At 65.7% G+C, this 56523-nt stretch carries 52 protein-coding genes and 1 pseudogene (2 of these 53 running past the window's edge); 22 read left to right on the top strand and 31 right to left on the bottom strand.

The window, feature by feature from the left end:
- The 10 genes from AWB70_RS09230 to AWB70_RS09185 form a co-directional block, all read right to left on the bottom strand.
- A protein-coding gene (locus tag AWB70_RS09230; protein WP_053571972.1) for a HEAT repeat domain-containing protein crosses the window boundary here: on the bottom strand, positions 1 to 328 show its beginning. It extends 662 nt beyond the left edge of the window; only the first 328 of its 990 coding nucleotides appear in the window; the start codon lies at positions 326 to 328; its stop codon lies beyond the left edge, outside the window.
- Positions 325 to 1185 carry an ABC transporter ATP-binding protein gene (locus tag AWB70_RS09225; protein ID WP_053571973.1) on the bottom strand — a complete coding sequence of 287 codons (861 nt, stop codon included), beginning with the start codon at positions 1183 to 1185 and terminating at the stop codon, positions 325 to 327. The genes AWB70_RS09230 and AWB70_RS09225 overlap by 4 nt, the downstream gene beginning before the upstream one ends.
- Complete coding sequence (locus tag AWB70_RS09220) at positions 1182 to 1994, bottom strand: ABC transporter permease (RefSeq protein WP_053571974.1); 813 nt, start codon at positions 1992 to 1994, stop codon at positions 1182 to 1184. The genes AWB70_RS09225 and AWB70_RS09220 overlap by 4 nt, the downstream gene beginning before the upstream one ends.
- A gap of 7 nt (positions 1995 to 2001) precedes the next feature.
- On the bottom strand, positions 2002 to 3420 hold the full coding sequence (locus tag AWB70_RS09215; RefSeq protein ID WP_053571975.1) for an ABC transporter substrate-binding protein: 1419 nt from the start codon (positions 3418 to 3420) through the stop codon (positions 2002 to 2004).
- 14 nt (positions 3421 to 3434) lie between these two features.
- On the bottom strand, positions 3435 to 3680 hold the full coding sequence (locus tag AWB70_RS09210; RefSeq protein WP_014251881.1) for a 4Fe-4S dicluster domain-containing protein: 246 nt from the start codon (positions 3678 to 3680) through the stop codon (positions 3435 to 3437).
- A gap of 11 nt (positions 3681 to 3691) precedes the next feature.
- Positions 3692 to 5431: a fumarate reductase/succinate dehydrogenase flavoprotein subunit gene (locus tag AWB70_RS09205; protein ID WP_053571976.1), complete on the bottom strand. Its 1740-nt coding sequence runs from the start codon at positions 5429 to 5431 to the stop codon at positions 3692 to 3694.
- Between the two features lie 160 nt (positions 5432 to 5591).
- Positions 5592 to 6371, bottom strand: coding sequence for a GntR family transcriptional regulator (locus AWB70_RS09200; protein WP_053571977.1), 780 nt, complete (start codon positions 6369 to 6371; stop codon positions 5592 to 5594).
- Positions 6372 to 6450: 79 nt separating this feature from the next.
- Positions 6451 to 6921, bottom strand: a complete 471-nt coding sequence (locus AWB70_RS09195) for a VOC family protein (RefSeq protein WP_045459830.1) — start codon at positions 6919 to 6921, stop codon at positions 6451 to 6453.
- Between the two features lie 32 nt (positions 6922 to 6953).
- Positions 6954 to 8081, bottom strand: coding sequence for an aminotransferase class V-fold PLP-dependent enzyme (locus AWB70_RS09190; RefSeq protein ID WP_053571978.1), 1128 nt, complete (start codon positions 8079 to 8081; stop codon positions 6954 to 6956).
- A gap of 77 nt (positions 8082 to 8158) precedes the next feature.
- Positions 8159 to 9133, bottom strand: coding sequence for a helix-turn-helix domain-containing protein (locus tag AWB70_RS09185; protein ID WP_053571979.1), 975 nt, complete (start codon positions 9131 to 9133; stop codon positions 8159 to 8161).
- Positions 9134 to 9242: 109 nt separating this feature from the next.
- Between AWB70_RS09185 and AWB70_RS09180 the strand changes: the two genes are divergently transcribed.
- Entirely contained in the window at positions 9243 to 10487 is a 1245-nt protein-coding gene (locus AWB70_RS09180) for a DUF1479 domain-containing protein (RefSeq protein ID WP_053571980.1), read from the top strand.
- A gap of 29 nt (positions 10488 to 10516) precedes the next feature.
- On the opposite strand, the gene AWB70_RS38700 is transcribed toward AWB70_RS09180, so the two are convergent.
- The gene (locus AWB70_RS38700; protein WP_159680201.1) at positions 10517 to 10663 is read right to left on the bottom strand and encodes a hypothetical protein; all 147 of its coding nucleotides are present in this window, start codon (positions 10661 to 10663) and stop codon (positions 10517 to 10519) included.
- Between the two features lie 349 nt (positions 10664 to 11012).
- Here AWB70_RS38700 and AWB70_RS09175 point away from each other — a divergent pair, with 349 nt between their 5' ends.
- Positions 11013 to 11402, top strand: a complete 390-nt coding sequence (locus AWB70_RS09175) for a hypothetical protein (RefSeq protein WP_053571981.1) — start codon at positions 11013 to 11015, stop codon at positions 11400 to 11402.
- 43 nt (positions 11403 to 11445) lie between these two features.
- Positions 11446 to 12546: an AI-2E family transporter gene (locus AWB70_RS09170; protein ID WP_014251889.1), complete on the top strand. Its 1101-nt coding sequence runs from the start codon at positions 11446 to 11448 to the stop codon at positions 12544 to 12546.
- Positions 12547 to 12587: 41 nt separating this feature from the next.
- Here AWB70_RS09170 and AWB70_RS09165 read toward each other — a convergent pair whose 3' ends face one another.
- Positions 12588 to 14330, bottom strand: coding sequence for a SulP family inorganic anion transporter (locus AWB70_RS09165; protein ID WP_053571982.1), 1743 nt, complete (start codon positions 14328 to 14330; stop codon positions 12588 to 12590).
- A gap of 225 nt (positions 14331 to 14555) precedes the next feature.
- Here AWB70_RS09165 and AWB70_RS09160 point away from each other — a divergent pair, with 225 nt between their 5' ends.
- Positions 14556 to 15239 (top strand): CBS domain-containing protein, encoded by a 684-nt coding sequence (locus tag AWB70_RS09160; RefSeq protein WP_053572151.1) that lies wholly within the window; start codon positions 14556 to 14558, stop codon positions 15237 to 15239.
- A 27-nt stretch (positions 15240 to 15266) separates the two neighbouring features.
- Here AWB70_RS09160 and AWB70_RS09155 read toward each other — a convergent pair whose 3' ends face one another.
- Positions 15267 to 15758 carry a GNAT family N-acetyltransferase gene (locus AWB70_RS09155; protein ID WP_053571983.1) on the bottom strand — a complete coding sequence of 164 codons (492 nt, stop codon included), beginning with the start codon at positions 15756 to 15758 and terminating at the stop codon, positions 15267 to 15269.
- A gap of 94 nt (positions 15759 to 15852) precedes the next feature.
- On the opposite strand from AWB70_RS09155, the pseudogene AWB70_RS09150 reads away from it, so the two are divergent.
- Positions 15853 to 16770: pseudogene (locus AWB70_RS09150) on the top strand (LysR family transcriptional regulator); the annotation flags it as partial.
- Here AWB70_RS09150 and AWB70_RS09145 read toward each other — a convergent pair.
- On the bottom strand, positions 16685 to 18118 hold the full coding sequence (locus AWB70_RS09145) for an LLM class flavin-dependent oxidoreductase (protein WP_053571984.1): 1434 nt from the start codon (positions 18116 to 18118) through the stop codon (positions 16685 to 16687). The pseudogene AWB70_RS09150 and the gene AWB70_RS09145 sit on opposite strands and share 86 nt — an antisense overlap.
- Before the next feature lie 349 nt (positions 18119 to 18467).
- On the opposite strand from AWB70_RS09145, the gene AWB70_RS09140 reads away from it, so the two are divergent.
- From AWB70_RS09140 to AWB70_RS09120, 5 genes are all read left to right on the top strand, one after another.
- Positions 18468 to 19415, top strand: a complete 948-nt coding sequence (locus AWB70_RS09140) for a TauD/TfdA dioxygenase family protein (protein WP_053571985.1) — start codon at positions 18468 to 18470, stop codon at positions 19413 to 19415.
- A 14-nt stretch (positions 19416 to 19429) separates the two neighbouring features.
- A complete protein-coding gene (locus AWB70_RS09135; RefSeq protein WP_235024184.1) occupies positions 19430 to 20443 on the top strand; it encodes an ABC transporter substrate-binding protein in 1014 nt (337 codons plus the stop codon).
- A gap of 19 nt (positions 20444 to 20462) precedes the next feature.
- Positions 20463 to 21263 (top strand): ABC transporter ATP-binding protein, encoded by an 801-nt coding sequence (locus AWB70_RS09130; RefSeq protein ID WP_053571986.1) that lies wholly within the window; start codon positions 20463 to 20465, stop codon positions 21261 to 21263.
- A gap of 21 nt (positions 21264 to 21284) precedes the next feature.
- Positions 21285 to 22076: an ABC transporter permease gene (locus AWB70_RS09125; protein ID WP_053571987.1), complete on the top strand. Its 792-nt coding sequence runs from the start codon at positions 21285 to 21287 to the stop codon at positions 22074 to 22076.
- Between the two features lie 107 nt (positions 22077 to 22183).
- A complete protein-coding gene (locus AWB70_RS09120) occupies positions 22184 to 22534 on the top strand; it encodes a DUF3088 domain-containing protein (protein WP_053571988.1) in 351 nt (116 codons plus the stop codon).
- A 53-nt stretch (positions 22535 to 22587) separates the two neighbouring features.
- Here the strand turns inward: AWB70_RS09120 and AWB70_RS09115 are convergent, their stop codons facing one another.
- Positions 22588 to 23577: a sulfonate ABC transporter substrate-binding protein gene (locus AWB70_RS09115; RefSeq protein ID WP_053571989.1), complete on the bottom strand. Its 990-nt coding sequence runs from the start codon at positions 23575 to 23577 to the stop codon at positions 22588 to 22590.
- A 266-nt stretch (positions 23578 to 23843) separates the two neighbouring features.
- On the opposite strand from AWB70_RS09115, the gene AWB70_RS09110 reads away from it, so the two are divergent.
- From AWB70_RS09110 to AWB70_RS09090, 5 genes are all read left to right on the top strand, one after another.
- Complete coding sequence (locus tag AWB70_RS09110; protein WP_053571990.1) at positions 23844 to 24665, top strand: ABC transporter substrate-binding protein; 822 nt, start codon at positions 23844 to 23846, stop codon at positions 24663 to 24665.
- A gap of 32 nt (positions 24666 to 24697) precedes the next feature.
- Positions 24698 to 25429 carry an amino acid ABC transporter permease gene (locus AWB70_RS09105; RefSeq protein ID WP_053572153.1) on the top strand — a complete coding sequence of 244 codons (732 nt, stop codon included), beginning with the start codon at positions 24698 to 24700 and terminating at the stop codon, positions 25427 to 25429.
- Positions 25426 to 26166, top strand: coding sequence for an amino acid ABC transporter permease (locus tag AWB70_RS09100; protein WP_053571991.1), 741 nt, complete (start codon positions 25426 to 25428; stop codon positions 26164 to 26166). Before AWB70_RS09105 ends, AWB70_RS09100 begins: the two co-directional genes overlap by 4 nt.
- Before the next feature lie 55 nt (positions 26167 to 26221).
- Positions 26222 to 26482, top strand: a complete 261-nt coding sequence (locus tag AWB70_RS09095; RefSeq protein ID WP_053571992.1) for a hypothetical protein — start codon at positions 26222 to 26224, stop codon at positions 26480 to 26482.
- An 81-nt stretch (positions 26483 to 26563) separates the two neighbouring features.
- Positions 26564 to 27889 (top strand): LLM class flavin-dependent oxidoreductase, encoded by a 1326-nt coding sequence (locus tag AWB70_RS09090; protein ID WP_053571993.1) that lies wholly within the window; start codon positions 26564 to 26566, stop codon positions 27887 to 27889.
- 19 nt (positions 27890 to 27908) lie between these two features.
- Here the strand turns inward: AWB70_RS09090 and AWB70_RS09085 are convergent, their stop codons facing one another.
- The 8 genes from AWB70_RS09085 to AWB70_RS09050 all read right to left on the bottom strand — a co-directional run bounded on the left by AWB70_RS09085 (position 27909) and on the right by AWB70_RS09050 (position 38038).
- Complete coding sequence (locus AWB70_RS09085) at positions 27909 to 29084, bottom strand: acyl-CoA dehydrogenase family protein (protein ID WP_053571994.1); 1176 nt, start codon at positions 29082 to 29084, stop codon at positions 27909 to 27911.
- Between the two features lie 100 nt (positions 29085 to 29184).
- A complete protein-coding gene (locus AWB70_RS09080) occupies positions 29185 to 30075 on the bottom strand; it encodes an ABC transporter permease (protein WP_053571995.1) in 891 nt (296 codons plus the stop codon).
- Positions 30072 to 31064 carry an ABC transporter permease gene (locus AWB70_RS09075; protein WP_053571996.1) on the bottom strand — a complete coding sequence of 331 codons (993 nt, stop codon included), beginning with the start codon at positions 31062 to 31064 and terminating at the stop codon, positions 30072 to 30074. Before AWB70_RS09075 ends, AWB70_RS09080 begins: the two co-directional genes overlap by 4 nt.
- Before the next feature lie 5 nt (positions 31065 to 31069).
- The gene (locus tag AWB70_RS09070; protein ID WP_053571997.1) at positions 31070 to 32785 is read right to left on the bottom strand and encodes an ABC transporter substrate-binding protein; all 1716 of its coding nucleotides are present in this window, start codon (positions 32783 to 32785) and stop codon (positions 31070 to 31072) included.
- Positions 32727 to 34415: an ABC transporter ATP-binding protein gene (locus AWB70_RS09065; RefSeq protein ID WP_053571998.1), complete on the bottom strand. Its 1689-nt coding sequence runs from the start codon at positions 34413 to 34415 to the stop codon at positions 32727 to 32729. Before AWB70_RS09065 ends, AWB70_RS09070 begins: the two co-directional genes overlap by 59 nt.
- Positions 34412 to 35797 (bottom strand): LLM class flavin-dependent oxidoreductase, encoded by a 1386-nt coding sequence (locus AWB70_RS09060; protein WP_053571999.1) that lies wholly within the window; start codon positions 35795 to 35797, stop codon positions 34412 to 34414. The genes AWB70_RS09065 and AWB70_RS09060 overlap by 4 nt, the downstream gene beginning before the upstream one ends.
- Positions 35798 to 35825: 28 nt before the next feature.
- Complete coding sequence (locus AWB70_RS09055) at positions 35826 to 37070, bottom strand: acyl-CoA dehydrogenase family protein (RefSeq protein ID WP_053572000.1); 1245 nt, start codon at positions 37068 to 37070, stop codon at positions 35826 to 35828.
- 77 nt (positions 37071 to 37147) lie between these two features.
- The gene (locus AWB70_RS09050) at positions 37148 to 38038 is read right to left on the bottom strand and encodes a LysR substrate-binding domain-containing protein (RefSeq protein ID WP_235024183.1); all 891 of its coding nucleotides are present in this window, start codon (positions 38036 to 38038) and stop codon (positions 37148 to 37150) included.
- Between the two features lie 187 nt (positions 38039 to 38225).
- Between AWB70_RS09050 and AWB70_RS09045 the strand changes: the two genes are divergently transcribed.
- The 6 genes from AWB70_RS09045 (at position 38226) to AWB70_RS09020 (ending at position 44096) form a co-directional block, all read left to right on the top strand.
- Positions 38226 to 39482: a M24 family metallopeptidase gene (locus AWB70_RS09045; protein WP_053572002.1), complete on the top strand. Its 1257-nt coding sequence runs from the start codon at positions 38226 to 38228 to the stop codon at positions 39480 to 39482.
- A gap of 57 nt (positions 39483 to 39539) precedes the next feature.
- Positions 39540 to 40403, top strand: coding sequence for a glycine betaine ABC transporter substrate-binding protein (locus AWB70_RS09040; RefSeq protein WP_053572154.1), 864 nt, complete (start codon positions 39540 to 39542; stop codon positions 40401 to 40403).
- 101 nt (positions 40404 to 40504) lie between these two features.
- Entirely contained in the window at positions 40505 to 40753 is a 249-nt protein-coding gene (locus AWB70_RS09035) for a cupin domain-containing protein (RefSeq protein ID WP_235024182.1), read from the top strand.
- A 2-nt stretch (positions 40754 to 40755) separates the two neighbouring features.
- Positions 40756 to 42390, top strand: coding sequence for a choline dehydrogenase (locus AWB70_RS09030; protein ID WP_053572004.1), 1635 nt, complete (start codon positions 40756 to 40758; stop codon positions 42388 to 42390).
- Between the two features lie 208 nt (positions 42391 to 42598).
- On the top strand, positions 42599 to 43240 hold the full coding sequence (locus AWB70_RS09025; protein WP_235024181.1) for a hypothetical protein: 642 nt from the start codon (positions 42599 to 42601) through the stop codon (positions 43238 to 43240).
- A 25-nt stretch (positions 43241 to 43265) separates the two neighbouring features.
- Positions 43266 to 44096 (top strand): CgeB family protein, encoded by an 831-nt coding sequence (locus AWB70_RS09020; RefSeq protein WP_053572006.1) that lies wholly within the window; start codon positions 43266 to 43268, stop codon positions 44094 to 44096.
- Positions 44097 to 44118: 22 nt separating this feature from the next.
- Here the strand turns inward: AWB70_RS09020 and AWB70_RS09015 are convergent, their stop codons facing one another.
- The 8 genes from AWB70_RS09015 to tssJ form a co-directional block, all read right to left on the bottom strand.
- A complete protein-coding gene (locus tag AWB70_RS09015) occupies positions 44119 to 44886 on the bottom strand; it encodes a glycosyltransferase family 2 protein (RefSeq protein WP_075644321.1) in 768 nt (255 codons plus the stop codon).
- A gap of 30 nt (positions 44887 to 44916) precedes the next feature.
- Complete coding sequence (locus AWB70_RS09010; RefSeq protein WP_235024180.1) at positions 44917 to 46734, bottom strand: MltA domain-containing protein; 1818 nt, start codon at positions 46732 to 46734, stop codon at positions 44917 to 44919.
- Between the two features lie 37 nt (positions 46735 to 46771).
- Complete coding sequence (locus tag AWB70_RS09005; protein ID WP_053572008.1) at positions 46772 to 48529, bottom strand: serine/threonine protein kinase; 1758 nt, start codon at positions 48527 to 48529, stop codon at positions 46772 to 46774.
- Positions 48526 to 49248 carry a type VI secretion system-associated protein TagF gene (tagF, locus tag AWB70_RS09000; protein WP_053572009.1) on the bottom strand — a complete coding sequence of 241 codons (723 nt, stop codon included), beginning with the start codon at positions 49246 to 49248 and terminating at the stop codon, positions 48526 to 48528. The genes AWB70_RS09005 and tagF overlap by 4 nt, the downstream gene beginning before the upstream one ends.
- Positions 49245 to 52871 (bottom strand): type VI secretion system membrane subunit TssM, encoded by a 3627-nt coding sequence (gene tssM / locus AWB70_RS08995; RefSeq protein WP_053572010.1) that lies wholly within the window; start codon positions 52869 to 52871, stop codon positions 49245 to 49247. Before tssM ends, tagF begins: the two co-directional genes overlap by 4 nt.
- Before the next feature lie 2 nt (positions 52872 to 52873).
- Positions 52874 to 54181, bottom strand: coding sequence for a DotU family type VI secretion system protein (locus AWB70_RS08990; RefSeq protein WP_053572011.1), 1308 nt, complete (start codon positions 54179 to 54181; stop codon positions 52874 to 52876).
- 32 nt (positions 54182 to 54213) lie between these two features.
- On the bottom strand, positions 54214 to 55560 hold the full coding sequence (tssK, locus tag AWB70_RS08985; protein WP_053572012.1) for a type VI secretion system baseplate subunit TssK: 1347 nt from the start codon (positions 55558 to 55560) through the stop codon (positions 54214 to 54216).
- A gap of 120 nt (positions 55561 to 55680) precedes the next feature.
- Entirely contained in the window at positions 55681 to 56202 is a 522-nt protein-coding gene (gene tssJ, locus AWB70_RS08980; protein ID WP_053572013.1) for a type VI secretion system lipoprotein TssJ, read from the bottom strand.
- 151 nt (positions 56203 to 56353) lie between these two features.
- Here tssJ and AWB70_RS08975 point away from each other — a divergent pair, with 151 nt between their 5' ends.
- Positions 56354 to 56523 carry the start of a CHAT domain-containing protein gene (locus tag AWB70_RS08975; RefSeq protein ID WP_235024179.1) on the top strand. It continues 2179 nt past the right edge of the window, so the window shows 170 of its 2349 coding nt (coding positions 1–170); its start codon is at positions 56354 to 56356; the stop codon falls past the right edge of the window.

Below are 56523 nucleotides of genomic sequence, written 5' to 3'. Positions count from 1 at the left end.
CGGCGTCCTTCAACGCGGTCAGGCTCTCCGCCGCAGCGTCGCGCGTGTCCGGGTCCAGCCGCGCATCCTTGATGGCTTCGCACAGCGCATCGACGACATCCGCCGATTCCCATGCGCCGAGCCGTTGCGCCGCCGTCCGACGCACGGCGGCGTCGCTGTCGTGACGCAGCGCGTGGATCAGCGCGGGCAGCCACGTTTCGTCTTCGAGCTCGGCCGCTTCGATGACGGCAAGACGGCGCACGGCGGCGTCCGCATCGGCGAGGCGGGCGGCGAGGGCAGCATCGTCGGAATCGGTGAACGGGTCGAAAAGCGGGCTGGCGTGCGTCATGAGGCGGTCTGGATTGAGCGATTGAAGCGAACGCTCGCCGGGGCGTGATCGTCGGCGGCGGGCGTCGCAATGGGTTGATGCCGAAGCAGCGCGAGACAGCGGCGCTTCAGCGCGATGAATTCCGGCTCGGTGACGAGATCGCGCGTGTCGCCGCGCTCGCGCGGGCGCGCGAACGGCACGCGCAGTTCTTCCAGCACGGTGCCTGGGCTCGCGCTCATCACGAGAATGCGGTCCGCGAGAAACAGCGCTTCGTCGATGTCGTGCGTGACGAAGATCACCGTGGGCTTGCGCTCGCTCCAGACGTCGAGCAAAAGCGCTTGCATCATCGCGCGCGTTTGCGCGTCGAGCGCGCCGAAGGGCTCGTCCATCAGCAGGATGCGCGGCGCGTTGAGCATCGCGCGGGCGATTTCCGCGCGTTGCTGCATGCCGCCCGAGAGTTGCGCGGGATAGCGGTCCGCGAACGCGCCGAGGCCCACGCGCTCCAGCAGCGCGCGAGCTTTACCGTGCCGCTCGCGCTTGCTCACGCCCTGCATCTTCAGGCCGAACGCGACGTTATCGAGCGTTCTGCGCCACGGCAGCAGGGTGTGTTGCTGGAACACCATGCCGCGTTCGGGATGCGGCCCGTCGATGGGCGCGCCATCGAGCGTCGCCCGGCCCGCGCTCGTCGCGACGTGGCCCGCGAGCGCCGCGAGCAGCGTGGACTTGCCGCAGCCGGACGGCCCGAGAATGCAGACGAATTCGCCCGCCTCGATGGTCGTGCTCACATCGCGCACGGCGGTGAAGGCGTGCTCTCCATCGCCCAATGTCACGGCGACGTGGTCGAGCTTCACGCGGCCTTGTGTATCGCGTGAAGTCATCGGCGGCTCCCGCTTGCGAGCCACGGCGTGAGCCGCCTTCCCGCGATGCGCACCAGCGCGCTGCTTCCCATGCCGAGCAGGCCGATCAGCAGCATGCCGACGACGACTTGCGGATACTGCTGCACCGTGTACGACTGCCACGTGTAATAGCCGATGCCGAACTGTCCCGAGATCATCTCCGCCGTGACGAGGCAGAACCACGACGTGCCCATGCCGATGGCGAGGCCCGTGACGATGGCGGGCGCGGCGCCCGGCAGCACGACTTCGCGCAGAATCACGAAACGGCTCGCGCCAAGGCTCTTCGCGGACGACACGAGACGCGGCTCGACGCCTTCGACGCCATGTATCGTGCCGAGCAGAATGGGAAAGAACGCGCCGGTGAAGGTGATGAAGATCATCGACATTTCGGACGAAGGAAACATCAGAATGGCGAGCGGAATCCAGGCGACCGCGGGAATCGGGCGCAAGACTTCGAGCGGCGTGAGCAGCGAAAGCCGCGCAAACTGCGAGCGTCCGATCGCGAGCCCGAGCACGATGCCGCTTGCCGCCGCGACGCCGTAACCCGCCGCGATGCGCCGCACGCTGCTCAGCAAGTCCGAGAAGAGCTTGGGTGAATGCGCGAGCTCGACGATGGCCGCGAGCGTTTCGGCGGGCGTCGGCACGTTCTCGAAGGTGACGAAGCCGAGATTCCAGCGATGCGCCGTCGCGAGATGCCAGAGCAGCAGCGTCAGCGCGAGCGATGCCCACTGCACGCCGGCGCGCGTGCCGCGATGACGCAGCAGGGGAGCGGAAGAAACGAGCGTCGCCATGCGCGCCTCAACGATTCGCGAGTGCGGTGGGCTGGCGCGCGGCGGCGAAGTCGAGCACTTGCCCGCCGTGCTGCGCCGCCCATGCCTGCGCACGATCCTTGAGCAGGAACGCGTTCAACTGGCCGTCGCCGCCTTTTGCGAACCACGCCTGGTTGCCGAGCAGCTTGATGCCACTTTCGCGATCCTGCGCATAGAACGCGCGCACCTGCCTGCCTTCGCTTTCGAGCTTGCCGAGCTGCTGCAAGGCCTCGTCGGGCGAGGCATAGTTCCGCACCTTCGCCTCGCCGCGCACCCAGATTTGCGCGACGCGGTTCGTCTGCGCGATGGGCTTGCCGGTGAGCGCATCGTTCGCGACGAGCGGTGTTTGCGCATAGTTGCGCAAGGCGGCCTCGTAGTCGAGACGTTCGGCCTTGAAGGCCGCGCGCAGATAGCTGTCGTCGATGAACGCGTTCGCGTTCAGATCGCCGTCGGCGCGCTTGAGCAGCTTGAGCGTATCGAACGATGTCTGCACCGCCTTGCGGTATTCCGGCTTCCAGGTGAGATCGCGCGTCTGCAAGCCGAGCGGCCCGTGAAACAGATAATCGACTTCAGGCTCGATGCCCGTGACCTTCGCAATCAGTTCGCTGTACTTCTCCGGCTCCGCGGTGAGCAGCCGATTCGCTTCGATCACCGCGCGCAGATACGCGACCACGACTTCCGGATACTTCTGCGCGTAGTCCTTTTCGACGAGCGTGCCGTGCAGGGTAGGCGCGTCGGCTTGCGAGCCGTCGTAGATCTTGCGCGCGAAGCCGCGATACGGGAACAGTTCGGCGAAGGGCACGAAGTCCGCGTGCGCATCGATCTTGTGCGTCTGCAAGGCGGGCCCGGCCACTTCGGGCGCTTGCGTGACGATGTTCACATCGCGTTCCGGGTCCCAGCCTTGCGCCGCGACCGCGCGCAACAGCATGCCGTGCGAGGTCGAGGCGAACGGCACGGAAATGGTCTTGCCCTTGAGATCGGCGATGGACTGCACCGGCGAATCCACCGGCACGACGATGCCGTTGCCGCTGCCGCGCACGCTGCCCGACAGCACGCTGATGAAGATGCTGCTCTTGCCCGCTTTCTGGTTGGCGACGCCGTTGAGCACGCCGGGAAAATCGGCCATCGAGCCGAAGTCGAGCTTGCCCGCGACCATCTCGTTCGTGATCGGCGCGCCGCTCGTGAAGTTCTTCCATTGAATGTCGTACTGCGCGTCCTTGTACTTGCCGTCATGCGGCAGATACTTGTCGAGCAGATGCAGTTCGCGGATCAGCGAGCCGCCCGCCGCGGTGTTGATCGTCGTGTCCTGCGTGCCGATGGCGACGCGAATGGTTTCGGCCTGCGCATGCGCGCCAAGGAGCGCAATGCCGAGCACGATGCCAGGCGCAAACAACAGCGTTCGTTTCATGATGCGGGTCCTTGTCAGCGAAGTAGATACGGAATGTCCACATGCACGGCGTTGGTCGGGCAATCGCGTTCGCAGGGCATGCAGTACCAGCATTCGTCGAACTTCATGAAGGCCTTGCCGGTGTCGGGATCGATCGCAAGAAGGTCCATCGGACATACATCGATGCAGACCGTGCAGCCTTTGTCGGCGATGCACTTGTCTTCGTCGATCATGACGGGAAGGCTCGTGCGCAAATGCGCTTCGCGAGGAACGAGGGCCATGCAGTCTTCTCCTAGGCGGCAACCGGCTGTTCGGTCGGGCGGGCAAGGCGCAGCCGCGAGTAAGCGCCGCGCTCGGTTTCGTCGATGGGAACCACGTAAGGCTCGATGGCCTTCTTGAACGACGTCATGCGTCCCGAGGCATCCTTCTTCAGATGCGCGTGGCAGAACCATTCGTCATCGTTTCGCTCGGGAAAATCCACGCGATGGTGATAGAGGCCCCACCGGCTTTCGGTGCGATACAGCGATGCGCGCGCGGCCATTTCGGCGCAATCGAGAATCGCGGAGACTTCGGCGGCGCGCATCAGTTCGTGCGCATCGGCGGCGCGCAACTGCGCGAGGTCTTCGCGGATTTCATCGAAGCGTTGCAAGCCGATCTCCATGCGGCGCGTGGCTTTCGGCGGCTGAAGATAGTCGTTGACGAAGCGGCGCAGCTTGTATTCGACCTGCGCGGGCGGCAGGCCTTTATCGCGTTCCAGCGGCGCGAAGACGCGATTGCGTTCCGCTTCGACCTGCGCTACATCGAGCGCTGGCAAGTCGCGGCCTGCGATAGAGGCGGCGGCATCGACGCCCGCGAACCATCCGTAAGTGAACGCGCCCAGCATGTAGTTGTGCGGCACGGCGGCCATGTCGCCCGCTGCGTAGAGCCCTTGCACGGAGGTGCGCGCGTGTTCATCGACCCATACGCCCGACGCGCTATGTCCGCTGCACAGGCCGATTTCAGAGATGTGCATTTCGACCATGCGCGTGCGATAGTCGTTGCCGCGCCGTGCATGAAAGCGTCCGCGGCTCGGGCGTTCGTTCGTGTGCAGGATCGTTTCGATCGTTTGAATCGTTTCTTCCGCGAGATGGTCGAGCTTGAGAAACACCGGGCCGTTGCCGCTCTGGAGTTCCTGATAGAACTCCCACATCATCTGGCCGCTCCAGTAATCGCATTCGATGAAGCGCTCGCCCTTGCCGTTCGCCGTATAGCCGCCGAGCGGGCCCGTCACATAGGCGCAGGCAGGGCCGTTGTAGTCCTTGATCAGCGGATTGATCTGGAAGCATTCGAGATTCGCCAGTTCCGCGCCCGCGTGATAGGCCATCGCATAGCCGTCGCCGGCGTTGGTCGGGTTCTCGTACGTGCCCATCAGATAGCCGGATGCGGGCAGGCCCAGCCGGCCGGCCGCGCCGCAGCAGAGAATCACGGCCTTCGCGCGAATCACGTAGAAGTCCGCGCTGCGGCAATCGAAGCCCATTACGCCGGCGATTTCACCGTTCGCGCCGGTCAGAAGGCGCGTGGCGACGACGCGATTCGTGATCTCGACGCGCGTGCGCTTCAGTTGCCGGTAGAGCACCTTCTTGACGTCGTGGCCTTCGGGCATCGGCAGCACATAGGCGCCCATGTGATGCACCTTGCGCACGGCGTAGTCCCCCGTCGGATCTTTCTCGAACTTCACGCCCCAGCGATCGAGCTCCTCGATGGTCGTGAAGCTATGCTTCGCATACGCGTAGATCGTGGCCTGATTGACGATGCCGTCGTTCGCCACGGTGATTTCCTTGACGTACTGCTCGGGCGTCGCGTGACCGGGGATGATGGCGTTGTTCAGGCCGTCCATGCCCATCGAGATCGCGCCGCTGCGTTTGACGTGCGCTTTATCGATGAGCAGGACGCGCAGGCTCGGGTCGTGCTGCTTCGCCTTGATGGCGGCCATCGGGCCGGCAGTGCCGCCGCCGACCACGACGATGTCGTATTCGAGTTCGTGTGTCTGCATGCTCGTGAGGACGTGACGCCGCAGCGAGCGGGAGTGCATCGGCTGGCTGGCGTATCTTGTTATGACAAGTTAGGACCAGATTGTAGGAGCCGATGCGAAGGCGGGGAATCAATCGTTTCTGCTTTGCTTTTGCCTGCGTCGAATAATGCGAAGCCGGCGCTCAGGCGCGCCGCCGCCGCGTCGCGCTCGCGGCGTGCGCGCGATCGATGCGCAGCCGGTACTGGAAGGTGTCGCCGCGAAAATACAGGTACTCGAAGTCGATAGGCTGTCCGTCGGCATCGTGCGTGAGGCGCTCGATGCGCAGCAGCGGTTCGCCCGCGCCGATGGCGAGCGCACGCGCGATGCCGGGCTTGGCCGCGACGGCATCGATGGCGAGGTCCGCGCTGCCGAGCGGCAGGCCGCAGTCGTTTTCGAGGATGAGGAAGATGTCGCGCGTCACGAGATCCGCGCGTTCGAGCTGACGGCCGAACGGCTCCGGCAGGTACGTTATTTCATACGAAACCGGCGAGCGGTTGAGCAGGCGCACGCGATGTATCTCGGCGACCTGCGTGCGCTCCGCCAGCGACAGGCGCGCGGCCACTTCGGCGGGCGCGGGCACGAAGCGGAACTTCACGACACGGTTGATGATCTCGTGGCCGCTGCGCGACATCGCTTCGGCGAAGCCTTGCAGCGACGTGATGTTCTGGAAGGCCTTCGGCTGCGAGACGAACGAGCCTTTGCCGTGCACCTTGAAGATGAGCCCTTCTTTCTGCAAGTCGCCGAGCGCCTGTCGAATCGTGATCCGGCTGACATCGAACATCGCCTGCAATTCGCTCTCGGACGGCATGCGGCTGTGCGGCGGATAGCGGCCATCGAGAATGCCCGAGCGCAGCGCATCCTTGATCTGGGTATAGAGCGGAACGTGCGAGTCGGGGGAAACGGAAGGGCGGGGCGGCGTCATGGATGGCTGCGGCGCGCGGGCTCGAAGCGGGCTCGCGCGTGATTTGAATTACGCGGATTATAGCCACGCGCGCGGGCGGCTAGTCGAGCCGTTCGCGCGTGGTGAGGCCGCTCACCGCGTCCCACTGTTCGGGCTTCATTCTTTGCAGCAACACGCCGATGATCCACATATGCCCTTCGGGATCCTTCGCGCGATAGGTCCGCTCGCCGTAGAACTGCGTTTCCGGTTCCATCAGGATCGACGCGCCCGCGGCGCGCGCGTGCTCGCAATGCGCATCGATGTCTTCGCCTTCCGCAAGCTGCACATGGACCGATTGCGTGTTCTTGCCGTCGATGGAACGCGGGCTGCGATGATCGTCGCTCCATTCCCGGCCGATCATGACGACAGAATCGCCGAAGGTCATTTCGCCGTGAACGAATTCGTCGGCGGCATCGAGAATCACGAAAAGCGGCTTGAAACCGAACGCCGCCTCGAGAAAGCGAAACGCGGACTTGGGATCGCGATAGGAGACCGCACTGGACAAACCTTTATTGCGGATAAGTTCGTTCATGGCGATTCGCTCCCGATCGATGCTTCAACGCGTTACATGAAGCTGTCCAGCGCCTTCGCGAACCTGGCGACCGCGGCATCGACATCGTGCAGTTTGTCCAGCCCGAACAGGCCGATACGGAAGGTCTTGAAGTCTTCCGGCTCGTCGCATTGGAGCGGCACGCCCGCCGCGATCTGCAGGCCGGCATCGGCGAATTTCTTGCCGGAACGGATGCCGTCGTCATCCGTGTAGCAGACCACCACGCCCGGCGCTTCGAAGCCCGCGGCCGCCACGCTCTTGAAGCCCTTTTCGGCAAGCAGCGCGCGAATGCGCTTGCCGAGTTCGAGTTGCTCGGCCTGCACTTTATCGAAGCCGTAGGCCTGGGTTTCCTTGATGACGTCACGCAGCGTCGCGAGGCTGTCCGTGGGCATCGTGGCGTGGTATGCGAAGCCGCCGCTTTCGTAGGTTTCCATGATCTGCAGCCATTTGCGCAGATCGCAGGCGAAACTCGTGCTGGTGGTCGCCTCGATTCTTTCGCGCGCGAGGGCGCCGAGCATGACCAGACCGCAGCAGGGCGACGCGCTCCAGCCCTTCTGCGGGGCGCTGATGAGAATATCGATACCGCTCGCCTCCATGTCCACCCAGACCGTTCCGGAGGCAATGCAGTCCAGCACGAACATTCCGCCGACGGCGTGCACCGCGTCGGACACCGCGCGCAGATAAGCATCGGGCAGCATCATGCCCGATGCGGTTTCGACATGCGGCGCGAACACCAGATCGGGCTTCTGCTCCTTGATCGCCGCGACCACTTCTTCGATGGGTGGCGGCACATAGGCGGCCTGCCTGCCTTGGGCGGCGGGGCGCGCCTTCAGTACGATGGATTCGGATGGAATGCCGCCCATGTCGAAAATCTGCGACCAGCGAAAGCTGAACCAGCCGTTGCGGATGACCAGGCACTTCTTGTTCGTCGCGAACTGCCGGGCAACGGCTTCCATGCCGAAGGTCCCGCTGCCGGGCACGACGATGACCGATTTCGCGTGGTAGACCTCTTTGAGGGCGTCGGAGATATCGCGCATGACGCCTTGAAACAGCCGCGACATGTGATTGATCGACCGGTCGGTGTAGACGACCGAATATTCGAGGAGCCCCTCGCGGTCGACATCGGGAAGTAATCCTGGCACGCTCGCCTCCTGTGTTGGACGGATGTAACGATCGAAGACAGATTCTAACGAAGGATGGGCGTTCGCATCGGGCGCGGCTAAACCGCATCCGCTTCAGGCTTGCGCCGCCGCCCACCCGTGCGCTTCTGCTCCAGCGACGAAGGCCGTTCTGTCAGGCTGCCCGAGGCGTCCTTCTCCGCGCCGCCCGCCGCCCGAAACTGCCGCCGATATTCCGCAGGCGTCGCCTGCTTTGCAGCCTTGAACTGCCGATTGAAGTTGGCGACATTCGCAAACCCCGAGCGCGCGGCGATGACCGAAACGGGCAGCGACGTGTCGCCGAGCATCCGGCACGCATGGCCGATGCGAACGCGGGCGATATATCGTCCGACGCTCTCGCCGATATGCTGCACGAAGTAACGCGTGAGCGTGCGTTCCGACAGGCTCGCGGCGGCACACAGTTCCGAAATGCGTAGCGGTTCGGCAAAGCGGGCATCGATCATCGAAAGCACGCGGTTGATCCGCTCGGGCTCGTGACCGGAAGGCCCCGTGTCGGTCCGATTGAACGCGCTCGGCGACGCGAGCGGATGGCCGGGCGCGTCGCCGAGCGCGCACAGAATGTCGAGCGCGGCGCTCAGGCGTTCGCGCGGCGCGTTCGAGAGCAGGGGCTCAAGCCGGCCACGCATCCATGCTCCGGCGGGCGGCTCGAATGCCAGCCCGCACGCGGCGCGGCGCAAAAGCTTGCGAAGCGGCTCGAATTCGCGGCAGCAATCCGCCATGCGTCGCGCCCATGCGCCGTCGAACCAGATGACGATGGCGACCTGCGGCAAGGACGGATCAATCGACCGGTTGGACGACCACGTATGCGGCAAATCGGGCGGCACGAGAACGAGATCCTCGGCGCGATAGTCGCTGACCGAGTCGCCGATATAGCGCTTGCCGTGGCTGTTCATCGTCAGCGTCAGCTCGTATTCCGGATGGTGATGCCATTCGAACGGAATACGCGAAAGCCGCCGATGGTAAACCCGGACCGAGCAGTCCTCGCCGAACTCGACATGTTCGTAGGCTGGTTTCATGGCGGCTGGTTAATGTCCGAAAACGCAAATGAATTGCCTGAATAGTATCACCTGGCATCCCGCGGGCGTCTTATGCTTTTCACACGGAAATCAAAGAGAGACGACGATCATGGCGCTGAACATCGATGACTTGCCGGGCGCGATCCGGCAGGCGAAAAAGGCACTGCGCGCGGGGCTGCCGAATTACCGCGAGGTTTTCGCCGAAGTCGAAAAAGCCATCGGCGACGAAGCGAAGCGGATCGCCGCGCAGCGCGATGCGGGCGAGAGCGTGATTCCCGAAATCCGCTTCGCCGATATCGTCGAAGGACGGGTGAGCGCCGACGCGATCGCGCTCGTCAGATCGCGCGGCGCCTGCGTGATTCGCCAGGTTTTTCCGCGCGAGCAGGTGCGAGACTGGGACGAGGAAATCGCGCGTTACGTCGAGCGGAATCATCTCGACAAGCGTCTCGAAAGCCGTGCCGAAGACAAATACTTCGGGCAACTGGCATCGAGCAAGCCGCAGATCTACGGCGTGTACTGGTCGAAGCCGCAAGTGCTGGCGCGCCAGTCGGCATCGCTGACCCGTGCGCGCGTTTTTCTCAACAAGCTCTGGCGCAACGAAAGCGAAGGACACGTTCACTTCGATCCGGAACGTGTGCCCGCCTATGCGGATCGTCTGCGTCGCCGGCCGCCCGGTTCGGCCTCGCTCGGCCTCTCGGCGCATTGCGATGGCGGCTCGGTCGAGCGCTGGATCGAAAGCAATTTCCGCAAGGTGTATCGCCATGTGTTTTCCGGCAACTGGCGCGCTTACGATGCCTTCGACGCCGCGTTCCGGCCCGACGTGGAAGAGATCGCATCGCCTGCCGTCTGCTCGATGTTCCGCACGTTCCAGGGCTGGACGGCCCTGACGCCGCAAGGCCCCGGCGACGGCACGCTGCAACTCGTGCCTATTGCCAACGCAATGGTGTATATCCTGCTGCGCGCGCTTCAGGACGATGTCGCCGACGACGACCTCTGCGGCGCCATGCCCGGACGCGCACTTTCCATCAAGCCGGAGTTTCATGCGCCGCTGTTCGAAGCGCTCTCGTCCATCCCGAAGATGGAAGCGGGCGACACCGTGTTCTGGCACAGCGATGTGATCCACGCGGTCGAAGACGAGCACAAGGGCGCGGGTTACAGCAACGTGATGTACATCGCGTCCGCGCCCGCGTGTGCCAAGAACGACGCTTATCTCGCGCGTCAGTTGCCGAGTTTCATGAAAGGCGAAAGCCCGCCTGACTTTCCGGCGGATCACTTCGAAGTCGATTTCACTGGCCGCGCGACACTCGACGATCTGACGCCGCTTGGCCGGGCCCAACTCGGTCTCGACGTGTAGCGATTCAGCGCAGGCTATCGTTTCGACAATCACGGGTCCGTCGTGGGATCGACTGCGGGCGCGTTCGCTGCCGGCGCGGCGGGCGCGGTCGCCGCTGGCGGGTTCGGCGGTATGGCAGCCTTGAAAAGATATCCGGACGATGTGAGGAAGATCGCGAGCAACAGGACGAATTCCATGGCGTTCACCTTGCCGTGCAAGTGCCGGCGAGGCTGCCGGCACGCGTTCCTTTCGAGCTGAATCGAAAGCGGCGTCGGACGAGCATCGCGGTCGCGACTTCATCCGATTACTCCCTACGATATGTAACGGATGCTTCGCATACAAGGGGATTCACCCTGACGGCGCGGCACTCGAACGGCTGAATGGACAAGCTACTGAGTTCGGGCACGCCGATATCCGACTTTCCTGAAACGGAGCTATTGCGCGGATCGCATTCTAGAGGTATCGATGATCCGATGGCGTGCGTGTCCCAGGCTTCCACCTCCAACGGCAGTTATCGGCCGCTTTTGAATGGCTTGAGGGATTGTCATGTTCAATCACGCTCCACTGACCGTGCTGGCCCTGGCCGTTCTCGTCGCGGGTTGCAACACGCCGCCCATTCCGCCGGGCAAGGCAGTCGACATCCCCACGGCGCTGCAGAATGTCCTCGACGGTCTCTGCGACTTCAAGCAGGCTCAGGCAGGCAAGCCGGATCATGGCGTCAGGATCGACTCCGTCACGGTGGAACTGAATCTCACGGTCGATGGCGCGCAGACTCCGCCTGTCGCCGTGGCGCCGGATATCAAGTTCATTCCGACCGTCAGTTACGGTCACATCATCACGGCGAACACCGGAAGCAGGCTGCTCGTTTCGCTGAAGAACGTCGATGGCCCCAACGGGTCCGGCATGAAGTGCGGTTCTCCGGGGCCTGCAAAATAGCGCGCTGACCGAATCTTCGAGAAAGGTTGCGAGGAGGCATGAGATGCTATCGCCGACTTCCGAACGCACGCTCTCCAGAGAGCTGCTCGACGTTCTGATCCGCGCCGGGCTCGTCGCCGTGCTGGCCGTTTTCTGTTTCCGCGTCTTCGTGCCGTTTCTCGACCTGATGGTCTGGGCGCTGATTCTTGCGGTCACGCTGTATCCGCTGCAGGTTCGGTTGCGTGGTCCGTTCGGCGGCAGGGATGGACTGATCGCCACGCTCATCATCCTGGTTGCGTTCGTCGTGATTCTCGTTCCGACGTATCTGCTCGGCGTTGCGGTGGCCGAATCGATCGAGCGCGGCATGGCCGTTTTCAAAAGCGGAAGCTTTCGCATTCCGCCGCCCGCGGAATCGGTGGCCGCATGGCCGCTCGTGGGGCAGCGCGTGTACGACTTCTGGGCGCAGGCATCCTCCGATATGACGGGCCTCGCCCAGCGGTTCGCGCCGCAACTCAAGCACGCCGGGCTGGCGGTGCTCGGCACCGTCACCGGTCTGGGCGCCGGGATGCTCGTGTTCTTCCTCGCGCTGATCGTCGCGGGGATTTTCATGGCGCACGGCGAGAAGGGCTATCAGAGCGCGGTGCAGATCGCCGCGCGCATCTCCGGGCCCGAGAACGGCCAGCAGATCGCCGACCTGTGCACGGCGACGATCCGTGCCGTCGCGCAGGGCGTGGTCGGCATCGCGTTCATTCAGATGCTGCTCATCGGCATCGCGTTCGTTGTCATGGGCATTCCCGGCGCGGGGCTGCTCGCGCTCGCGGTGCTGCTCATCGGCATCATGCAGTTGCCGGCCACGCTCATTACGCTTCCGGTCATCATCTTCGTCATTATGACGAACGGCGTCAGCGCGTCGACGATCGCGTTTTCGGTCTACGTATTCATCGCGGGCCTGGCCGATAACGTGCTCAAGCCGCTGTTGCTGGGACGCGGCGTGGCGGTGCCGATGCCCGTCGTGCTGATCGGCGCGCTCGGCGGCATGGTGACGGGCGGCGTGATCGGCCTGTTCATCGGTCCCGTGATGCTGGCGGTGGCTTACAAGCTCTTCTGGCGCTGGGTGAAGGATCAGCCGCAGGCCGCCTTGCCGGCGGAGCAGAAGCAGCCCTGAAGGACCGCGCGCCGACGATGCCATGCCGCGTTCCATGCGGCTCAGGCACCAGGCTCGGGTTCCACGCCGAGCCACGCATCGACCGCGCTGCCCAGCGTGGGGTGAAAGCATTCGTCCGGAAAGATGGATGTCAGTTCGAAGCGCCTGAGCTTGTCGCGCACGGGGTCCTTCATTTCGGCGAAATGCAGTTCGATGCCGCGCTCCTTCAATGCGCGATGCAGGTCGCGCAGCATGTCGGCGGACGTGACATCGACGCTCGTCACCGGCTCGGCCGCCACGACGACGCGTTTCACGGGCGTGGGCGCCTGCGCCGCGGCCTCGATCACGCGCCGCTGAAATAGCTCGGCATTCGCGAAGAAGAGCGGCGCATCCCAGCGAAACAGCAGCAGCCCGGGAATCTGCGCGGCGTGCGGATAGCGCTTCAGGTCGTGATAACCGCGCAGGCCTTCGACGCGGCCGAGCACGGCGTAATGCGGACGCCATCCGTCCCACAGGAATTCGATGACCGCGATCACCACCGCGATGAAGATGCCCGGAATCGCGCCGAACACCGCCACGCCGACGAAGCAGCAGATCGACAGCCAGAATTCCCATTGTTGGATGCGATAGATGCGCTTCAGGTCCCGGAATTCGAAGAGGCCGATGGCGGCGGCGATCACGACAGCGGCGAGCGCGCTCGTCGGCAGATAACGCAGCAGGTTCGGCCCGGCCAGCAGCACGGCCGCGACCGCCAGCGCGCCGACGATGCCCGTCACCTGCGTCTTCGCGCCCGCGGCTTCGGCGACGGGCGTGCGCGACGAACTGCTGCTGATCGGAAATCCCTGGAAGAAGCCGGTCGCGAGATTGGCGACGCCGAGCCCGATCATTTCCTGATTCGGATCGACGCGCCGGCTGGCGCGCGCCGCGAACGTGCGCGACAGCACGCTCGTGTCCGCGAAGGAGATGAGCGCGACCGCGCAGCCGCCGAGCACGATGCGCACGAAGTCGGCGTCGCTCAGCCAGGGCAGGGAGAACGCGGGCAGCCCTTGCGGAATCGGCCCGAGCACTTTCACGCCGAAGCGGTCGAGGTCGAGCGCCGTCACGCACAGCGTCGCGAGCACGACGGCGATGAGGATGCCCGGCACCTTGTCGAAGCGCTTGAGCAGAAGAATCAGCGCGAGACTGCCCGCGCCGATGGCGAAGCTCATCCAGTTGGCCTGGCCCGCCGCGACCGCCTTCGTGAGATCGAGCATGTCGCGCAACGGGCCGTGATCCTCGATGGGAACCGCAAACAGCTTCGGCAACTGGCTGATCAGCACCGTCAGCGCAATGCCGTTCATGTAGCCGTAGCGGATCGGCTTGGACAGCAACTCCGTGACGAAGCCGAGCTTCAGCAGGCCGAACACGATGCAGACGAGGCCCGAGACGATCGCCATCAGGCTGGCCACGGCGATCGCACGCGACGGATCGCCCGACGCGCTCAGCACGACGACCGCGAGCACGGGCGCCGCGAGCGCCGAATCCGGACCGAGCACGAGAATGCGGCTGGGGCCGAAGATCGCGTAGGCGAGCAGCGGGACGATCGTCGCGTACAGGCCGCAGACGCCCGGCACGCCCGAGGCCTCGGCATACGCGACGCCGACCGGCACGAGCATCGTCGTGAGCACGAGGCCGGCGACGATATCGTTCTTGAGCCACGCCGCGCGATATTCCCGGAACATGGCGAGGACCGGCACATGCCGTGACCAGCCTTGCGCGATGCCGTTGCCGCGTTCGCGCGCGTGCGCGGTTCGATCGGATGACATGGTTCGGTACGCGTGAAGCATCCAGTGAAGGAACTGCCCGACTGTCGGGATCTTTTAGCGAATTGCGCGCCTGCGCGCCAGCTTCTTGAATTCACTAAAGTGATCGCATACTGTGATCAGAGCAACCGTCGATTTTCTTGCGTCGCCGTTCAAGGCCCAGTGTGCACTGAAAGCCGTGCGCGTGGCAATGTCCGGCGGCGGCCCGCCACTTATCAGGAGATGACCGTGCGAGCTTGCGACATCATGACGACCTCCATCATCACCGCCAGCCCGGACATGACCGTCAGGCACGCCGCGGGCACGATGGTGTTTGCGGGCATCAGCGGAATGCCCGTGGTCGACGAAAGCGGAAAGCTGCTCGGCATGATCACGGAAGGCGATCTCATGCATCGGGCGGAGATCGGAACGGGCGTCAAGCATCGCGCCTGGTGGCTCGACATGGTCGCATCGACGAGCGAACTCGCGAGCCAGTACGTGAAGGAGCACGCGAAGACCGTCAAGGACCTGATGACCACCGACATCACGACGGTGACGGAGACCTGTCCGGTCGGCGACATTGCGGAGTTGCTCGAGCGCCGGCGCATCAAGCGCGTTCCCGTGATGCGCGACGGAAAAGTGGTCGGCATCGTCAGCCGCTCGAACCTGATCCGCGCGCTCGTGACGATGGCGCCCGAGGTGCCCGCCACGGCGGAAAGCGGCGACAACGCGATTCGCGAGGACGTGCTCGCCGCGATGGAAGGGCATCCCTGGGCGATGGCGCGCGAGAACGTGATCGTCGAAAACGGGGTCGTGCATCTGTGGGGGCCCGTTGTCGGCGCGGAAGAGGGCAATGCGATTCGCGTCGCGGCGGAGAACACGCCGGGCGTCAAGGAGGTCGTCGCGCACTTCGGGCGGCCGCCGGCCGCCTGATCGCGCTCGCGAGACTGCCGCGTGCGCTCAAAGCGCCATGTCCATCTCATGCCACGCCATGCCGCCGTGATCCGAGCTCGACGGCCTCGCGTAGCGAAAGCCGAATCGTTCGTAGAGCGCGACGTGCCGTTCCTTGCACATGAGATGGATCGTCTTCTTGCCCATCGAAGCCATTCGCGAGACGAAGGTTCTCATCATCAGTGAGGCATAGCCGCGCCCTTGATACGCCGGGTCGATCACCACCGACATGATCACGACGTTCGGCGCGGCGGGATCGTGGCCGACGAGTTCCTTGAACGCCTCGTCGGACATGACGACTTCATGCGCGCAACCGCCATTGATGAAGCCGATTGTCCGGCCATCCAGTTCCATGACGAGAAATCCCTGCGGATACTGTTTTATTCGCGTGGCGATTTTCTCGCGGGTCGCGGCTTCATCGCCTTCGTAGGCGGATATTTCGATCTCGAAGCAGCGGTCGGCGTCTGAAGGGACGGCCTGACGGAAAGTGGGCGTGCTCATTGGCGTACTGGCTCGAAAAAAACAAAAGAGCCCCGATGATAAGACCGATGCTAATCTGCATGTACTGCAATATTTTCATCGAGTGCTGCACGCCATGCATGATGTTCTCAGGCGGGTCGATCTGAATCTGCTTCTCGTTTTCGACGCACTCTTCCGGCATCGCAGCGTGGCCGCGGCGGCCGATGAACTCGCGCTGAGTTCATCGGCGTGCAGTCACGCGCTCTCGCGCCTGCGCGATGCGCTCGCGGACGAACTCTTCGTGCGCCACGGCAACGGCATGCAGCCGACCGCGCGCGCCGGGCAATGCGCGCCGGGTATCCAGGACGCGCTACGCATGCTGTCCGGCACGCTGGACGCGGCCGGCTCGTTCGATCCATCGACGAGCGACCAGCTGTTCACCTTCAGCGCCACCGATTTCACGGCGTTCGCATTGCTGCCGTCGCTCATTGCGGCGCTCGAACGCTGCGCGCCGCATGTTCGCGTTCGCGTGGTGTATTCCACGCATCGCGAATCGATCGACGAACTCGCGTCCGGCCGCGTTCAGTTCGCGCTCGGCTTCTCGGATGAAGGTGAGGGCGCGCAAGCAGGCCTGGCGTCGATCGATTGTTTCGCGGACGATTATGTCGTCGCGTTTCGGCACGGGCATCCGCGCATCGGCAAGAAGCTCTCGTTGAAGCAGTATCTTGCCGGACGTCATGTCGTGGTGACGCCGTGGAACACGGAAGGAAGCATCGTCGATGCGGCATTGCAAAAGCTCGGGCTCGAGCGCGATGTGGCCGTGCAGTTGCCGAGCGTGATGGCCGCACCGTTCATCGTCGCGAACTCGGACCATCTGATCACCTTGCCGCGCCGCGCGGTGCAACAGCTCGCCGCCGCTGTTCCGCTCGCGTTCCGTTCCGCGCCGTTCGAGCTTCCGCGTTACGTGCTCAAAGCGTATTTTCATCGACGGCACGCGGCCTCGCCCGCGCATCGCTGGATGTGTCAACAGATCGTTCTGGCGTTGCGTGCGAATCGCGGCGGGCGAGACTCGCCGACGTCGCGTGCGCGGGACGCCTGAGGCCGAGATGCTCGCGCAACGTGCGGCCGGTGTAGTCCGTGCGAAAGAGGCCGCGCCGCCGCAGTTCGGGCAGCACCAGCGCGATGAATTCTTCGAGACCGCCCGGAAACCATGGCGCCATGATGTTGAATCCGTCCGCGCCGCCTTCCTCGAACCATTGCTGCAACTGATCCGCGATGCTCGCGGGCGTGCCCACCACCTGCTGATGACCGCGCGCCCCGGCAATGCGCTGATAAAGCTGGCGGATCGTGAGCCTGTCGCGCCGCGCAAGCTCGACGAGCAGATGCTGGCGGCTCTTCGGTCCGTTCGTTTCGGGTAACGCGGGAATCGGCCCGTCGACGTCATAGCCCGACAGATCGACGCCGCCGATCACCGTCGACAGCAGCGCCACGCCGACCACGGGATCCACGCGCGATTGCAGCGCCTCGAACTTCTCTTCGGCTTCCGCCTGCGTGCGCCCCACCACGGGGAAGATGCCCGGCATGATCTTCACGTCGTCGGGGTCGCGCCCGTACTCGGGCAGGCGGCCCTTGATGTCGGCGTAGAACGCCTGCGCTTCGCCGAAGGTCTGATGCGCGACGAAGATGACCTCGGCGGTGCGGGCGGCGAGCGCGCGGCCATCGTCGGATGCACCCGCCTGCACGACCACCGGCCGCCCCTGCGGCGAGCGGTTCACGTTGAGCGGGCCGCGCACCTGAAAGTGCTTGCCGCGATGTTCCAGCACGTGCAGCTTGTCCGCATCGAAATAGATGCCGCTTGCCTTGTCGCGCACGAAGCTGTCGTCTTCCCACGAATCCCACAGGCCCAGCACGACGTCGTGAAACTCGGCGGCGCGCTCGTAGCGTTCGGCGTGATCGGGCAGCGCATCGCGGTTGAAGTTCTGAGCTTCCGCCGACGTGCTCGACGTCACCAGATTCCAGCCTGCGCGCCCGCCGGAAATCTGGTCGAGCGTGGCGAAGCGGCGCGCCACGTTGTACGGCTCGTGAAACGAAGTGGACACCGTTGCGATCAGGCCGATGCGTTCGGTCACGGCCGCGAGCGCCGCGAGCAGCGTCACGGGATCGAAGAAGTCGCTACGGGCCGTGCGCGCAAGCGATGGCCGATGCGTCGAGCCCACGCCCGACGTATCCGCGAGAAAGATCGCATCGAATTTGGCGGCTTCCGCGAGTTTCGCGAGTTCCACGTAATGGCGGAAGTTGCTGCCGGCATCGGCTTGCGCATCGGGATGCCGCCAGCCGGCGATATGGTGCCCCGTCTGCATGAGGAATGCGCCGAGCGCGAACTGTCGGGTGCGTCGAGTCATGGATGGCTCACTGAACTAGGCGTTGCGCGTTGGGTGTGATGTGGCGGTGCTTGGGACGTGCTGGCAGCACGATACGTCCGCCAGTTCATCGCGCAAACGAAGGGATCATGCGAACGTTATCAGCGCGGCTGCGTCGAGCTTATGACGCATGCGGCGCGCGCCGGAAGCGCAACCTCAAAACATAGGACATGCACGGTCGATGCGTAAATAACGCATTGCGCGAAGCATTCGAGCGCACGGTCGAAGAAGGTCATCGACGATGCGCTCATACGCTTGCTCGTATTGCTTCGTTGCGAAGTACCGCTGCCCGATGGTCTGATGGACCCACTCAACGACCACGGAGAAACTCATGAGCACGGTGCTGGAAAATCGGGAAGCGCAGGCGAATAAGCAAGCCGAAGGCCATCAGGATCTGCGCGTGCGGCGCTACAAGCCGCTCGTCGGCGCGGTCATCGAGAACGTCGATCTCGCCGCGCCGCTCAGCGAGGACAATCGTCGAACGCTGCGTCAGGCGCTCGTCGATCATGGCGTGATCTTTTTTCGTGAACAGACGCTCACGTCCGAACAGCACGTGGCGCTCGCGCGCATCTTCGGCAACCCGATCCGCAAGAACGTTTATCTGCCAGCCGTCGCGGGTTTTCCTGAGATCGAGGTCATCGCTCACGGCGGCGATACGACCCGCTCGGGCGGCACGGACAACTGGCATGTCGATGTTTCGTGGCAGCATCAGCCGCCCAAGGCCACCGTCCTCCATGCGCAGGACATTCCCGAAGGCGGCGGCGGGGACACGATCTGGGCCTCGTCGGCGGCGGTCTACGACCTGCTGGATGCCGATCTGGCCCGCTACTTCGACAAGCTGACGGCGGTGAACACGTTCATCGCGTCGCCGAAAAAAGGCGCGCTCGCCGATCTCTTGAGCGGCTACGAGATTCCCGAAGGCACGGAGGAAACCAGCGTCGAAGCCGGACTCGCGCGCTTTCACGATGCCGCGCGGAAGTATCCGCCGATCGAAGTGCCCGTCATCAAGACGCATCCCGAGAACGGGCGCAAGCTCGTGTTCGTGAACGAAGGCCATACGAGCCATATTCTCGGCGTGTCGAAGACGCAGAGTCAGAGCCTGCTCAACTATCTCTACGATCTCATCAAGACGCCGGAAGTGCAGGCGCGCTTCGAATGGAAGCAGGGCGATGTCGCGATCTGGGACAACCGGCAAGTGCAGCACTATGCGGCGCGCGATTACGGCGCGGCGAAGCGGCGGATTCATCGCATCACGCTCGAACACGACGGCGTGTTCTGAACGGAGGCGAACGCGTGACTGTCATCAAGCGAATCATTCATGCGGCGCTGCCCGCCGCCGCGTTCGCCGCGAGCGCGACGGCGGCTCTGGCGCAAACGCCCGAGAAGCTCGAATTACGCTATCAGGGCTGGGCGAGCAAGGTGCTGTATCCCGAGCTCGCCGAAGACCTGGGCTATCTCGGGCCCGTCAAACTCAAGTGGGTCGGCAATACGACGAGCGGCCCGCAGGACATTCAGGCGGCCGTGACCGGCGACGTCGATTTCGGCGGCGCGTTCAACGGATCCATCGTCAAGCTCGTCGCGGCGCATGCGCCCGTGAAGGCGGTGATCTCGTATGTCGGCACGGACAAGGAGACCAACGGCGGGCTGTTCGTCGTGCAGGACAGCGCGATAGAAGGGCCGCGCGATCTTATCGGCAAGAAGATCGGCGTCAATACGCCGGGTGCGTATCAGCAGTATCTCGTGACCGCGTACCTGCAGAAGTCGGGGCTCTCGCAGGCCGACATCGAGAAGGTGACGTTCGTGCCCGCGCCGCCGGTGAATCTCGCGCAACTGCTCAAGCAAAAGCAGCTCGATGCGGTGTTCCTCGAAGACATCATCAAGGACAAGCTGCTCGCGGATGGCGGCGCGCGCCTGCTCACGACCGATTACGCGCAGTTCGGCTCGTATGGCTACGCGAGCTATCTGTTCACGAACCGCTTCATCGCGCAGAACCCGAACACGGTGCGCAAGTTCGTCGAGGGCACGGCGCGCGCGATCGAGTGGACGCGCACGACGCCGCGCGCGGAAGTGGTCGCGCGGCTGAAGAAGATCGTCGAGGCGCGGCACCGCAATGAAGATACGTCGATCGTCAACTACTGGAAATCGCCGGGTGTGGGCGGCAAGGGCGGCGTGATCGCGGCCGAGGACTTCACCACCTATATCGACTGGTATGTGAAGAACGGCGTGCTCAAGCCCGGACAGATCAGGCCGGACACGATCTATTCGAACCAGTTCAATCCGTTCAACCAGGCCGTGGCCAGCCATTGACGCTTCGGGAGGCGCAGCAATGAGTGCATCGATCGACGTGCGCAACGTCGCGAAGGGCTATCGTGTGAACCCGCGCGACCGCTTCACGGTCCTTGACGACGTGTCCTTTCACGTCGCGGCCGGCGAGTTCGTTTCGCTCGTCGGCCCGAGCGGATGCGGCAAGACCACGCTGCTCGATCTGATCGGCGGACTCACGCAGACCGACCGCGGCGAGATTCTGATCGATGGCCGCAAGGTCGAAGGGCCGGGGCTGGATCGCGGCATCGTGTTCCAGCAGTACGCGCTGTTTCCGTGGAAGACGGCGCTCGGCAATGTCGCGTTCGGGCTGGAGGCGAAGGGCATCGAGAGGAACGAGCGCTACGCGAGGGCGCGGCGCTTTCTGGAACTCGTGGGCTTGAGCGAGTTCGCGGACCGCTATCCGCATCAGTTGTCGGGCGGCATGAAGCAGCGCGTCGCCATTGCGCGTTCGCTCGCCTACGAGCCCGATGTCCTCCTGATGGACGAGCCGTTCGCCGCGCTCGATGCGCAGACGCGCGAGTCCTTGCAGGACGAATTGCTGCGCATCTGGAAGCGCACCGGCACGACCGTCGTCTTCATCACGCATTCGATCGACGAGGCCATCTATCTCGGTCAGCGCGTGCTGGTGATGGCGGCATCGCCCGGACGCATCACGCATGTGCTGCCGGTGAACGTGCCGAAGGACGACAACGGCGAAGACGTGCGCGCGACACCCGAGTTCGTGCGCTTGCGTCACGAGATCTGGCAACTGATCCGTTCGCGTCGCGGCGCGCAACATTTGCAGGTCGCGCACGCGGCCTGATCCACTTTCGAAGGAGCTTGGATGAGTACGGTCATCGCAACGCCCGCGCGCGTCGCGTGGGGTGTGCCGCGCGCGGTCCGGTCGAGCATCGCCATCGTGGCGTTCGTGGCGCTGTGGGAAGCGCTGCCGCGTCTCGGTTGGGTCGATGCGACCTTTCTGCCGCCATTTTCCGTGGTGCTTCGCGCGCTGTACGACATGACATTGTCGGGCGAGCTGGGGATACATCTGCTTGCCAGCACGCTGCGCGCGTTGAGCGGCTTTGCGATCGCGGTTGCGCTCGGCGTGCCGCTGGGCTTGTTCATCGGCTGGTATCGGACGCTTGCCGAAGTGCTCGATCCGCTGCTCGAACTCTTTCGCAATACCGCGCCGCTCGCGTTGCTGCCGGTGTTCGTGCTCGTGCTCGGCATGGGCGAAACATCGAAAGTGTCGATGGTCGTCTATTCGTGCATCTGGCCCGTCGTGCTCAATACCGTGAGCGGCGTGCGCAACGTCGATCCGCTCCTGATCCGCTCCGCGCGCTCGATGGGTCTCAGGCCGCTGCAACTCTTCGTGAAGGTCGTGTTGCCGGCGTCGGTGCCGTCGGTGTTCACGGGCATCCGCATCGCGGGCGCTTATTCGATTCTCGTGCTCATCGCGGCGGAAATGGTCGGCGCGAAGGCGGGGCTCGGCTATCTCGTCAACTATTCGCAATTCACCTTCGAGATTCCGAAGATGTATGCGGGCATCATCACGCTCGCTTTGCTCGGACTTGCGTTCAACCAGGCGGTGCTCGTCGCCGAAAAGCGGCTCGCCGCATGGAAAGAGCAGACGTGACGCGGCGGCGTCATGCGCCCCGCAGATTTCGATATCAGATGCAATTGGTTTGCATCGGCATGGCTCATGGCTACGCTGATGCCGTCTCAACCACGCACGCACCCATCATGACCCAACGCGATTTGCTGATCCTGCTGGAACCCGGCTTCACCGATCCGAAGCGTCCCGGCGAAGTGTTCATCTGTCCCGACGGCGCGCCGATCGAAGCGCTGCTCGCGAGCGATCCCGCGCGGGCGGCGCGGCTCGATATCCGTCGCGTGCCGTTCGAGCGTCCGCGGCGCGCGGCCATCGAAGCGCTGAGCGAAGCGCATCAAAGCCTGCCCGTGCTGGTGTTCGGCGGCGATTTCCCCGCACCGCCCGATGCGAACAGCCTGGGCGAGAAACGCTTTATCACCGATACGCGCCGCATCCTCGCGTCGCTTGCGGAGCGGCACGGCTTTCCCAAGCTGCATGACTGAGCATCCATAGCGAAACGGGGCCGGCGCGCCGGCCGTGCCCGCCGGCTCGATGCTCAGGCCAGATTGGGCGGCGCGGCCTTCAGCACATCGACGTGTTTCGGTATGAGCCCGAGCTCGACGAAGGTATCGGCGATCTGCTGCTGCTCCCCGATGATGGATCGCGTGATGGCTTCGGTGCCGAACACCTGCCGGCTCACGGCGAGATCCACGACGGGTTTGGGCAGGCCCCAGAGACGCGCCAGTTCGCTCGCGAGTTCATCGGGATGCTGCCTGCCCCACTGATCGACCGCCTTGATCTCCTCGATGACGATACGGATCACGTCCGCGTTTTTCGCCACATAGTCCTGCGACGAAAAATAATAGGCGCGGTTGCCGACGACACCGCTTGCATCGGCCACCACGCGCGCGTTCAGGGACGTCTGCGCGGCGGAAAAGTACGGGTCCCAGATGACCCATGCATCGATCGAGCCGCGCTCGAACGCGGCGCGCGCATCGGCCGGCGCGAGAAACGCGAGTTCGACATCGCGATACTGAAGGCCGTGCTGACGCAGCAGCTTGACGAGAAAGTAATGGACGTTGCTGCCCTTGTTGAGCGCGACGCGCTTGCCCTTCAGATCCGCCACCGTCCTGACCGATGATTGCGCCGGGACCAGCACGGCTTCGGACTTCGGCCGCAAAGGCGTGGCCGCGACATAGACGAGCGGCGCGCCGGCGGCTTGCGCGAAGATCGGCGGCGCTTCGCCCACGTCGCCGAAATCGATCGACCCGACATTGAGCGCTTCGAGTTGCACCGGTCCGGCGGAGAACTCGGTCCAGCTCACCGAGACGTTGAGCGGCGCGAGCCGCTTCTCCAGCGTTGCGCGGCCCTTGAGCAGATTCAGATAGCCTTTCTGATTGCCGATGCGCAGCACGCGCGGCTGTGCCTGGCCGCCCGGCTGCGCGAACGAGGCGGGCACGGCGGCGAGCGCGGCGGCGCCGGCTGCCGCGCGCACCGACAAGGACAGGAACGCGCGGCGCTCGGTGAGACTGCTTCTTTTGGACATGGCGGAAATCGAGGTCGATGAAAGCTTCCGATGCTAAGGCCCGCCAGCGTTGCGGCCAACGTAGCGATGCGCATAACGCTATCGCGGGTTGCGTCATATCCTTGTGCGTGCGGCGGCTGTGTGCGCATGCGGCTAAATCGCCGCGCCTTCTTTCTACGTGACGAATACTTCGTTCCCTCCGGCACGCCGCGCCGATAGAGTGCGAGCCTCGCCATCGTGCCGGCGCTTCGCGGCACGGAGCGGCGCAACGAACAAGGAACTCACCAATGAAAATCAAGACCTGGGGCGCGGTGCTCGCAGCACTGCTGGTCGTGGCGTCGAATGCCGCGCATGCGGACCGGCTGGACGACATCAAAAAGGCGGGCGTGCTGCGCGTCGCGGCATTCGACAGCAACCCGCCATTCGGTTTCGTCGATCCGAAGGACAATCAGATCGTCGGTCTCGATGTCGACTATGCGCGCGCCGTGGCGAAGAGCCTGGGCGTCAAGCTGGAAGTGCAGCCGACCAATCCGGCCAATCGCATCGCGTTCCTGAAGTCGGGCAAGGTCGATCTCGTGTTCGCGAACTTCACGATCACGGACGAGCGCAGGAAAGAAGTCGATTTCAGCACGCCGTACTTCGCATCGGGCACGCAGTTCATCGCGAAGAAGGGCGTGCTCAAGTCGCCCGATCAGATCAACAGCCTGCGCATCGGCGCGGACAAGGGCACGACCAACGAGCAGCAGGTGCGCGCGAAATACCCCAACGCGACCATTGTCGCTTACGACGACACGCCCTTTGCGTTCGCCGCGCTGCGCACCGGCAACGTGCAGGCGATCACGCAGGACGGACCGAAGCTCGTCGCGCTGCTCGCGCGCGTGCCGGACAAGGCCAGCTACGAGATTCCCGCGTTCACGATCTCGAACGACTATGAAGGCGTCGGCGTGCCGAAGGGCGAGACGCGCCTGCTCGATGCCGTGAACGGCACGCTGACGCGGCTCGAAGCGGACGGCGAGGCCACGCGCATCTACGACAAATGGTTCGGGCCGACGAGCGCCGCGCCGCTGCCGCGCCTGTTCAAGATCGGCGATCCGCAAAAGAACGGTTGAGCTTCGCCGTTTCCGATTCATGCCGATCGATCATGCAGAACTGGCTTGAGCCGAAATATCTCGCGTGGCTGGAGCAGGGCTTCGTCGTCACGCTGATGCTCTCCGCCTGCGCGGGATGCTGCGCGACGCTGCTCGGCTTCGCGCTGGCCGTCGCGCGCACGGCGCGCCATGCCGTGCTCGCGCGCGCTGCGGCGTCGTATGTGTTCGTGTTTCGCAATTCGCCGTTGCTCGTGCAATTGCTGTTCTGGTATTTCGGCGCGGCGGCCTTGCTTCCGGCCGAGTGGATGACCTGGCTCAACACGCCGCATGCCATGACACTCGGACCGCTCGCGTTGCGCTGGCCGAGCTTCGAACTGTTCGCCGGCTGGATCGGATTGACGTGCTACACGACGGCGTTCATCGGCGAGGAGTTTCGCGCGGGAATGCGCGGCGTGAGCGTGGCGCAGGAGCAGGCCGCCGCCGCGCTCGGCATGAGCCGCTTCGCCGCGCTGCGCCACGTGATTCTTCCGCAGGCGCTGCGCATCGCGACGCCACCGCTCGCGGGGCAGTACATGAATCTGGTGAAGAACTCGTCGCTCACCATGGCCATCGGCGTCGCGGAGCTGTCATACATGTCGCGTCAGGTCGATACGGAAAGCTTCAGGACCTTTCAGGCCTTCGGCACGGCGACGGTGTTCTACGTGCTGACCATCGCGGCGATCGAGGCGGCGCTGGCCGTATGGCAACGCACGGGCGTGCGCGCCTTGCGGCGAGGGCACGCATGAGCGGCATCGACTGGCTTTCCTCGCTGCGCTATCTGTTGCTGGGCGCGTTCCCTTCCGGGCCGCTTGGCGGCGTCGCGCTGACGGTGGCGCTCTCGGCCGCCTCCGCGCTGCTCGCCGCGCTTCTCGGGCTCGCGGGCGGTATCGCGCTCGCCATGACACGCGGCGTCGCGCATCTCCTGCTGACGGCGCTCGTCGCGTTCTTTCGCGCCATTCCAGTATTGATGCTGATCTTCTGGACCTTCTTCCTGATGCCGATTCTGCTGCACGTGAACGTGCCGGGACTCGCCACCGTCGTGTGCGCGCTGTCGCTGATCGGCGGCGCGTACCTCTCGCATTCCGTGCATGCCGGCATCGTTTCGATCGGCGCGGGGCAGTGGCAGGCGGCGCTGTCGCTCGGACTCACGCGCTGGCAGGCGCTGCGCGACGTGGTGCTGCCGCAGGCCGTGCGCGTGATGATGCCGTCGTTCGTGAATCAATGGGTGTCGCTCATCAAGGACACGTCGCTCGCGTATATCGTCGGCGTGCCGGAATTCACGTTCCTCGCGAACCAGCTCAACAACCGGCTCATGGTCTATCCGGCGCAGATTTTTCTGTTCGTCGGCTTCGTCTATCTGATGCTGTGCGGCGCGGTGCAAGGGCTCGCCTACGTGCTGCTCGCGCGCGGCAAGCGCGAGCCTTTGCGAGCGGCATCGAAGCGTGCCATCCATGCAATGCATCGCAGAAAAGCTCGTTTGTGAAACAGACGGCGGCGGCCTAGATTGAGAGGCATCGTCTCTTTCCAGGCATCGACTCATGGCGCAATTCCTGACGCATTACTGGCGCACCCTGCACCACAACTTCGAGCAGTCCCGCGAGCGCCGCTTTCTGCGCGAAGCCCGGCGCGCGATGAACGCATGCGCGTGCGATGCGCCGCGCGCCAAGACCTTGAGCCGCGAAGAGGCGAGCCGCGCGGAGCGGCTCGAATCCATCGCCCTGTTTGCGCAGGCGGGCTATTTCAACATGGGCCATGCGGTCGATCTGTTTCAGCCGCCGGTCGAGCCGCCGCCTTTCTGACACCCCGGAACGCGTGATCCGAGCAGCTTTTCGCGACTTGCAGTACCTTGGCGCGACCTGCCTCTTTCCCATGCCGATGCGATGCCACATTCCCGACAACTCCATCTCGGCGCGTTCATGCGCCCGGTCAGCCTGCATACCGGCGCATGGCGCTACCCCGGTGCGTATCCCGACGCCAACTTCAACTTCAGGCACCTCAAGCGCTTCGTGCAGACGCTGGAGCGGGCATGCTTCGACGCCTTCTTCATGGCGGATCATCTCGCCGTGCTCAACATGCCGGTGGATGCGCTCAAGCGCAGTCATACGGCGACGTCGTTCGAGCCGTTCACGCTGCTGTCCGCGCTCGCATCGGTGACGGAGCGCATCGGACTGATCGCCACGGCGTCGACCACGTTCGACGAGCCGTATCACATCGCGCGGCGCTTTGCGTCGCTCGATCATCTGAGCGACGGGCGCGCGGGCTGGAATCTCGTCACGACATCGAATCCCGACGCCGCGCTGAACTTCGGCCGCGATGAACACATGGAGCACGACGAGCGCTATCGCCGCGCGCGCGAGTTCTACGATGTGGTCACGGGCCTGTGGGACAGTTGGGCCGACGACGCCTTCGTGCGCGACACGGAAAGCGGCCTCTTCTTCGACCCGGACAGGCTGCGCGTGCTCGATCACAAAGGTCCGTATCTCTCGGTGCGCGGGCCGCTGAACATCGCGCGGCCGGTGCAGGGCTGGCCGGTCGTGGTGCAGGCGGGTTCGTCGGAGGCGGGCAGGCAGCTTGCCGCCGCCACCGCCGACGCGGTCTTCACCGCGCAGCCGAATCTCGCGGCGGGCAAGCGCTTTTATGCGGATGTCAAAGGCCGCATGGAAAGCTTCGGCCGCGCGCGCGATCATCTGAAGATTCTGCCCGGCGCATTCGTCGTGGTGGGCGATTCGCGCGACGAAGCGCGGGAGAAGCGCGCCTTGCTCGACACCTTCGTGCACGACGACAGCGGCTTCGCGTCGCTATCGATCGCGCTCGGCCACGATGTCTCGTCGTTCGATCCGGATGGCCCGCTCCCCGATATTCCCGAGACCAACGCGAGCAAGAGCGCGCGCGAACGCGTGATCGAGATGGCGCGCACGGAAGGGCTCACGGTCCGTCAACTGGCGCAGCGCGTCGGCGGATATTCCGGGTTGCAGATGGTCGGAACCGCGGCGGATATCGCCGACGAAATGCAGCAATGGCTCGTCGAAGAAAGCAGCGACGGGTTCAACGTGATGTTTCCTTTCCTGCCCGAAGGCCTCGACGATTTCGCGACGAAGGTCGTGCCCGAGTTGCAGCGGCGCGGCATCTTCCGGCAGGCCTACGAGGGCGCGACCTTGCGGGAGCATTTCGGCCTCCCGCGACCGGCGAATCGCTTCTTCGCATAGCGATGAGAGGCGGGCCTTCTCACGAGTAGAACGACGGCTTCGGAATCCGTTCGTTGAGCGCCCAGTCGCCCAGCTCGCGCACCTTGTAGTCGAGCGGATCGTGCAGCGTGTGCACGCGCACGTTGCGCCAGAAGCGGTCCAGACGCAGGGCCGCCGTGGTCGAACGCGCGCCCGTCACTTCGAACATGCGATGGGCGACGTCCAGCCCCGCGCGCGCCGCGGCCACCTTCGACGCCGCCACGGCGACGGCCACTTCGCCGCGCTCGTTTTCGGTGAGGGCGAGGCCGCGAAGCCAGGCGCCGTCGAACGCCTGCATCGCGCGTTCGACGAGCAGGCGAGCGCCTTCCAGCGCGATCCAGAAATCGCCGTAATTCGCGAGCACGTAAGGATCGTCGGCGGGACGCTCGGCTTGCGAGGCGATCCACGGCCGCGTCTGCGCGAGCGTCGCTTCGCGCGCCGCCTGCAAGGCGCCTTCGCCGATGCCGAGGTAGATATGGCTCAGGATCGACTGCGCGAGCAGCGGCCGCAGCGTGGCGAACGGGCTGGAAAGCGGTCCCGGCTGAAGCAATAGTTCGTCCCTCGCGATCGGCACGCGCTCGAACACCACCGTGCCGCTGTCGGTCTGACGCTGCCCCATGTTGTCCCAGTCGTCGAGCACGGCAATGCCCGCGCGATTCGTCGGTGTCACGCCGATGAGCAGACGCCCGTCGCCGTCGAACGCGGAGGCGAGCAGCCGGTCCGAATCGCGTGCGCCGGAACAGAAACTCTTGCGGCCATCAAAGACATAGCCGCCGGCGCCATCGGGCAGGGCGCGCGTGCTCTTGTCGAGCGGATTGAGCGCGTTGCCCCAGAACCAGCCCTGCGTGACCGTTTCGCCGAGCCACGCGCGATTCTGCGCGTCGCTGCCGAAGAGGCGGATCGTCGCCAGTTGCAGATGATGAAACGCGAACAGATGCGCAAGCGAGCTATCCACCCGCGCCATGCGCCGCACGACATCGAGCGTGACCGACCACGGCGCGCCGTCGCCGCCATGCTCGACCGGCACCGAAAGGCGCAGCAGACCGCTCTCGCGCAGCAGGTGGCGCTCGTGAAAGGCGGTGCCGCCGGTCTTGTCGCGCGCGGCGGCGGTTTGCGCCCATTCGCGCAGCACCGCTTCCAGCGGCTCGTTCCACGGGGCGTCCTGGGTGCGGCTCATTGCGGTGTCTCCTGTCGGTGTGGGTGCCTTGCGCGTTGCGCGGTATGAAGCAGTTTCGCCCATTGCGGGCCATCGCGTCGAGCGCGGCAAGGCGCGGCGCTCAAGGCCGCGATCCTTCGAGCGCTACGGGCCGCGAAGCCGCATCGGCGCGTCGATGTCTCGAGAGGCGCGGATTGAACGCCGCATGCAACGCATCGCTCAGCAGATTGAGCGCCAGCACCGTGAGGGCGATCGCCGAGCCGGGCACCGCGATCATGTACCACGCGGTGCGCAGCGCTTCGCGCCCGGTGCCGACCATCGAGCCCCAGCTCACCACGTTCGGATCGCCCAGCCCGAGGAACGACAGCGCCGCTTCGGACAGAATCGCGTTGGCGACGAGCAGCGCGGTCGAAACGAGGATCGGCGTCAGCGCATTCGGCAGGATTTCGATGAAGATCAGATGCGCATTGCTCGCGCCGAGCGCCACGCTCGCGCGCACGAACTCGCGCTCGCGCAGCACGATGAATTCGCCGCGCGTGAGCCGCGCAATGCCGGGCCACGCGGTCACGCCGAGCGCGAACACGATCGTCGAAAGAGAAGGCGTGAGAATCGCGACGAGAATGATGGCGAGCAGAAACGGCGGCACCGTCTGGAAGAACTCGGTGATCGCCATCAAGGTCTGGTCGATGAGGCCGCCGAAGTAGCCCGCGATGCCGCCGATCAGCACGCCGAGCACGAGCGCGATGACCGCGACCGTCGCGCCCACGTACAGCGAGACGCGCGCGCCGTGGAACAGTCCGGCGAGCAGGTCGCGCCCCATCAGGTCGGTGCCGAGCGGGTACGCGCCATCGGCGCCGGGCCATTGATAGGGCGCGGCGACCATGTCGAGCGGATCGCCGGGAAAGAGCCAGTTGGCCGACAGCGCCGCGGCGAGCGCCAGCGCGAGCAGGATCACGCCGGCGAGCGCGGACGGCTGGCGCAGGAAATGAAGCAGGAAGCGGAGCAGCTTCATTGTCTCGACCTCGTGCGGGGATCGACGATGCCGTAAAGCAGATCGACGATCAGATTGAGCAGGACCACCAGCATGGCCGAGAGCAGCAGCACGCCGACGAGCAGATTGACGTCGCGGCTCTTGATGGCCTCGAACGACAGTTGCCCGAGCCCCGGCCAGCCGAACACCGTCTCGACGATCACCGAGCCGCCGATCAGCGCGCTGCCCTGCAGGCCGAGCATCGTGAGCACGGGCAGCACCGCGTGGCGCAGCGCGTGATGCGTCGTCACGTACCACGGCCGGCCGCCTTTCGCGCGCGCGGTGCGGATGAAGTCTTCCTGCAGCGTTTCGATCATCGAGGCCCGCGCGAGCCGCGCGAAGATGGCGACGTAGTACAGCACGAGAGTCGCGGCGGGCAGCACGAGATGGCGCAGATGATCGAAGAGGCGCGCTGCGCCGCGATGCGCGACGTTGGTGTCGGCGATACCGCCTATCGGCAGCCATTCGAGATGCACGCCGAAGACCACGATCAGCATCAGCGCGGTCCAGAACATGGGCGCGGAATAGCCGATGGTCGCGAGCGTAGACACGAGCGTATCGACGAAACCATGCGGCCTGCGCGCGGCAAGCACGCCGAGCAGAAGCCCGAGGCTCACGGAGACGGCGAGCGCCGTGCCGATCAGCGCGAGCGTGGCGGGCAGGCGCGCGAGAATCAGCGTCGCGACCGGTTCGCCGAAGCGGAACGAAAAGCCGAGATCGAGCCGCAGCGCGTGTTCGACGTAGTGCAGCAGTTGCCACGCGACGCCCTGATCCAGCCCGTAAGCCGCGCGCAACTGCGCCACGTATTGCGGCGACACGTTGCCGCTCTCGCTCGCGATGACATCGACGAGATCGCCGGGCATCAGCTTGAGCAGCACGAAGTTGAGCACGGTGGTGCCAACGAGCACGAGCACGAGCTGAATGAGCCTATGCGCGATCCTGCGCCCCGCGAGCGCCGATGTGATCCGCATGACGGTCACGCCTGGTCGAACCAGACGCGCGCGAAGTTGGCGCGCGAATGGCTGGCGGTGTCGGTGACGTTGCGCAGGTTCTTCGCCCAGACGCCGAACCAGCGGAACTCGAACAGATTGATGAGCGACAGGTCGCGTTGCGCGATCTTCTGCAACTGCGCGTACAGCTCGCGCCGCCTGGCCGGGTCGGTTTCCGTCTGCGCCGCTTCGATCACGCGGTCCATTTCGGGGCTCGCGTAGCCGGATGCGTTGAACCACGGCGTGCCGTTGGAGGCCGCCTTCGACCAGTAATGCTGCTCGATGCCGATCTGCGGATCGAGCCCGTCCGTGCCCCAGCTGCTGATGAGCTGGAAGTTGTAGTCGGTGAAGACGTTCTTGATCCACGTCGGCAGGTCTTGCCCGCGCAGATTCACGTCGATGCCCACGCGGCGCAGCGCCTGACGCACGAATTCGCCGGTGCGGCGGTAGTCGTCGCCATAGGGAATGAAATCGTGATCGATTTTGAAGCGCCAGCCGTCCGCCTTCTTCGGGAAGCCCGCCTGGTCGAGCAATGCTTCCGCGCGCTTCGGATCGTACGGATACTGTTGCGTATCCGGCGTGTAGAACGCCTTGACGAGCGACGATTCCGGCCCCGTCGCGGGCACCGCGTAGCCGCCCCAGACGGTCTTGACCAGCACGTCGCGGTTGATCGCGTGCGCGATGGCCTGACGCACTTCGAGCTTGCCGAGGATCGGATCGCGCAGATTGGGTTCGAGCCAGAGCCACGCCGCATAGCCGTTATAGCCTTCGCGCGAGACGACGAGATTCGGCAGCTTCGCGAGCCGGTCCGCATCCGCGAACGTCACCGGATTGCGCTCGCCGTATTGCGCCGCGCCGGTTTCGAGCGCGGTGGCGCGGCCCGAGACGTCCGGCGTGATCTTCCATGTGATGCGGTCGAGATAGGGCTGGCCGGGCGCCCAGTATTTATCGAAACGGTCCAGCACGATACGGTCGCCGCGCGCCCATTCGGTGAACTTGAACGGACCCGTGCCGACCGGCTTGTTGTTGTACGGATTGTTGCGGATGTCCGTGTTCTCGTAGAGATGCTTCGGCAGGATCGGCGTGCCGAGCGAATCGAGAATGCCAAAGGTCGCGGGCGTCGATTTCGACAGATGCAGCACGACCGTATGCGCGTCCGGCGTATCGATCTTCGTCAGGTATTGAAGCACGCGGCGCGATGCCGGACTGATCTTGAGCCACACTTCCTCAGCGGAGAACTTGACGTCGGCGGAGGTGAAGGGCTGGCCGTCGTGCCACAGCGCATTGCGCCGCAGCCTGAAGGTCCACGCGAGGCCGTCTTGCGAGACGTTCCAGCTTTCGGCGAGCTGCGGGCGGGGCTTCAGGTCGGGACCGTACTCGACGAGGCCATCGAATACCTTGCTCGCCACTGCGCCGATCATCGTCGCGGAGTTGACGAAGAACGCCAGCGTCGGCGGTTCCGGATGGATCACCGCCGTGAGCGTGCCGCCGCGTTTCGCGCCGTTCAGCGTGACCGGCGTCGCCTCGGTCGCGGCCCATGCGTTGCCGCTGAACACGAACGGCGTCGCCGCGCCCGCGAGCAGCGCGCCCGCGCCCTTGAGCAGTCTGCGCCGTTTCAGATCGGCAACCGCCGCGCCCAGCGGATCATCGCGGAACAGAAGTGGCGAGGTTGAAGTCGGCTGTGGCTTGCTCTTGTAAGTCACGATCAATTTTCCTTGTGTTGAATGACGATGACGGCACCGCGTCGATCAATGCGCGCGTGTAGTCGTGTTGCGGCGCGGTCCAGATGGAGGCGTGATCGCCGCTTTCGACGATGCGTCCGGCCTGCATCACGAGCACGCGATCGGCGATATAGCGGACCACCGACAGGTCGTGCGAGATGAACAGCAGCGCGAGGCCGAGCTCGTGCTTGAGATCCGCGAGCAGGTCGAGAATCTGCGCCTGAATGGAGACATCGAGCGCGGACACGGGCTCGTCGCAGATGACGAGTTCCGGCCTGAGCACCAGCGCCCGCGCGATGCCGATGCGTTGCCGCTGCCCGCCGGAGAACTCGTGCGGATAGCGCCGCAGCGCGGCTTGCGGCAGCCCGACCGCATCGACGATGCGGCGAATCCGCTCGTGCCGTTCGCGCCGGTTCGAGACGCCGTGAATGGCGAGCGCATGACCGAGCGTGCGTTCGACCGTATGACGCGGATTGAGCGAGCCGTACGGGTCCTGAAAGATCATCTGCACGCGCCTTCGATACGGCCGCAACGCGCGCCTTGCGCGATGCGCGACGTCTTCGCCGTCGAACACGATGCTGCCGCCCGTGGGCTCGACGAGCCGCGTCAACGCGCGCGAAAGCGAGGACTTGCCGCATCCGGATTCGCCGACGAGACCCACGGTTTCGCCCGCGCGAATCGCGAAGCTCACGCCGTCCACGGCGCGCACGCCGTGATAGTCGACGCGCACGTCGCGGGCCTCCAGCAGCACGCGGGCGTGCGTGGCGGCGGCAGGGCGCGGCGGCGTGCGCGGCGCGTCCGTGAGCCGCGCGTCGCGGTAATGCAGCCCCGCGCCGAAGTTCAGCGACGCGCCGAGCAGCGCGCGCGTGTAGGGCTGCGATGGCTGCGCGAAGAGTTGCGCGCCCGGCGCTTCCTCGACTTTCGCGCCGTCCTTCATGACGACCACGCGATCCGCCCAGCGCCCGACCACGCCGAGATCGTGCGTGATGAGCAGCACGGCCATCGACAGTTCGCGCCGCAGGCTGTCGATGAGGCCCAGAATCTGCGCCTGGATGGTGACGTCGAGCGCGGTGGTCGGCTCGTCGGCGATCAGGAGGCCGGGCCGGCAGGCGACCGCGATGGCGATCATCACGCGCTGGCGCTGCCCGCCCGATAGCTGATGCGGATAGTGCGCGAAGCGGCGTCCCGGCTCGGGCAGCCGCACGAGTTCGAGCAGGTCGAGCGCTTCCTTGCGCGCGGCCTGCGCGGACATCGGCCGATGCAGCGTCAGCGCTTCGGCGACCTGTTTGCCGATGGGCTGAAGCGGGTTCAGCGAGGTCATCGGCTCCTGAAAGATCATGCTGATGCGATTGCCCCGCAGCGCGCTCCAGTCGCGTTCGCTTCGCCCGAAAAGCGGCTGGCCCTCGAAGCGGATTGCGCCCTGCACATGCGCCTGGCGGGGCAGGAGGCCCATCGTCGCAAGGGCGATGGTGGATTTGCCGCTGCCGGATTCGCCGACGAGCGCGACGATCTCGCCGCGGGCCATCGTCAGATCGAAAGGCCGAACCGCCGCATGCCCGCCGAAGGACACGCTCAACCGGTCGATGTGCAGCAGCGGCGTCGCGGCGCTCATATCGGCTGCCCGGACAGATCGCGGAACCCCGCGGCCGTGTGGCTCGCGCCGAGCCGCGCGCCGCCGCCGAAGAGCTTTTCGCGCAGCGTGCCCTCCGCATACGCCGTCTTGTAGATGCCGCGCGACTGCAGTTCGGGAATGACGAGATCGATGAAATCCTCGTAGCTTTCCGGCGTCACCGTGCGCGTGAGATTGAAGCCGTCGATGCCGGCTTCATCGACCCAGGATTGCAGCGCATCGGCCACCTGACCCGGATCGCCGACGAGGGTCGTGTAGCGTCCGCCCAGCTGCATCTGTTCGAGCAGATGCCGCACGGTGACGCCGCGCTTGCCGTCGGTCACGCGCTGCACCGACGATTCGATGCCGCGCCCCTTGTGGCCGCCGGGCGGCGCGATTTCGTCGTCCAGCGCATAGGTCGAATAGTCGATGCCGCTGCCCGCCGCGAAGTGCGCGAGGCCCGCTTCGGGGCTGGCATGGCGCGCGTACTCGGCGAACTTCTCTTCGGCCTCGCGCTGCGTGCGGCCCACGATCACGGTGATGCCCATGATGATCTTCAGATCGCCCGCATCGCGCCCGGCTGCGACGGCTTGCGCGCGCAGCGCGTCGACCAGCTTGCGCGTGCCTTCCTTGCTCTGGCTCGACACGAACACGCATTCGGCGTGACGCACGGCAAAGGCCTGGCCGCGCCCCGACGATCCCGCCTGAAAGAGCACCGGCGTGCGCTGCGGCGACGGCTCGCACAGGTGATAGCCTTCGACGTCGTAATAGCGGCCGTGATGATGCAGCTTGCGGACTTTCGCAGGATCGGCGAACACGCGCGCTTCGCGGTCGCGCAACACCGCGTCGTCCTGCCAGCTTCCTTCCCACAGCTTGTAGAGCACGTCGAGATATTCGTCGGCGCGGTCGTAGCGCTCGTCGTGCGCGCTCATCCCGGTAGCTCCCATCGCGCGCGCGGCGCTGTCGAGATAACCCGTCACGATGTTCCAGCCGATGCGGCCTTCGGTCAGATGATCGAGCGTCGAGAAACGCCGCGCGAGCAGATAGGGCGCTTCATACGTGAGATTCACCGTGATGCCGAAGCCGAGGTTCTGCGTCGCGGCGGCCATCGCGGAGACGAGCATCATCGGGTCGTTGACCGGCAATTGCACCGACTCCTTCAGCGTGACATCGACCGATTGCCCATAGATGTCGTACACGCCGACGATGTCCGCGATGAACAGCCCGTCGAACAGGCCGCGTTCGAGCAGCTTCGCGAGACCGGTCCAGTACGAGAGCTTGCGGTAGTCCGTCGAACGATCGCGCGGATGGGTCCAGAGGCCATGATTGATATGGCCGACGCAGTTCATGTTGAACGCGTTCAGAATGATGTGCTTCTTGCTCATGGAAGGGCCTGAGGCGAACGAGGAAAAGTCAGGCCACGCCGATGCGCCATTGCCCCGGCGGCAGCGTGCCGTTCACGGCGAAATCGCCGACGATGCGGTCCTTGTAGATGCGCGGGTTATGCGACGCGATGGTGCGCGCGTTGCGCCAGTAGCGGTCGAGCCCGGCGGTGCGCAGCGTCGCGGAGGCGCCGAGCGCGTCGAACACGTTCGCGCTCGCATCGAGAACGAGTTGCGACGCGACCGTCTGCGCCTGCCAGATTTCGATTTCGGTTTCCGCGATGACGGCGAGCGCGTCGGGCTGGTCGAACGAGGCCGCCGCGCGTTCCAGCGCGCGCGCCGCCTGTGCGACGATCGCGCCGGCCGTCCAGGCGTGCGCGCGGGCGCGGCCGACCACCTGGAGCAGCTGCGGATCGTCCGCGGCGCGCGTGCTCGACGCGTGGCTGTAGCTGCGCGTGCGCGCGGCGACCGCGGCGGCCGCATCGTTCGCCACCGCGCGGCCGATGCCCGCGAGCGTCGCCAGATGCACGAGCTGATAGAACGCTTCCGAGTACGGAAACGGCGCGCGGCCCGCGACGATCTCGCGCTCATCGACCTTCACGTGGTTGAAGCGGCTCGTGCCGCTGGCGGTGAGTCGCTGGCCCATGCCGTCCCAGTCGTCGATCACCTCCACGCCGTCCGTACGACGATCGACCGTGACGGATACCGCCGCATCGTCCGCGTCCGTTGCGCCGACGTGAATCCAGTCGGCGAAGAGCGAGCCCGTCGTATAGAACTTCGCGCCGTTCAGATGCCAGCCGCCCGCGCTGCGCGTGAGACGCGTCGCGAACTGGCTCTGGCGCGCTTCGCCGGTCTCGGACCACGCCGCGCCGACGATCGCGCCCTTGCCGAGCCGCGAGAGCCAGCGCTCGCGGCGTTCCGCGGGGCTGTCCAGCGCATGCTCGGTAAAGCCGAAATGGGCGCGCAGGGCCTGCGTGATGTTGGAATCCGCTTCCGATAATTCGATCAGGAGTTCGAACAATTCGACGAGCCTGATGCCTTCGCCGCCATGCTCGCGAGGCACGCGCAACGATGTGAAGCCCGCATCGCGCAGCCATGCGATTTCTTCGACGGGCAGACGGCGATCGAGTTCGCGCGTCACGCTTTGTGCGCGGATGCGCGCGAACAGCGGCCGGAACCGCGCGGCCAGCGCGGCGTAGTGTTCCGTGGGACCAGAGCCCCACGCGGGGCCGACGACGGCATCGGAGGGCAGGGGAGCAGTGCGATCGAAGGGCATGGCGCTTGTGCGTGGTTCGTCAAAGCGACGATTATCTGCAACGAACGCGCCGGCGCTAAACGACGAATTATCAGAAGCTAAGGCGAAATCAACTCATAACCCGCGATCCAGTCATATAGCTGTTCGACTTCGGCCCGAATGGGACGCTGCGTATTGCGCATCAGGAAGTATCCGCGGCCGGGGCGCACGCTCAGCGAAGAGAGCCGGGCCAGTCTTCCGCTGCGAATCTCGCCGTCGAGCAGATAGCGCGTGCCGAGCGTGACGCCGCGCCCGCGGATGGCGGCATCGACCAGCACGATGTAGTTGTTGCCGTACTCGGTCGCCTTCACGCGCCGCGGATCGATGCCCACCGCTGCGAACCACGCGGACCAGTTGATCCAGTTCGGTTCGAGCCGTTCATATTCCAGCAGCGTCTGGGTCAGCAAGGCTTCCGGGCCGTCGCCGCTCAGCGGATGACTCGCGATGTAAGCCGGACTCGCCACCGGAAATATCTCCTCCTCGAACAGCATCCGTCCCGTCCAGTCGATCCGCCGGCCCGCCGCATACACGACGGCGAGATCCACGCTGTCATGAAAAAGATCGGCGGTGTGATCGGACGTGATCGTGCGAATGCTCGCCGCGAAGCTCGGGTTGCGGTCGCGGAAGTCGTTCATGACTTCGTTCAGCCAGAAATGCGAGATCGCCGTGTTCCCTGCCAGCGTGACCACGGCGTTGCTCCGCTTCACGCTCACTTCATCCACGGCATCGGCGAGATAGTTGAAGGCCGCGCTGACCTTGCCGTGTAGCTGCGCGCCGCGAGGCGACAACTGCACGCGTCGTCCCACCCGTTCGAAAAGGGCAAAGCCCAGACCTTCCTCCAGTTGCCGGATCTGCTTGCTGACCGCCGCTTGCGAGACGTGCAGTTCCTCGGCGGCGCGGGTGAAATTCAGCGTTCGAGCCGCCGCCTCGAAAAACATCAGACCGGTCATCGGCGGGAGTCGGTGGCGCAGGCTTTTCATAACCGTGGGTTATCGAAAAAGATGAGATTTCATCTGTGTACAGCGAAATATGTGTCTCGTAAAGTCCTCTATAAGCGAGTTCCGGCGGCGAATTCCAGAGCGGTCCGTGAAACGCACACATAACTCATAGTGATTTGATCCCCATAGGAAAGCCTTCATGTCGACGCTGGACTGGCATCGCGAACGCCGCGATCTCTCGGATGTTCAAACGCTCGATCAGGCATCGGCCGGCCTGGAAATCGATCTTCGAGCAGTGCGCGCATACCGCCTCGCTCGCGTGCGCGCCGAGATGCGCACACGCGGCATTGCCGCGCTGATCGTCAGCGACCCGGTGAACATCCGCTATGCGACCGGCGCGCGCAACATGCAGATTTTTTGCGCGCGCAATACGCCGTCGCGATATCTCATCGTGACGGAACGCCGGACCATTCTCTTCGAGTTCACCGGTTGCGAGCATCTGGCCGCCGGGCTGGAAACCATCGATGAAGTGCGGCCCTCGTCCACGGCGAGCTTCGTCGCGGCGGGGCCGGAGATCGCGCGGCGGGAACGGGCATGGGCGGCCGAAATGGCCGCAACGCTGACGGAACTCGCCGGACCAAATGCCACGGTCGGCATCGAGCGCATGAATGCCGGCACCGCGATCGCTTTGGCCGGCCACGGCGTGCGTCTGGTCGATGCGCAGGAGCCGATCGAAATGGCGCGCGCCATCAAGTCGGCCGAAGAACTCAAGTGCGTCGTCGCTTCGCTGCGCGCGACCGAGATTGCCGTCGGCAAACTGCGCGATGCGATCCGGCCCGGCATGACGGAGAACGAGTTGTGGTCGGTCCTGCATCAATCGGTGATTGCGCAGGACGGCGACTACGTGGAAACGCGCCTGCTCAGCGCCGGTCAGCGTACCAATCCGTGGTTTCAGGAAACGTCGAGCCATGTGATCGAAGCAAACCGGCTGATCGCGCTCGATACCGATGTGGTCGGTTGCCACGGCTATTACTCGGACTTCTCACGCACCTTTCATGCGGGACCGGACAAGCCGAACGCGAACCAGCGCACGCTCTACAAGCTCGCGCATGAGCAGGTGCATCACAACATCGACGTGATTCGTCCGGGCATGACGTTCAGGGAATACAGCGACAAGGCCTGGAACATTCCGCAGAAGTATCACGCGAACCGCTATTACCTGTCGGCGCATGGCTGCGGCATGACGGGCGAGTATCCGTATCTCTACCACCACGCGGACTTCGGCGCGTCGGGATACGACGGTGAAATCCAGCCGGGCATGACGCTATGCGTGGAGAGTTATATCGGCGAAGAGGGCGGGCAAGAGGGCGTGAAGCTGGAGCAGCAGCTTCTCGTGACGGAGACGGGTACGCGGTTGCTTTCGCAGTTTCCTTTCGAAGAGGCCTTGCTGAAATAGCCAGATGAATGAGTGAGTGCAATCCAACTATTTTTCCCCGAAATGGACGTGTCGAAAATGATCAGGTTTCTTCGATTGCTCAAGTTTCTTTTGCCCGTTGCGCTGCTGCTTTCGGCCGTATCGGCGCGTGCGGACGACAAGTCGCTCACCATTGGCGTGAACAACTGGGCGGAGAACATCGCCGTTGCGAACATGTGGAAGATTCTTCTCGGCGAGAAGGGTTATCAGGTCCGGCTGCAAAACGCGGACAAGGCATTGCTCTACAACAGCGTCGCGCAGGGAAAGATCGACGTGACCTTCGAAGTGTGGCTGCCCTCGGGGGACAAGCCCGCGTTCGACAAGGTCAAGGATAGCGTCGTGCGAATCGGGCCCTGGTTCAAGGAGGCGAATCTCGGCCTCGTCGTGCCCGACTACGTTGCGATCGACAGTATCGATCAGTTGAACGCGAACAAGAACCTCTTTGCTCCGAGCGGACGCCCGAAGATCGTCGGCATCGATTCGGGCAGCAGTCTCATGCAATTGACGGAGAAAGCGAAGACCGCGTATGGGCTCGATTACGACGTTCAGTCATCGTCCGAGTCGGCGATGGTCTTGTCGCTCGAACGCGCGATTCAGCGCAAGGAGCCCATTGTCGTGACCTTGTGGAAGCCGCACTGGATCTGGTCCAAATACAAGCTCAAATATCTGCGCGACCCCAAGGCCGCTTACGGCGCGACGGATTCGATTTACGGCATCGAGACGCAGGCATTCAAGCAGAAGCATCCCGATGTCGAACGGTGGCTGCAGCAATGGAAGATGGACGACGACTCGCTCGGCAGTCTGATGTCGGAGATCATCAAGCAAGGTGTCTCGACGCCGGAGAAAGGCGCGAAGGCGTGGGTCGATGCCAATCGTCCACTGGTTCAGCAATGGATGCGTTGAGCCAGCGTCTTTAATCATTCGCACTGAGATCTTCTGTCATGACATTTGCGCAATCCACTCCGATCATCTCCAAAGAACCCGCGCCTTCCGATATCGAACGAATGACCGCACGCTGGGAAACCTGGCATTGCGACAGCCGCGAGTTTCAGCATTGCTATGTGCCAGGCGCGACGTTCTATGTGGTTCGCGGCCGTGCGCATCTGACGTTTTCGCACGGCGCAGCGCTTTCGATCGAGGCGGGCGATCTCGTATCGATAGGCGAAGGCGCGCAGGCGCAATGGGCGATTTCGGCGCCGGTCGAAACGCGCTATACGTATCACGATCATGGCGATGCGTCGTCGGAGAACTGAGCATGAACGATGCCGTGGAGTTCGACTATGTGATAGGCGGCGCGGGGTCGGCGGGTTGCGTGCTGGCCCGCCGGCTCGCCGATGCGGGCAATCGCGTGCTGTTGATCGAAGCCGGCCCGCGCGATAACGCTTGGGTCATTCGCATGCCGGCCGGCCTGCGGTCCATCTTCAAACCGAGCTCGCGCTACAACTACTGGTTTCAAACCGAACCGCAAAGCAATCTCGACAACCGGCGCATTCAGCAGCCGCGCGGCCGCGTGCTCGGCGGATCGTCGTCCATCAACGGCATGACGTGGCTGCGCGGACATCCGCTCGATTACGACCGCTGGGAACGCGAAGGCGCACAGGGCTGGGGATGGAAGAACTGCCTGCCTTACTTTCGCCGAATCGAGCGAAGCGACGTGGGCGGCGCGTATCGAGGCGCGGAAGGATTCATTCATGCGCAGCGTCAGGAGACGCTATGCCCGCTCAATCAGGCGTTTCTCGACGCCGGTGTGGAAGCGGGCTATCCGCTTACCGACGATGTGAACGGTTATCGTCAGGAAGGCGTGTCGCGCTTCGAAATGAGCGTCGATCGCGGAATCCGCAATAGCGCGTCATACGGTTATCTTCATTCGCGCAAGGAAGATGGAAACCTGACCGTCTGGACGCAGAGTGCGCTCAGGCGCATCAATTTCGACGGCAACACGGCGACGGGATTCGAGGTGCTGCGCGGCGGCTCGACGGTCAACGTCATCGCCAGAAAAGAAACGCTGCTATGCGCGGGCGTGTTCGGCTCGCCGCAACTGCTGATGTTATCCGGCATCGGACCGGGCGGGCATCTGAAAGAGAAGGGCGTGCAGCCGAGAGTCGATTTGCCGGGCGTCGGCCTGAATCTGCAGGATCATCTGGAATGTCATATCCAGATCGAAACGAAGGAGCCGGTCTCGCTCAATCAGGAGCTTCGGCTTCACAAAATGCTTCTTGCGGGCGTTCAATGGTTCGCATGCAAGTCCGGCGTGGCGTCGGTGAATCAGTGTCACGTCGGCGCGTTTCTCAAAAGCGGTGTGGAGATAGCGCATCCGGATATTCAGTTTCATTTTTTCCCCGTGTTCTTCGACAAGAACTGGATTCCCACGCGTCGGACGAATGGTTATCGCATCGGCGTCGGTCCAATGCGCCCGACGAGCCGCGGACACGTGCGCCTGAAGTCCGCCGATGTGGACGACCCGCTTCTGATCGACCCGAATTACATGGACACAGAGGAAGACTGGCGCGTGATGCGTGAGGCGGTGCGGCTCGGCCTGCTGTTCTCCCGACAGCCCGCGTTCCGGCGCTTTCATCATCGCGAGGACATGCCCGGCGAAGACGTGAGCGACAGCAGCGCGCTCGATCGATTCATTCGAGCGGATGCTTCCAGCGCGTATCATCCTTGCGGAACATGCAGAATGGGCGCGAAGGACGACCGGACCGCCGTCGTCGATTCCGATCTGAAGGTGAGAGGCGTCGAACGGCTGCGCGTGATCGATGCGTCGGTCATGCCGTCCGTGCCGAGCGCGAACATCAACGCGGCGACGATCATGCTCGCCGAGCGCGCGAGCGATCTCGTACTGGGACGTCCGGCGTTGCAGGCCGAATGGCTGGCGTTCGCGGCGTGAAGTGAGGCGGGGCGAAAACTTCAATCGTAGTCCAGACAGTTCGCGCGGGGTCCGGCATAAGGTTCGACCGGCGTGTTCGCATCGAATAGCGTTTCCACGGATTGCAAGATGGCCGCGCGACAAGCGGTGAGGACCGTTCAAAGCGCGCCCTCGCCGCTCGTCTATGCAAAAGAGCGGAACGCGTCACGACATCGAGGCTCAACGCGCCATGAACCATGCTGCCATTTCAGCCCATCATCACGTCGGTAGCCTTGCCGATCCCGTTCGCATTCTCGGCGTGCCGATCTCGTCCTATTCGCGCGCGTTGCTCCAGACGCTGGCGCAGCGCGCGCATCTGCCTTCGGTGTACGTGACAAGCGCCGAGCGCGCCGTATACGATCAGGCGCGAATCTTCTTTCAGAAGCATGTGGTGGAAGGCAAGGAAGCGTCGTACAAGAATCACGCGGTCGCGAAGATCATCGCGCATGCGCGGGCGTTGCATGCGAACCATGCGGGCGAGCGCGTCGCCATTGCGTATCTGATCCGCGCCATCGAGGGCGTTCATGGCGGACCGCAGTCGATCTCGCGGCATCTGGGGCGCAGCCCGTTCGTCGAAGTATTCGACGTCGCTCACTACAGCGGCCCGACCACCGGGCCGGGCAGGCGCAATAGCATGGAGCCCGCTCAGGCGAAGGCGTTTCTGGAAGCGTGCCGCAGCTTCATGGCGTTTCCGATCCTCCGGCTGGGCCATTCCGTCGAACTGGGTTTCACCCATGCCGGCGAGTTCAAGGACGAAAAGTGCTTTCACTTTGAAGTCGCTCAGCCCGCCTTCGACCGCCTGTCGATACCCGGCGGCGCCTTGACGGCCTAGCGCTTCACGTGCATCGATCGATCCGATGAAATTCGCCGTCACCGTGGTTTCGCCGCCGGGCTACGTGCATTCCGCCGCTTTCCATGAAGTGGCCGAGTCGCTGCATTACGCGCTGCTCGCGCTTGGCCACGACAGCGTGATGACGCGCGAAGGATGGCTCGACGGGCGGCGTCACATCGTGCTCGGCTCGAATCTGCTGCCGCACTATTCGTTGACGCTCGCGCCCGATGCGATTCTCTACAACCTCGAACAGGTCCACGCGGGTTCGCCGTGGATCACGCCGCCATTCCTCGCGCTCCTACGCCGTCATGCCGTGTGGGACTACGACGCCGCCAACGCGCGCGCCTTCGCGGCGCTGGGCGTGCGCGTCGAGCGCGTAGTGCCGGTCGGATACGTGCCGGAACTCACGCGCATCCGTTTCGCCGAGCCGCGCGATATCGACGTGCTGTTCATCGGCTCGCTGTGCCCGCGGCGCGCGCGGGTGATCGAGCGCATGCATGCCGCGGGCATCGGCATCGTCGCCGCGTTCGGCGTGTACGGCCGCGCCCGCGACCGGCTCATCGCGCGCGCGAAGTTGCTGTTCAACGTGCATGGCCGCGCGGATGGCGTGTTCGAGATGGTGCGGGTTTCATATCTGCTCGCGAACGGATGCGCGGTCCTGAGCGAGCGCTGTGCGAATGCGAACGATGAAGCGCCGCTTGCGCACGCGATCGCCTTCGCCGATTACGACGCGCTGCCCGAACGCGCCGCCGCGCTCGTCGCATCCTTAGACGAACGCGAACGGCTCGCGCACGCGGGTTTCATGGAGATGCAATCGCGCCGCGCGGCGGACTATCTGCGCGCCGCGCTCGCCTGATCCTGAGCTTTAACCCCGAGCATCAGACGCTGGCACGCATGCGCAACGCGCGCAGATATTGCCCGGCCACTTCCGACGCGCCGTAGTGCACGACCGTCTGATCGACCAGCGCCCACACCGATGCGCCGCCGAGACGTACGCGCCGGCAGAAGGACAGGTCTTCGGAGAGATAGCGGCCTTCTTCTTCGATGCTGTCGAAAAAGCCGTAGAAGCGCGCATCGGGCAGCGCGTCGCGGTATTGCTCGGGCGGCTCGTAGCATTGCGCGAACGGCTTCGCGGCCTCGAACGCATCGCGCCGCGCGAGAAAAATGCCGGTGCCGACGTGCTCCGCTTCCACGAGGCCGTCCGTCACGCTCGCGCGGCCATCGCCGGAGGTCTTGAGGCGCACCGTATAGTCGGCATGTTTTTCGAGCCATTCGCGCAGCGTGAGCCCCTGATCCGAATCGCCGATGCGCTTGTCCAGATTCATGCGCCGGTACGGATACGCGACGCCGGCCACGCACTTCCCGGCAGCGAGCAGCTTGATCACCGCTTGCGGCGGAAACTGCATGTCCGTGTCGAGAAAGAGCAGATGCGAAAACTCGGCATGCGCGACGAAGTAGCTCGCGAAGAAGTTGCGCGCGCGAATGACATGCGACGAGCCGACGTGCATCGTCTGGAAACCGCAGCCCGCGTCGCTGAGCGCGCGCGCCGTCTCCATCAGCGAGAAGGCGAAGTTGATGTGCACGTCGTCGTGATGCGTCGGCAGGCAGACGAGCACGTTCGGCGCGCTCATGGATCGTGTATTCATACTTTCTCCGTGACGGGCGGCGCACCGCATTTACTGCGCATCGTCCACGCACAGTTCCGGGTCGCTCACGACGCAATCCGCGCTCGGCATCGACGGCCCGCCGCGCACGCGCACGCCCGATTCCTTCGCCGAGATGCGCAGGCCTTTGGGCAGCAGCACCCACATTTGCGTCGGCTGCTTCACGCGGCTGGCCCTTTGTTGCGCCTGCTCGCCGGTGCCGAAGAAATAGTCGGCGCGCACGGCGCCGCGAATCGCGCCGCCCGCGTCCTGCGCCATCAAAAGACGCGTGAACGGCGAGCCATTCGCCGCGCCATCGCTCGCGTTGATGAACACCGGCGCGCCGAGCGGCGTCGTGCGCGGATCGACGGCGGCGGAGCGTTCCGGCGACAGTGGCACGCCCAGCGCGCCGATCGGCCCGGCGGGCGAATCGGGGATGGTCCGGAAGAACACGTAGCTCGGGTCTGAAGCGGCAAAGGCGGCGGTAAGCGGCGGCGCGCTGGCCAGCGGTGTTGCGGGCGTGACGGGCGGCGCGGACGTGACGGGCGTGACGGGCCTTGGCGGACTCGCCGCCGCCGATGTGCTCACGCGCGCCGGCCGCACGCCGGGCGTCGCGCCTGGCGCGAGATTGAAGCCGCGCAGCAGAGGCGACTCGGGCGGCGCGTCGGCCGAACTTGCATCGCCCACGCCGCGCAGGAGCGAAGACTGCGGCGTGTCGCTGTCGGCTGACACGGACTGCGTGCTCGCACCGCCTTCGTCCAGATCGAGTTCCACGCCGCGCACGAGCACCTTGCGGCCCTTGCCCGATGCGCTGGCGACGGGCGGATTGAACGCGAAGCCGTTCTGCTCGGCATAGGCCAGCCGGATGACGCTCACGCCATCGGGCAGCACGATCTTGCCCGCGCCCTGCAACTGCATCGCATAGAGCATCGCCGGGTCGGCGACATACGCGAGCACCGGCGCGTCGATGCGCCCGCGCTCGATCTGCGCGCGCGAGTAATACGGCACGATCCGATTGCCTTCGAGACGCAGCCGCAGCTTCTTGTCGCGGATATCGGGCACGCTGTTGCCGAGCGCGAGCGCGTACACGCCTTTCGCATTACCGGTGGAAAGCGTCGCGAGCGGCGTCACCGTGCGCCCTTCGATGCGCGCCATGACCGGCTCGCTGCGCGCGTTCGGCGGCAGACGGCGCACATCGAGGAACAGCATGTCGCGCGGCGTGCCATAGACCGGATAGACGTAGGGCGCGCCGTACTTGCGGTTGCCGCGCAGAACCGGCTCGTAGTAACCGGTGAGCACGCCGCGCGCGCTTTTGTCGACGTTGCGGATCTGGTAGACGGTGAAGTTGTCCTCGAAGAAACGGCGCACGGCTCGCCCGTCGTTCGCGTCGATACCGCGCGCCGCCGCGCACGACGCCGCCCACGCGGGCTTGCCGCCCAGCACCGAGCAGCCGCGCCGGAACGCATCCCAGGATTGCGCGACGTCATCGCTCGCCCAGCCCGGCACGCTGGAAAAGGGCACGGGCGAATAGAGCGCGTTCTTCGTGGCGAAAGCCGCCGCGGTTCCCCCAAGCGACGCGGACGGACTCGCGGGCAGCGGACTGACGATGCCCGGCTCCGGTCCCGATCCCGCCGCGCTCACGATGGACGGCGCATCGGCCGCTTCGCCGCCGGGCGGCATGACGGCGCGCGCGGCTGCGGTCTGCGGCGCGCCCGGCGGCGAAGCCGCGCAGCTGGCGAGCGCACCCGCGAGCAGCGCGGCGGACAGCGCGAGCGCGGCGCGCGTGACGGGTTCGGCGCGCGCCAGAGAAACCGCGACTGCAAGGGAATTGCCGCATGCTCGTGATGCCATGATGTCCTCGTCCGGCCGCAAAGCCTGTCGATAGCCGCTACCTAGACGAACGGACGACATCGATTTTGAAGGCCGCCGCGCCATACGCGACCGGGCAGGACGGCGCGGCGCTGCCACACGACGGCACGCCCGCGAACGGCGACGCGGTGAGCGTGCGCGCTGCCGCCGCCGCGTTCTGCGCGTCGGGCGACAGGCTCGCGAACGCGGAGTCGTGCGTCAGGGCGAGCGCGGAGAAGTCGCGCGGCGCGCTCGACACGATCGCGAGGAAATGATTCGCGCCGGCGGGCTCGCCCGCTTCCATCGGCCAGCTCGGGCGCGGCAGCACGAGGCGCTTGTTCGCGCCGATGCGGTTGTCGCGGTCGAGCTCGTTCGGAAAGAGCTGCACATACTGATTCGCCGGATCAACGGCGAACACGTACACATAGCCGTCGCGATTGCTCGTGAGGGTAAAGCGCAGCCGGTCATGACCGGCGACGGCGCGCGCGAGCGGCACCTCCGCCTTCACGGCGAAGGACGGGTCCGCGAGGGATACGATGCGCGCGAACTCGTCGGCGGGCGAGTAGGGCGGCAGCGCGGGCGGTTGAGGCGCGCTGGGTGCGCTGGGTGCGCTTATGGCGGCGGCGGGAGGGCTCGCGATCGGAGCCGGCGCGCTCGCCGCGTGACCGGCATCGGCGGAAACGGGCGCGCGCGGCAGCAGCTTCGGCGCGAAGAAGCCGAGTGCGGCCGCCGCGGCGAGCCCGCACGCCGCGGCGAGCGTCCAGCCGATGCGCCGCCGCGCGAGCGCTGCCGCGCCGCCCATGTCGCCGCGCGCCGTCCGGCCGGCGGACGCATCGTCGAGCGAGATGCCGAGTTCGGCGGCGAACGCCTGATCCGTTTGCGGCCGATGCGCGGGCTGCACCGCGAGGGCGTGATCGATCGCCTTCAGAAAGCGCTCCGAGTAGCGCCCCGCCGCGAGCTTCGCGAGCGGCTGATAGCTGTCCTTCACCATCCGACCGACGGAGGGCGGCGGCGTCTTGCCGGTGATCGCGAAATAGACGAGGGCGGCGAGCGCGTAATGATCCGTCCACGGCCCCTGTCTGAGCGACGGCACTTCGGCGTACTGTTCGATCGGCGCGTAGCCCGGTTTGAGGATGACGGTGAGCGCCTGCGTCATGTCGCCGATCACGCGCCGCGCCGCGCCGAAATCGAGCAGCACGGGCCGATGGCCGTCTTCCAGCAGGATGATGTTGTCCGGCGCGATATCGCGGTGAAAGCAGTTCGCCGCATGCAGCACGGCGAGCGCATCGACGAGCGGTGTGAGCAGCGCGCGCAGCCAGGCTTCGTCGGGCGGCCTTGGCATGGCCTTGAGCGCGTCCCTGAGCGTCACGCCCTTGTAGTACGGCATCACCATGTAGGCGGTGCCGTTGGCTTCCCAGAAGCGGTACACCTTCACGAGCGACTGATGATCGAAGCGCGCGAGCAGCCGGGCTTCGTCGTTGATGAAGCTCTTGAGTCCCGCGCGGAACATGGTCTCGTAGCGCGCGGATTTGACCTGCACCTGCGTCGCGCCGATACGCGCCGCGAGCGCCGAAGGCATGTATTCCTTGAGCGCGACGTGGCGGTCGAGCGAGGTATCGAAGGCCAGATAGACGATGCCGAAGCCGCCTTCGCCGATCAGCCCGACGATCTCGAACTCGCCGAGCCGCGTGCCCGCGGGCAGGACGTTGTGCGTGACGAACGATGCAGACGCGCCCGGCGCGCCGCTCACGATCACGGTCTTGTCGTCGTTGTCTGGAAGCCCGCGTGGCGCGTTCATGATCCACAGCCTCGCAGCAGCGCGGTGAATAGCGCGGTGTCCGGCAAGCCGCGCACCGGCCAGACGGTGAAGGCGGACGCGTCGGACGCTTCGCGCTGGGCCTGCGCCGAGGTCCACAGGCTCGTGCCGCGCACGCCCGCCTGCCAGAGCGGCGCGAAGGCGTGCGCGAGCGTATCGGCAAGCGTATCGGCGGACTGCACGATGCACGGTTCGTCGAGCGCGTCGGCGCATGACGGCGCGGGCATCGGCATCGGCAACGCGGCGAGTTGCGCGTCCAGCCGCTCGATGCCGTGATCGAAGTCGAGCGCGGCAAGCGCCACGCCCTCGATCGCCGACAGCCATCGCCACAGCGCGGCGACTTCCGCGCCTGTCGCTGGCGCACAGGGCGGCGAGGCCGCGACCGTCAAGGGAAAATGCCGCCCGACGCGGTCCACCGACGCCATCACCACGCCGGTCCAGCACGACGCGAGCGTCGGCGCAATCGCGCCCGGCATCGCGAAAAAGCGCCACACCGGGCAGGTGAGATAGAGGTCGAGCCAGGCCGGGCCGAGCGCGCGCCGCGTTTCGCCAACCCGCCGCGCGAGCCAGGCGTCCCATGGCGCGACGAAGGCGTCCGGCAGCCTTCGCGCGGCGAAATCGCCGAGCGAGGGCAGCTTGCCGTACCAGCCGGCGATCCCTGCATCGCCGCCGCTGAGCGTTGCGTCCGGGGCGTCGCTCATAGGCGTTCCGGGCAGGAAAACGCGCGCAGATCCGCGAGCCGGAACGGATTTTCGACGCTATTCGCCGTCACTTCGAAGCGCGCCTTGCGGCCCTCGACATCGAAAGTCACGATGAAACGCTCGGGCTGCGCGGTCGGCTGCACGTCCAGCCGGTCGAACATGCGAAAGAGCGCCCACGGCCCTTCGAAGACCAGATTGCCCGCGCCACCCGCGGGCGGCGGCGTCAGTTGCACGCTTACGCGGCCCGAGCCGCGCGTGCCCGGCCACTGGATCGCGGTGGCGATCTGCGGCCCGTGCGCGTAGGTGAGCACTTGCCCGTCGATGTCGAGCGTGAAGGACAGAATCGTCGGGTCCATGTCGAGCGGCTTCAACTGCAAGGCGAGGCCGGGCGTCTTGCCGCCCGCGCGAAAGAGCACGCTGCGGATCGTCGCGGCGCGCTCGAACTGCGCGAGCCCCGCCGAACTGATCTGCGCCGCCGACGAATCGGACTTCTTGAAGGCCCAGGGTTTCGCGGAGATATCGACGTCGGGCGCGAGGTTCTTCTGAAAGAAATCGTCGAACTTGCCGCCGGGCGCGAAGAGCGCGCCGAAGTCCTCCGGCGGCACATCGCGCGCGGATTCCGGATTGAACGGATAGCGCCCGCTCACGGCCCGCTTGCAGAACGCCGAGATCGACTCCTTCAGATCCGCCGAGAGATTCACGCGGCGCGCCTGCTGCGTCTGCGCCGCGCCCTGGCTGCCGAGTTCCAGGAGCGCGGTGCGGATCGGCTCGGGCAGGCGCGGCGCCTGCGCGCGCAGCTTCGCGGGCGCATCCGAGGGCGGCGGCGCGGTTTTCTGCTGCAACGCCTGATCGGTGGCGCTCAGATACGTGTAGATGTCGTTGAGCAGCGCGAGCGTCTGCGCGATGGGCGCGGGCTCGCCGGCGCCGGGGCTCGTCACCAGCGCGCGCAGCCCGCTGAAGCGGTCATCGACGATGCTTTCCAGACGCGTGCCCGGCGCGACCGGCGCGATGCGCGTGGGATCGGGCCCGCGAATGATCTTCTCCAGTTGCTCGCGCGCGGCGGTGAGCTTGTCGCTCGCCTTGTCGACGACGGTCGTCTCCGTCGCAGGCTTCGCGGCGAGCGTGGTTTCGCGCGCCGCCGCCTTCACGAGCATGGCGAGCGGCGAATCGGGCGCGGACAGAATGCGCGCGATCTGCACCGATTGCGCGAGCGTGTCCGAGCGCACGATGCGGACGTCGTTCAGGAAGTCGCTCCAGGTGCGCGCGTAGTCCTGCAGATACAACAGCCGGACGTCTTCGGTGAGGCGCTGCATGGCGGCCGGATCGCCGCGCGGCAGGCTGCTCTGATCGCGGATGCCGAGCACCCACGGCTCTTCGGCGGCAAGCTGCGCCGAGACCTGATCGACGGCCGCAAGAAACGCCTTGTGATAGCCGTCGAACGAATACAGGCCCGGCACGCCGCTCGTGAGCGGCTTGCCGCTCGATCGCACGAACACGAGCGACGCGTTGGGCCCGCCCGCGCGCGCCACGGTGAACTCCGGATAGTCCGCGCCCACGCCTTGCTGCTTCACCCGCCCGTACACGCGCTGCGCGAGCGTGCTGGTGGCGAGCATGCCACGCAGATGCGCGACGAGCCGCTCGTCGAACGGCAGATTCGGATGCACGACGCCGCGTGCGAAGAGCGTGTCGAGATGCGCGGCGAGCGCGGCGCGCTCCGCATTGCCGACTTCGCGCGGCAGCGTGCGATCCCAGTCGCTGACGATCCAGGTCTTGAGTGCATCGGCATCCTGATGATCGGGCTGGTTGATCATCAGATAAGCCTTGAGCGACTCGTACGCGTAGCCGGGATTGGCCGGGTTCGCGCCGCGCGCCTGCTCCTCGATGCGCGCCGCGAGCTTCGGCAGAAACAGATCGGTGAGCAGGCGCTCGTACGCGCCGCGGGCGGCTGCGTCGAGTTTCGCGCCTTGCCACAGGCCGAGTTGCATCGCGAGCGGCGGATGCGCGGCATCGACCTGCGGCGTCGAGGCGAGATCGCGCACCGCCGAGAGCAGCGGCAGCAGCGCGGCGACGCTCGCGCCCGCCGCCGACGTGCCCGCGGCCACCTGCCGCGCCGCATGCGCGGCCCGGTCGACGCTGGCAACGTACGTCTCGTTGCGCACATAGCTCACGCCCCACAGCGCGAGCACGCACGCGCCCGCCGCCGCGATCGCCGCATACGCCGAGAGCCGCCAGACATGTCTGCGCCGCGACCATTGCAGGTTCGACCCGGCCAAGCCCTGCTCCGCGAACACCACCTGCGTGAGCAGCCGTTCCAGAAAGAAGCTGCGCCCCGCCGACGCACGCGCGGGCTGCACGCCGCGCTCGATGCCGAAGGCGCGCGCGAGCGCGCCCATCACGCGGTCGATCGGCGCGCCTTCCTGCGTGCCGCTCGTGAAATAGACGCCGCGCACGAACGGAAGGTCGTCGTGGCGGGACTGCATGAAGGTCGCGCGCAAGGTCTCGGCGAGAAGCGGCTTGAGCGCGGCGAACTGCTGCGGGAAGCCCACGATGGCGGCGCGCTGCGCGAGGCCGGGCTCGGCGTTCAGCCGGTCGGGCAGGCGGGCGACGAGGCGCGCTTCGAGCGCATCGAGTTCCGCGTCGATGCGCGCGGCGAACTCGGCTTCGTCGAGCGGGCGCTTCGCATCGTAGGGAAAGGTGAAGCCGAAGACCTGCGCGCGCTCTTCCTTCGACATGTCCGCGAAAAACTCCGTGAAGCCCGCGAGCAGGTCCGTCTTCGTGACCAGCACGTAGACCGGAAAGCGCGTGCGCAACGCCTCCGTCAGCTCGTGCAGGCGCGCGCGCAGCGTCGCCGCCATGTCTTCGGTGCGCGCGGGCGTCGCGGCGAGCAGGTCGGGCACGGCGAGCGTCAGGAGCACGCCGTTGATCGGCTGGCGCGGGCGCGTCTTGCGCAGCAGCGCGAGAAAACCCTGCCACGCGGCCTGATCCGTGTCGCGGTCGCTTTCGTGGGTCGTATAGCGCCCGGCGGTGTCGATCAGCACGGCGTCGTCGGTGAACCACCAGTCGCAGTTGCGCGTGCCGCCGACGCCGCGGATCTTGTCGGTGCCAAAGCGCTCGGCCAGAGGAAAGCGCAGGCCGGAATGCACCAGCGCGGTCGTCTTGCCCGCGCCCGGCGCGCCGATGAACATGTACCACGGCAACTGATACAGATATTGCCGGCCCGACAGCGTGACCCAGTCGCGCCAGCCCGGCTTTCTGCCCGACGCCGCGAGGCGTGCGGAGCGCAGCGCGGCGAGCGCCTCGTCGAAGCGTTTGGCGAGCGTCGCGACTTCGGCTTCGCCCGGCGTGGGCGCGGCGGCGGCGCGCGGCATGGGAAGCGGCGCGGCGAGTCCCGAGGCGAGCGCGGCCTGCGTGCGCCGCGCGCTCCACGCAACCCAGATGCGCCTCAGCACGAACAGCAGCGCGACGCAGCCGATCGCCATGAAGCGCGCCTCGCGCCGTTCGAGCGGATACGCGCCCGCGAACGACACGAGCGGCCCGGCGATCCAGATCGCGCCCGCGATGAGCAGCATCCCGACGACGAGCGGGACGAGCGGCTGAAACACCATCGCAAAGAGTTTTTTCATGTTCAGGGCCCCGGCTTCGCGAACAGCGTCACTTCGACGCGCCGGTTGCGCGCGCGTCCGGCGGGCGAATCGTTGGGCGCGACGGGGTCCGCATCGCCCTTGCCCTCGGCCTTCAGGCGCGCGGGCGGCACGCTCGCCCCGAGCAGGTCGCGCACGTTCGCGGCGCGCTCCTGCGACAGTTCCCAGTTCGACGGATAACGCGCCGAGCGGATCGGCCGGTCGTCCGTATGGCCCGTCACGAGCACGTTGCCCGGCACCGCCGCGAGCGCCGCGCCGATGCGCTCGATGAGCGGGCGCACCGGCGCCGCCACTTCCGCGCTGCCGGGCCTGAACACGTTGTCGCCGTGCAGCGTGACCACCGAGCGGTCCACGCGGTCATCGACGGCCAGTTGGCCATCGCGGATCTCCTGCGCGAGAAATTCGGCGAGACGGGGCTTCGCCGCCTGCGTGACGACGAGCGGCCGCTGCGCGCCCGCGCGGATCGAGGCGAGCGCATCGAAGGCTGGATCGGACAGGCGGCCGAGGCGGAAACTCATCGTCAGATAGGCCGCCGCGAGCACGAGCAGCGCGAACGCGCCGACCACCCACACCGGCAGCACGTCGGTCGTGCGCCGCCGCGTGGTCGGCACGCCTTCCCAGTGCGGCGACAACGCGCGCTCGTGCTCGCCGCGCTCCTTGCGGATCAGTTGATGAAGCCGCGCGCGGATCGCATCGAGCGCCTGTCTGCCCTGCGCCGCCACGCGATAGCGTCCCTCGAAGCCGAGCGCGAGCACCACGCTCGCCAGCTCCAGCAGATGCAGATGCCGGGCGGGCTGCTGCGCGAGGCGGGCGAGCAGCTGGAACACCTTCTCGCCGCCCCATGCCTCGTTATGAAACGTCACGAGCAGGCTCTGGCGCGCCCACACGCCCGCGCCCCACGGCGTGCCCGCGGCGGCTTCGTCGAGCATCGTGCAGACGATGTAGCGCGCCGCCGTCACCTGTTCCGCCGCGACGCCGTTGACGCGCGCCTGCGCCTCGAAGCGGCGCACGCCCGCCGCGAGCGAATCGCGCAGCGCGGCGGGATCATCGCAGGCGCTCATGGTGCGGATGCGCGGCGCAAGCTGCAACAGCGGCGCGCACGCGGCGACCAGCGGATTGACCGCGCCGCCCTGCGTGAACGCGGCATCGAAGGCATGCGCGCCCGCATCGGCGGCCGCGCCCGGCGTGAAGGGCCCTTGCGTGTTCCCGGTGCGGCGGCGCGCGCCGGGATTGGGCTTGATCATCGTCTGGTCGGATTCGAATCCGGCGAAGGGATCGTCGTCGTTGCTCATGGCGCTCGATGGTGTCGATGGCCTCGGTGGCCTCAGTGGCGGATAGCCCAGAACTCCAGCTCCAGCGCGGGAAACTCGCCGGCGATATACATCGCGAGGTTGCCGGTCTGCTCCAGCTCCTTCCATAGCTCGCCGCCGCGATCCAGTTCGAAGTACGAACAGCCCGCGTGAAACGGAATCTGGCGCGGCGCGACCGGCATCGCGCGCAGCCCGATGCCCGGCAGCGCGAGATTCACCAGATCGCGCAGCTTCTCGGCGGGCGCGACTTTCACCTGGGTCGGAAAGCGCGTGCGCAGCGCCTCGCCCGGCATCTGCGCGCTGGCGGCGAGCACGAAGCCCGCCGTGCGCACCAGATCGAGATCGTTGATGACGGCCACGCGCAGCCCCGGTTTTCGGATCTGCAATTCGATGGCGATGGCGTTCGGCTCCGGCACCTGCGCGAGCAACTGCCGCACGTCGCGCATGAGCGGCTCGAAGGAACTGGCCAGATCGTCGTGACGGTAGGGCGGATAGGCGAGCACGCGGCGGCGCTCGTCGAACGCGGCGAGATCGCCCGCGAGCGCGAGCGTCGTCTGATAGAGCCGCTCGGGATGCAGGAGCGGCACCGCCAGCAGATGCGCGAACTGCGGCTCGAAACGGTTCAGCGTTTGCAGCAGGAGAAAGTCGGCGATCTCGGCGACGCCGCCGCGCCCCGGATTGGCGATATGGCGCGCGAGCCGGTCCGCGTGCTGATGCAGCAGTCCCGCGATTTCCTGTGCGTAACCGGCAAGACGCGCATCGGCGAGGGCATGGAGCATCGGCGGGATATAGGCGGTGTCGAGCATCACGCGGTTGTCCGCGCGCCGCTCCAGCACGCGCGCGATGCCGATGGTCGCGAAGGCGTCGGTGGCGTCGCGCGCGAGCATGAGCCGCAGGTTCGGCGCGCCGACGCGAAGCTGCGCGACGCGGTCGCTGCTGGTGGTGACATCGGCGACGGAGGTGTCGGTGGTTCGGTAACGCAGCGCCCCAGCGCGGCCGTCTTCGGATGTGGCGTTATCGGGATCGGACTCCATGGCCCCCGCGCGCGCGAGCGGCAGCGCGAGCAGCACGGTTTCGTCGCGCGCGCCCGCGGGGATATCGAGCGGCGGCGGCGCGGGAGCGTCGTCGGGAAAGGAGAACGCGGTGCCGTCGGGCAGCACGCCGAACGCGGAGGCGAGCGCGACCTTGCCGAGCCCGAGCGCGATGTCGTCGAGCATCACGGACGCCCAGCCCCACGACCACGCCTGCGTCGCCCGCGCATGCGAGCGCACGAGATGCTCGAAGAAGCGGTCCTGCTGCTGGAAATGCTGTGGTTCGAGGAACAGCCCCTCGGACCAGATCATGCGCTGGTTCCAGGTCATGGTGGCTCGTGTCCGCTTGGGTGGTTTCGTCCGGTTAGCCCGCGCGCCGGGTTCGGCGCGCGCGTTTCGCCTCAAGAACGAACGAGCGGCGCGAATTTGCAAGGCGGCTTGCGGGCGGGGTCATTTTTTGGCGGCGCGCGACGGCGGCGGGCTCGCGCGCTGCGCGGCGATCGAGACATCGGCGGTGTCGATGCGCACGCTCATCACGGTCGTCTGGTTCGGCGGCACGGGCACGGCGGCGCGCCAGCGCGCGTGTTCGATGTCGCGGTAGGCCGCCACGACCGCGACGAACTTCGTGCCCGGCTGCGCCGTCTGCTCGACGCTTTGCTTCTCGCCGGGCTTGAGCAGGAATTCGTTCTTCGCGTTGAGATCCGCGCCGAGCGTCGCCTGGTCCTTGCCGTAGAGCGTGAAGAAGTCGGCGCTGTCGAAGGCGGCGGTCGCCTTCAGTTCGTACACGCGAACGAGCACGGGCGAGGGCCGGCCGCTGTGATCCGGATTCACTTTGTCGAGCGCGCTCACGTCGATGCGCACGATCGTCGGCGGGGGCGGAGGAGGCGGCGCGGATTTGCACGCCGCGACGGCGAGCGCGCCCGCTAAGACGACGAACGAAAGCACGCGCGACACTGGCTCGACTCTTCTCATGGCTCACCCCGGCACCGTCCCACACAGCAGCAGACGAACCGCGCCGCCGCGCTTTTCAAATCCGCGGCGGTGGTTCGTTTAGTCGTGGCACTGTTGCGGGCGCTCGCTGCCCTGGCCGGTGCGAAGCCTGGGTCCATCGAGGAGCGCATTCGTGATAGCGATCGAGCGGAACGCATCGGCTCATCAGGAGACCGATGCACATGCGCCCGCCAGCGGCGCCATCAGACGGACGTGCGCCGTGTTCGCCGTGCTCATCGTGCTCGCCGCGCTGGGCGCTTCGGCGTCCGATGCCCGCGCGCAGCAGGCCGCCATACACGATTC

Source organism: Caballeronia cordobensis (assembly GCF_001544575.2).
Lineage (GTDB): Bacteria > Pseudomonadota > Gammaproteobacteria > Burkholderiales > Burkholderiaceae > Caballeronia > Caballeronia cordobensis.
This window is presented reverse-complemented; position numbering and strand designations above follow the sequence as displayed.

Excerpts from the sequence above, each read along its gene's own strand:
- AWB70_RS09225 (WP_053571973.1), bottom strand. The coding sequence starts at position 1,185 with ATGACTTCACGCGATACACAAGGCCGCGTGAAGCTCGACCACGTCGCC.
- AWB70_RS09220 (WP_053571974.1), bottom strand. The coding sequence starts at position 1,994 with ATGGCGACGCTCGTTTCTTCCGCTCCCCTGCTGCGTCATCGCGGCACG.
- AWB70_RS09215 (WP_053571975.1), bottom strand. The coding sequence starts at position 3,420 with ATGAAACGAACGCTGTTGTTTGCGCCTGGCATCGTGCTCGGCATTGCG.
- AWB70_RS09210 (WP_014251881.1), bottom strand. The coding sequence starts at position 3,680 with ATGGCCCTCGTTCCTCGCGAAGCGCATTTGCGCACGAGCCTTCCCGTC.
- AWB70_RS09205 (WP_053571976.1), bottom strand. The coding sequence starts at position 5,431 with ATGCAGACACACGAACTCGAATACGACATCGTCGTGGTCGGCGGCGGC.
- AWB70_RS09200 (WP_053571977.1), bottom strand. The coding sequence starts at position 6,371 with ATGACGCCGCCCCGCCCTTCCGTTTCCCCCGACTCGCACGTTCCGCTC.
- AWB70_RS09195 (WP_045459830.1), bottom strand. The coding sequence starts at position 6,921 with ATGAACGAACTTATCCGCAATAAAGGTTTGTCCAGTGCGGTCTCCTAT.
- AWB70_RS09185 (WP_053571979.1), bottom strand. The coding sequence starts at position 9,133 with ATGAAACCAGCCTACGAACATGTCGAGTTCGGCGAGGACTGCTCGGTC.
- AWB70_RS09180 (WP_053571980.1), top strand. The coding sequence starts at position 9,243 with ATGGCGCTGAACATCGATGACTTGCCGGGCGCGATCCGGCAGGCGAAA.
- AWB70_RS38700 (WP_159680201.1), bottom strand. The coding sequence starts at position 10,663 with ATGGAATTCGTCCTGTTGCTCGCGATCTTCCTCACATCGTCCGGATAT.
- AWB70_RS09175 (WP_053571981.1), top strand. The coding sequence starts at position 11,013 with ATGTTCAATCACGCTCCACTGACCGTGCTGGCCCTGGCCGTTCTCGTC.
- AWB70_RS09170 (WP_014251889.1), top strand. The coding sequence starts at position 11,446 with ATGCTATCGCCGACTTCCGAACGCACGCTCTCCAGAGAGCTGCTCGAC.
- AWB70_RS09165 (WP_053571982.1), bottom strand. The coding sequence starts at position 14,330 with ATGTCATCCGATCGAACCGCGCACGCGCGCGAACGCGGCAACGGCATC.
- AWB70_RS09155 (WP_053571983.1), bottom strand. The coding sequence starts at position 15,758 with ATGAGCACGCCCACTTTCCGTCAGGCCGTCCCTTCAGACGCCGACCGC.
- AWB70_RS09145 (WP_053571984.1), bottom strand. The coding sequence starts at position 18,118 with ATGACTCGACGCACCCGACAGTTCGCGCTCGGCGCATTCCTCATGCAG.
- AWB70_RS09140 (WP_053571985.1), top strand. The coding sequence starts at position 18,468 with ATGAGCACGGTGCTGGAAAATCGGGAAGCGCAGGCGAATAAGCAAGCC.
- AWB70_RS09130 (WP_053571986.1), top strand. The coding sequence starts at position 20,463 with ATGAGTGCATCGATCGACGTGCGCAACGTCGCGAAGGGCTATCGTGTG.
- AWB70_RS09125 (WP_053571987.1), top strand. The coding sequence starts at position 21,285 with ATGAGTACGGTCATCGCAACGCCCGCGCGCGTCGCGTGGGGTGTGCCG.
- AWB70_RS09120 (WP_053571988.1), top strand. The coding sequence starts at position 22,184 with ATGACCCAACGCGATTTGCTGATCCTGCTGGAACCCGGCTTCACCGAT.
- AWB70_RS09115 (WP_053571989.1), bottom strand. The coding sequence starts at position 23,577 with ATGTCCAAAAGAAGCAGTCTCACCGAGCGCCGCGCGTTCCTGTCCTTG.
- AWB70_RS09110 (WP_053571990.1), top strand. The coding sequence starts at position 23,844 with ATGAAAATCAAGACCTGGGGCGCGGTGCTCGCAGCACTGCTGGTCGTG.
- AWB70_RS09105 (WP_053572153.1), top strand. The coding sequence starts at position 24,698 with ATGCAGAACTGGCTTGAGCCGAAATATCTCGCGTGGCTGGAGCAGGGC.
- AWB70_RS09100 (WP_053571991.1), top strand. The coding sequence starts at position 25,426 with ATGAGCGGCATCGACTGGCTTTCCTCGCTGCGCTATCTGTTGCTGGGC.
- AWB70_RS09095 (WP_053571992.1), top strand. The coding sequence starts at position 26,222 with ATGGCGCAATTCCTGACGCATTACTGGCGCACCCTGCACCACAACTTC.
- AWB70_RS09090 (WP_053571993.1), top strand. The coding sequence starts at position 26,564 with ATGCCACATTCCCGACAACTCCATCTCGGCGCGTTCATGCGCCCGGTC.
- AWB70_RS09085 (WP_053571994.1), bottom strand. The coding sequence starts at position 29,084 with ATGAGCCGCACCCAGGACGCCCCGTGGAACGAGCCGCTGGAAGCGGTG.
- AWB70_RS09080 (WP_053571995.1), bottom strand. The coding sequence starts at position 30,075 with ATGAAGCTGCTCCGCTTCCTGCTTCATTTCCTGCGCCAGCCGTCCGCG.
- AWB70_RS09075 (WP_053571996.1), bottom strand. The coding sequence starts at position 31,064 with ATGCGGATCACATCGGCGCTCGCGGGGCGCAGGATCGCGCATAGGCTC.
- AWB70_RS09065 (WP_053571998.1), bottom strand. The coding sequence starts at position 34,415 with ATGAGCGCCGCGACGCCGCTGCTGCACATCGACCGGTTGAGCGTGTCC.
- AWB70_RS09060 (WP_053571999.1), bottom strand. The coding sequence starts at position 35,797 with ATGAGCAAGAAGCACATCATTCTGAACGCGTTCAACATGAACTGCGTC.
- AWB70_RS09055 (WP_053572000.1), bottom strand. The coding sequence starts at position 37,070 with ATGCCCTTCGATCGCACTGCTCCCCTGCCCTCCGATGCCGTCGTCGGC.
- AWB70_RS09050 (WP_235024183.1), bottom strand. The coding sequence starts at position 38,038 with ATGACCGGTCTGATGTTTTTCGAGGCGGCGGCTCGAACGCTGAATTTC.
- AWB70_RS09045 (WP_053572002.1), top strand. The coding sequence starts at position 38,226 with ATGTCGACGCTGGACTGGCATCGCGAACGCCGCGATCTCTCGGATGTT.
- AWB70_RS09040 (WP_053572154.1), top strand. The coding sequence starts at position 39,540 with ATGATCAGGTTTCTTCGATTGCTCAAGTTTCTTTTGCCCGTTGCGCTG.
- AWB70_RS09035 (WP_235024182.1), top strand. The coding sequence starts at position 40,505 with ATGACCGCACGCTGGGAAACCTGGCATTGCGACAGCCGCGAGTTTCAG.
- AWB70_RS09030 (WP_053572004.1), top strand. The coding sequence starts at position 40,756 with ATGAACGATGCCGTGGAGTTCGACTATGTGATAGGCGGCGCGGGGTCG.
- AWB70_RS09025 (WP_235024181.1), top strand. The coding sequence starts at position 42,599 with ATGAACCATGCTGCCATTTCAGCCCATCATCACGTCGGTAGCCTTGCC.
- AWB70_RS09020 (WP_053572006.1), top strand. The coding sequence starts at position 43,266 with ATGAAATTCGCCGTCACCGTGGTTTCGCCGCCGGGCTACGTGCATTCC.
- AWB70_RS09015 (WP_075644321.1), bottom strand. The coding sequence starts at position 44,886 with ATGAATACACGATCCATGAGCGCGCCGAACGTGCTCGTCTGCCTGCCG.
- AWB70_RS09010 (WP_235024180.1), bottom strand. The coding sequence starts at position 46,734 with ATGGCATCACGAGCATGCGGCAATTCCCTTGCAGTCGCGGTTTCTCTG.
- AWB70_RS09005 (WP_053572008.1), bottom strand. The coding sequence starts at position 48,529 with ATGAACGCGCCACGCGGGCTTCCAGACAACGACGACAAGACCGTGATC.
- tagF (WP_053572009.1), bottom strand. The coding sequence starts at position 49,248 with ATGAGCGACGCCCCGGACGCAACGCTCAGCGGCGGCGATGCAGGGATC.
- tssM (WP_053572010.1), bottom strand. The coding sequence starts at position 52,871 with ATGAAAAAACTCTTTGCGATGGTGTTTCAGCCGCTCGTCCCGCTCGTC.
- AWB70_RS08990 (WP_053572011.1), bottom strand. The coding sequence starts at position 54,181 with ATGAGCAACGACGACGATCCCTTCGCCGGATTCGAATCCGACCAGACG.
- tssK (WP_053572012.1), bottom strand. The coding sequence starts at position 55,560 with ATGACCTGGAACCAGCGCATGATCTGGTCCGAGGGGCTGTTCCTCGAA.
- tssJ (WP_053572013.1), bottom strand. The coding sequence starts at position 56,202 with ATGAGAAGAGTCGAGCCAGTGTCGCGCGTGCTTTCGTTCGTCGTCTTA.